At 63.1% G+C, this 57671-nt stretch carries 53 protein-coding genes; 25 read left to right on the forward strand and 28 right to left on the reverse strand.

Going from position 1 to position 57671, the window contains the following annotated elements; genetic code table 11:
- From ACN0TK_RS03910 to uraH, 12 genes are all read right to left on the reverse strand, one after another.
- Positions 1-1565: malate synthase G (locus ACN0TK_RS03910; protein WP_417308143.1), on the reverse strand; the 1565-nt coding region annotated here is incomplete at its 3' end.
- A 104-nt stretch (positions 1566-1669) separates the two neighbouring features.
- Complete coding sequence (gene guaD / locus ACN0TK_RS03915) at positions 1670-2962, reverse strand: guanine deaminase (protein WP_417308144.1); 1293 nt, start codon at positions 2960-2962, stop codon at positions 1670-1672.
- Complete coding sequence (locus tag ACN0TK_RS03920; RefSeq protein WP_417308145.1) at positions 2959-4182, reverse strand: urate hydroxylase PuuD; 1224 nt, start codon at positions 4180-4182, stop codon at positions 2959-2961. The genes guaD and ACN0TK_RS03920 overlap by 4 nt, the downstream gene beginning before the upstream one ends.
- 237 nt (positions 4183-4419) lie before the next feature.
- Positions 4420-4713: a GIY-YIG nuclease family protein gene (locus ACN0TK_RS03925; protein WP_417308146.1), complete on the reverse strand. Its 294-nt coding sequence runs from the start codon at positions 4711-4713 to the stop codon at positions 4420-4422.
- An 82-nt stretch (positions 4714-4795) separates the two neighbouring features.
- Positions 4796-5887, reverse strand: a complete 1092-nt coding sequence (locus ACN0TK_RS03930; protein WP_417308147.1) for a BMP family ABC transporter substrate-binding protein — start codon at positions 5885-5887, stop codon at positions 4796-4798.
- A 64-nt stretch (positions 5888-5951) separates the two neighbouring features.
- The gene (locus ACN0TK_RS03935; protein WP_417308148.1) at positions 5952-6881 is read right to left on the reverse strand and encodes an ABC transporter permease; all 930 of its coding nucleotides are present in this window, start codon (positions 6879-6881) and stop codon (positions 5952-5954) included.
- Entirely contained in the window at positions 6878-7966 is a 1089-nt protein-coding gene (locus tag ACN0TK_RS03940; protein WP_417308149.1) for an ABC transporter permease, read from the reverse strand. Before ACN0TK_RS03940 ends, ACN0TK_RS03935 begins: the two co-directional genes overlap by 4 nt.
- Positions 7950-9521 carry an ABC transporter ATP-binding protein gene (locus tag ACN0TK_RS03945; RefSeq protein ID WP_417308150.1) on the reverse strand — a complete coding sequence of 524 codons (1572 nt, stop codon included), beginning with the start codon at positions 9519-9521 and terminating at the stop codon, positions 7950-7952. The genes ACN0TK_RS03940 and ACN0TK_RS03945 overlap by 17 nt, the downstream gene beginning before the upstream one ends.
- Positions 9511-10380 carry a xanthine dehydrogenase accessory protein XdhC gene (xdhC, locus tag ACN0TK_RS03950; RefSeq protein WP_417308151.1) on the reverse strand — a complete coding sequence of 290 codons (870 nt, stop codon included), beginning with the start codon at positions 10378-10380 and terminating at the stop codon, positions 9511-9513. Before xdhC ends, ACN0TK_RS03945 begins: the two co-directional genes overlap by 11 nt.
- Positions 10381-10471: 91 nt before the next feature.
- Entirely contained in the window at positions 10472-12799 is a 2328-nt protein-coding gene (gene xdhB, locus ACN0TK_RS03955; RefSeq protein ID WP_417308152.1) for a xanthine dehydrogenase molybdopterin binding subunit, read from the reverse strand.
- The gene (xdhA, locus tag ACN0TK_RS03960) at positions 12799-14262 is read right to left on the reverse strand and encodes a xanthine dehydrogenase small subunit (protein ID WP_417308153.1); all 1464 of its coding nucleotides are present in this window, start codon (positions 14260-14262) and stop codon (positions 12799-12801) included. The genes xdhB and xdhA overlap by 1 nt, the downstream gene beginning before the upstream one ends.
- On the reverse strand, positions 14262-14618 hold the full coding sequence (gene uraH, locus ACN0TK_RS03965; RefSeq protein ID WP_417308154.1) for a hydroxyisourate hydrolase: 357 nt from the start codon (positions 14616-14618) through the stop codon (positions 14262-14264). Before uraH ends, xdhA begins: the two co-directional genes overlap by 1 nt.
- Positions 14619-14826: 208 nt before the next feature.
- Between uraH and puuE the strand changes: the two genes are divergently transcribed.
- Positions 14827-16245: an allantoinase PuuE gene (puuE, locus tag ACN0TK_RS03970; protein WP_417308155.1), complete on the forward strand. Its 1419-nt coding sequence runs from the start codon at positions 14827-14829 to the stop codon at positions 16243-16245.
- 19 nt (positions 16246-16264) lie between these two features.
- Here the strand turns inward: puuE and ACN0TK_RS03975 are convergent, their stop codons facing one another.
- Positions 16265-16468: a hypothetical protein gene (locus tag ACN0TK_RS03975; RefSeq protein WP_417308156.1), complete on the reverse strand. Its 204-nt coding sequence runs from the start codon at positions 16466-16468 to the stop codon at positions 16265-16267.
- Positions 16469-16759: 291 nt separating this feature from the next.
- On the opposite strand from ACN0TK_RS03975, the gene ACN0TK_RS03980 reads away from it, so the two are divergent.
- The 5 genes from ACN0TK_RS03980 (at position 16760) to ACN0TK_RS04000 (ending at position 21092) form a co-directional block, all read left to right on the forward strand.
- The gene (locus ACN0TK_RS03980; protein WP_417308157.1) at positions 16760-17311 is read left to right on the forward strand and encodes a GNAT family N-acetyltransferase; all 552 of its coding nucleotides are present in this window, start codon (positions 16760-16762) and stop codon (positions 17309-17311) included.
- A 657-nt stretch (positions 17312-17968) separates the two neighbouring features.
- Entirely contained in the window at positions 17969-18178 is a 210-nt protein-coding gene (locus ACN0TK_RS03985) for a cold-shock protein (protein ID WP_417308158.1), read from the forward strand.
- Between the two features lie 384 nt (positions 18179-18562).
- Complete coding sequence (gene greA / locus ACN0TK_RS03990; RefSeq protein WP_417308159.1) at positions 18563-19036, forward strand: transcription elongation factor GreA; 474 nt, start codon at positions 18563-18565, stop codon at positions 19034-19036.
- Positions 19037-19245: 209 nt separating this feature from the next.
- Positions 19246-20196, forward strand: coding sequence for a thioredoxin-disulfide reductase (gene trxB, locus ACN0TK_RS03995; protein WP_417308160.1), 951 nt, complete (start codon positions 19246-19248; stop codon positions 20194-20196).
- Between the two features lie 2 nt (positions 20197-20198).
- Positions 20199-21092, forward strand: a complete 894-nt coding sequence (locus ACN0TK_RS04000) for a LysR family transcriptional regulator (RefSeq protein WP_417308161.1) — start codon at positions 20199-20201, stop codon at positions 21090-21092.
- A gap of 850 nt (positions 21093-21942) precedes the next feature.
- Here the strand turns inward: ACN0TK_RS04000 and ACN0TK_RS04005 are convergent.
- The 3 genes from ACN0TK_RS04005 to ACN0TK_RS04015 form a co-directional block, all read right to left on the reverse strand.
- Complete coding sequence (locus tag ACN0TK_RS04005; RefSeq protein ID WP_417308162.1) at positions 21943-22458, reverse strand: 2'-5' RNA ligase family protein; 516 nt, start codon at positions 22456-22458, stop codon at positions 21943-21945.
- Positions 22458-23660: a pyridoxal phosphate-dependent aminotransferase gene (locus tag ACN0TK_RS04010; protein WP_417308163.1), complete on the reverse strand. Its 1203-nt coding sequence runs from the start codon at positions 23658-23660 to the stop codon at positions 22458-22460. Before ACN0TK_RS04010 ends, ACN0TK_RS04005 begins: the two co-directional genes overlap by 1 nt.
- A gap of 105 nt (positions 23661-23765) precedes the next feature.
- Positions 23766-24227 (reverse strand): DUF4864 domain-containing protein, encoded by a 462-nt coding sequence (locus tag ACN0TK_RS04015; RefSeq protein WP_417308164.1) that lies wholly within the window; start codon positions 24225-24227, stop codon positions 23766-23768.
- 152 nt (positions 24228-24379) lie between these two features.
- Between ACN0TK_RS04015 and ACN0TK_RS04020 the strand changes: the two genes are divergently transcribed.
- From ACN0TK_RS04020 to ACN0TK_RS04045, 6 genes are all read left to right on the forward strand, one after another.
- On the forward strand, positions 24380-24706 hold the full coding sequence (locus ACN0TK_RS04020; protein ID WP_417308165.1) for a hypothetical protein: 327 nt from the start codon (positions 24380-24382) through the stop codon (positions 24704-24706).
- Positions 24707-24835: 129 nt separating this feature from the next.
- On the forward strand, positions 24836-26770 hold the full coding sequence (locus tag ACN0TK_RS04025) for a hypothetical protein (RefSeq protein ID WP_417308166.1): 1935 nt from the start codon (positions 24836-24838) through the stop codon (positions 26768-26770).
- 137 nt (positions 26771-26907) lie between these two features.
- Entirely contained in the window at positions 26908-27336 is a 429-nt protein-coding gene (locus ACN0TK_RS04030; RefSeq protein WP_417308167.1) for a CBS domain-containing protein, read from the forward strand.
- A 150-nt stretch (positions 27337-27486) separates the two neighbouring features.
- Positions 27487-28080 (forward strand): Spy/CpxP family protein refolding chaperone, encoded by a 594-nt coding sequence (locus ACN0TK_RS04035; RefSeq protein WP_417308168.1) that lies wholly within the window; start codon positions 27487-27489, stop codon positions 28078-28080.
- A gap of 120 nt (positions 28081-28200) precedes the next feature.
- A complete protein-coding gene (locus ACN0TK_RS04040) occupies positions 28201-29454 on the forward strand; it encodes an aminotransferase class V-fold PLP-dependent enzyme (RefSeq protein WP_417308169.1) in 1254 nt (417 codons plus the stop codon).
- 1 nt (position 29455) lies between these two features.
- The gene (locus ACN0TK_RS04045; RefSeq protein WP_417308170.1) at positions 29456-30364 is read left to right on the forward strand and encodes a DMT family transporter; all 909 of its coding nucleotides are present in this window, start codon (positions 29456-29458) and stop codon (positions 30362-30364) included.
- On the opposite strand, the gene ACN0TK_RS04050 is transcribed toward ACN0TK_RS04045, so the two are convergent.
- A complete protein-coding gene (locus ACN0TK_RS04050; RefSeq protein WP_417308171.1) occupies positions 30357-30752 on the reverse strand; it encodes a hypothetical protein in 396 nt (131 codons plus the stop codon). The genes ACN0TK_RS04045 and ACN0TK_RS04050 overlap by 8 nt on opposite strands.
- A gap of 318 nt (positions 30753-31070) precedes the next feature.
- Here ACN0TK_RS04050 and ACN0TK_RS04055 point away from each other — a divergent pair, with 318 nt between their 5' ends.
- From ACN0TK_RS04055 to ACN0TK_RS04070, 4 genes are all read left to right on the forward strand, one after another.
- A complete protein-coding gene (locus tag ACN0TK_RS04055; RefSeq protein ID WP_417308172.1) occupies positions 31071-31670 on the forward strand; it encodes a thymidine kinase in 600 nt (199 codons plus the stop codon).
- Entirely contained in the window at positions 31667-32080 is a 414-nt protein-coding gene (locus tag ACN0TK_RS04060) for an acyl-CoA thioesterase (RefSeq protein ID WP_417308173.1), read from the forward strand. The genes ACN0TK_RS04055 and ACN0TK_RS04060 overlap by 4 nt, the downstream gene beginning before the upstream one ends.
- 88 nt (positions 32081-32168) lie before the next feature.
- Complete coding sequence (locus ACN0TK_RS04065; protein ID WP_417308174.1) at positions 32169-32729, forward strand: peptidase inhibitor family I36 protein; 561 nt, start codon at positions 32169-32171, stop codon at positions 32727-32729.
- 246 nt (positions 32730-32975) lie between these two features.
- On the forward strand, positions 32976-33656 hold the full coding sequence (locus ACN0TK_RS04070) for a peptidase inhibitor family I36 protein (protein WP_417308175.1): 681 nt from the start codon (positions 32976-32978) through the stop codon (positions 33654-33656).
- A 69-nt stretch (positions 33657-33725) separates the two neighbouring features.
- Here ACN0TK_RS04070 and ACN0TK_RS04075 read toward each other — a convergent pair whose 3' ends face one another.
- The gene (locus ACN0TK_RS04075) at positions 33726-34046 is read right to left on the reverse strand and encodes a hypothetical protein (RefSeq protein WP_417308176.1); all 321 of its coding nucleotides are present in this window, start codon (positions 34044-34046) and stop codon (positions 33726-33728) included.
- A 60-nt stretch (positions 34047-34106) separates the two neighbouring features.
- Positions 34107-34451 carry a hypothetical protein gene (locus ACN0TK_RS04080; RefSeq protein ID WP_417308177.1) on the reverse strand — a complete coding sequence of 115 codons (345 nt, stop codon included), beginning with the start codon at positions 34449-34451 and terminating at the stop codon, positions 34107-34109.
- A 147-nt stretch (positions 34452-34598) separates the two neighbouring features.
- Here ACN0TK_RS04080 and arfB point away from each other — a divergent pair, with 147 nt between their 5' ends.
- Positions 34599-35030 (forward strand): alternative ribosome rescue aminoacyl-tRNA hydrolase ArfB, encoded by a 432-nt coding sequence (gene arfB, locus ACN0TK_RS04085; protein WP_417308178.1) that lies wholly within the window; start codon positions 34599-34601, stop codon positions 35028-35030.
- Between the two features lie 328 nt (positions 35031-35358).
- Here the strand turns inward: arfB and ACN0TK_RS04090 are convergent, their stop codons facing one another.
- Complete coding sequence (locus tag ACN0TK_RS04090; protein ID WP_417308179.1) at positions 35359-36657, reverse strand: PRC-barrel domain-containing protein; 1299 nt, start codon at positions 36655-36657, stop codon at positions 35359-35361.
- A 328-nt stretch (positions 36658-36985) separates the two neighbouring features.
- On the opposite strand from ACN0TK_RS04090, the gene ACN0TK_RS04095 reads away from it, so the two are divergent.
- From ACN0TK_RS04095 to uppS, 3 genes are all read left to right on the forward strand, one after another.
- Positions 36986-37597, forward strand: coding sequence for a hypothetical protein (locus ACN0TK_RS04095; RefSeq protein WP_417308180.1), 612 nt, complete (start codon positions 36986-36988; stop codon positions 37595-37597).
- Positions 37587-37946 (forward strand): transcriptional regulator, encoded by a 360-nt coding sequence (locus tag ACN0TK_RS04100; RefSeq protein WP_417308181.1) that lies wholly within the window; start codon positions 37587-37589, stop codon positions 37944-37946. The genes ACN0TK_RS04095 and ACN0TK_RS04100 overlap by 11 nt, the downstream gene beginning before the upstream one ends.
- A 177-nt stretch (positions 37947-38123) precedes the next feature.
- The gene (uppS, locus tag ACN0TK_RS04105; RefSeq protein ID WP_417308440.1) at positions 38124-38834 is read left to right on the forward strand and encodes a polyprenyl diphosphate synthase; all 711 of its coding nucleotides are present in this window, start codon (positions 38124-38126) and stop codon (positions 38832-38834) included.
- Between the two features lie 7 nt (positions 38835-38841).
- Here uppS and ACN0TK_RS04110 read toward each other — a convergent pair whose 3' ends face one another.
- The 5 genes from ACN0TK_RS04110 to ACN0TK_RS04130 all read right to left on the reverse strand — a co-directional run bounded on the left by ACN0TK_RS04110 (position 38842) and on the right by ACN0TK_RS04130 (position 44104).
- On the reverse strand, positions 38842-39813 hold the full coding sequence (locus ACN0TK_RS04110; RefSeq protein ID WP_417308182.1) for an NAD(P)-dependent alcohol dehydrogenase: 972 nt from the start codon (positions 39811-39813) through the stop codon (positions 38842-38844).
- Between the two features lie 272 nt (positions 39814-40085).
- A complete protein-coding gene (locus ACN0TK_RS04115) occupies positions 40086-41246 on the reverse strand; it encodes an MFS transporter (protein WP_417308183.1) in 1161 nt (386 codons plus the stop codon).
- Between the two features lie 116 nt (positions 41247-41362).
- Positions 41363-41779 (reverse strand): winged helix-turn-helix transcriptional regulator, encoded by a 417-nt coding sequence (locus tag ACN0TK_RS04120; protein ID WP_417308184.1) that lies wholly within the window; start codon positions 41777-41779, stop codon positions 41363-41365.
- Between the two features lie 33 nt (positions 41780-41812).
- A complete protein-coding gene (locus ACN0TK_RS04125) occupies positions 41813-42286 on the reverse strand; it encodes an SRPBCC domain-containing protein (protein ID WP_417308441.1) in 474 nt (157 codons plus the stop codon).
- A 180-nt stretch (positions 42287-42466) separates the two neighbouring features.
- On the reverse strand, positions 42467-44104 hold the full coding sequence (locus tag ACN0TK_RS04130) for a BCCT family transporter (protein ID WP_417308185.1): 1638 nt from the start codon (positions 44102-44104) through the stop codon (positions 42467-42469).
- Positions 44105-44447: 343 nt separating this feature from the next.
- Between ACN0TK_RS04130 and ACN0TK_RS04135 the strand changes: the two genes are divergently transcribed.
- Positions 44448-45242, forward strand: a complete 795-nt coding sequence (locus tag ACN0TK_RS04135; protein WP_417308186.1) for a glutathione S-transferase family protein — start codon at positions 44448-44450, stop codon at positions 45240-45242.
- 332 nt (positions 45243-45574) lie between these two features.
- Here ACN0TK_RS04135 and ACN0TK_RS04140 read toward each other — a convergent pair whose 3' ends face one another.
- The 3 genes from ACN0TK_RS04140 to ACN0TK_RS04150 form a co-directional block, all read right to left on the reverse strand.
- Positions 45575-46747, reverse strand: a complete 1173-nt coding sequence (locus ACN0TK_RS04140; protein WP_417308187.1) for a cytochrome P450 — start codon at positions 46745-46747, stop codon at positions 45575-45577.
- A gap of 246 nt (positions 46748-46993) precedes the next feature.
- Positions 46994-47500, reverse strand: a complete 507-nt coding sequence (locus ACN0TK_RS04145; RefSeq protein WP_417308188.1) for a type ISP restriction/modification enzyme — start codon at positions 47498-47500, stop codon at positions 46994-46996.
- Positions 47501-48052: 552 nt separating this feature from the next.
- On the reverse strand, positions 48053-50137 hold the full coding sequence (locus tag ACN0TK_RS04150) for an alpha/beta hydrolase (RefSeq protein ID WP_417308189.1): 2085 nt from the start codon (positions 50135-50137) through the stop codon (positions 48053-48055).
- An 840-nt stretch (positions 50138-50977) separates the two neighbouring features.
- Here ACN0TK_RS04150 and uvrB point away from each other — a divergent pair.
- From uvrB to ACN0TK_RS04170, 4 genes are all read left to right on the forward strand, one after another.
- On the forward strand, positions 50978-53599 hold the full coding sequence (uvrB, locus tag ACN0TK_RS04155; protein WP_417308190.1) for an excinuclease ABC subunit UvrB: 2622 nt from the start codon (positions 50978-50980) through the stop codon (positions 53597-53599).
- A gap of 731 nt (positions 53600-54330) precedes the next feature.
- Positions 54331-55215 (forward strand): hypothetical protein, encoded by an 885-nt coding sequence (locus ACN0TK_RS04160; RefSeq protein WP_417308191.1) that lies wholly within the window; start codon positions 54331-54333, stop codon positions 55213-55215.
- Positions 55216-55304: 89 nt separating this feature from the next.
- Positions 55305-56906 carry an SIR2 family protein gene (locus tag ACN0TK_RS04165; RefSeq protein WP_417308192.1) on the forward strand — a complete coding sequence of 534 codons (1602 nt, stop codon included), beginning with the start codon at positions 55305-55307 and terminating at the stop codon, positions 56904-56906.
- 242 nt (positions 56907-57148) lie between these two features.
- Positions 57149-57478 (forward strand): hypothetical protein, encoded by a 330-nt coding sequence (locus tag ACN0TK_RS04170; RefSeq protein ID WP_417308193.1) that lies wholly within the window; start codon positions 57149-57151, stop codon positions 57476-57478.
- Positions 57479-57671: the final 193 nt, after the last annotated feature.

The following is a 57671-nucleotide window of genomic DNA, read 5'->3' on the forward strand; positions in this document are numbered from 1 at the left end:
GCCTTGAGCATTGCCGCCATATCGTCGGGCCGCGCCCACATGCCCTTGCCGATCTGCGCCCGGCCAGAAAGCCCGGCCGCCAAACCGATCAAGACGTTCCGATCCTCATAGGCCTGGATCCAAGCCTCCGACTTCACGTCATCCTTGCGCAGCACCGGGCCCGCCAGCATCGAGGTGTGGATCTCGTCCCCGGTGCGGTCGAGGAAGCCGGTATTGATGAAGAACACCCGCTCACGCGCCGCATAAATCGCCGCCTTGAGATTGGCCGATGTGCGCCGCTCCTCGTCCATGATGCCGATCTTGATCCGGTTGGGCTGCATCCCGAGCATCTTTTCGACCGCGCCGAAGATCGCGCAGGCAAAGGAAACCTCGTCCGGACCATGCATCTTGGGCTTCACCACATAGACGGCGCCGGTGGTCGAGTTGACCTTGTCGCTGAGCGCGCAGAGCACCGTCACCGCGGCATCCATCAGCCCCTCCCCGATCTCCTGGCCCTCCGCGTCGAGCACGGCGTCGGTGGTCATCAGGTGGCCGACATTCCTGACCAGCAGCAGCGCCCGCCCCTTGAGCACCAGCTCGCTGCTATCGACGCCCTTGTAGACGCGGTCGGCATTGAGCCGGCGGGTCACCGACTTGCCGCCCTTTTCGAAAGTATCCTCGAGCGTGCCATTCATCAGCCCTAGCCAGTTGCGATATACCCCGACCTTGTCGGCCGCATCGACGGCGGCGACGGAATCCTCGCAGTCCTGGATGGTGGTGAGCGCCGCTTCGAGCACGACATCGCTCAACCCCGCGGCATGCGTCTTGCCGATCGGGCTGGTCTTGTCGATTACCAGCTCGGCATGAATGCCGTTGTGTTTCAAGAGGATCACCGCGCGGTCCACGTCACCGCCATAACCGACGAACTGGCTCGGGTCCTTCAGCGTCGTCGGGCCGGACGTGGTGTCGATGGCGAGCGCCGCCTGACCGGCGGTTTCCGCCACTACATAGGACGTGACGTCGGCATGGCTGCCCTTGGCGAGCGGGAAGCTCGCGTCGAGAAACTCGGCAACCCGCGCCACGACCGCAGCGCCACGCGCCGGGTTATAGGCCTTGCCCGGCGCCAGCTCGCCCTCACGCGACAGCGCATCGGTGCCATAGAAGGCGTCATAAAGGCTACCCCAGCGTGCGTTGGCGGCGTTCAGCGCATAACGGGCATTGGAGACCGGCACCACCAACTGCGGACCGCACAGCGACGAGATTTCCGGGTCGAGCCCGCTGGTCTCGATGGTGAAGTCGCCCGGCTCGTCGACCAGATAACCGATCTGCCTAAGGAATGCCTGATAGCCCTCGGGGTCGGCCGCCACCGGACCATTTTCGCGGTGCCAGGCATCGATCTGGTCCTGCAGCGTACTGCGGATCTCGAGCAGCTCGCGGTTGCGCGGCGCGAAATCGCGAACCAGGCCGGCGAGCCCCTCCCAGAACGTCGCGGCCCCGACAGGTGTCCCCGGAATGGCTTCCTGCTCGATAAAATCGACCAGCTGACGATCGACCTTCAGGCCGGATTTTTCGACATAATCGGCCATGCGCCGCACCTCTTGCTAAAATTGAACGCCAAGCCAGCGACATACAGGCTTTGCACGCCGTTGGCAGACAATGAGCACCGGGCTTTTCGCCATGCGGAAGCGCGTCAGGCCGCGAGCCCGGACTTCAGCGGCACGCCGTTGATATAGGTTTCGACCACCGAGCGGTCGTCGCCACAGGTTTGCAGCAGGAAGAGTTCTTCTTCCAGCGTCTCGACCGTTTCCATTCTGAGCTTCATCTGCGGCGATGATGCCGCATCGAGCACCACGATGTCGGCCTCCATGCCCGGCGCCAGGGTCCCGATCCGGTCCTCGAGGCTCATCGCCCGGGCATTGCCGAGCGTCAGGTGATAAAAGGACCGCAGCGGCGTCAGCCGTTGGTTTCTAAGCTGCATCACCTTGTAGCCCTCGTCCATCGTGCGCAGCATGGAATAGGAACTGCCGCCCCCGACATCGGTCGCCGGCGCGATCCGCACCCCGTTGTCGTGCATGCGGTCGTAGTCGAAGAGTCCCGAGCCGATGAAGAGGTTCGAGGTCGGGCAGAAGACGGCTACCGATTGCGTTTCGGCCAGCACCTGGGTCTCGCGATGGCTGAGATGGATGCAATGTCCCAGCAGGGTCTTCGGTCCGAGCAGGTGGAACTTCTCGTAGATGCCGACATAGTCGCCGTAGTTCGGGTAGAGCTCGTTGGCGAATTCGATCTCGGCGAGGTTCTCCGAGACATGCGTCTGGATATGCAGGTCCGGGTGCTCGCGCGCCAGCGTCTCGGCCATCTCCATTTGCGCATGCGTCGAGGTGATCGCGAAGCGCGGCGTGATGGCGTAGTGGGCCCTGCCCTTGCCGTGCCACTTGGCGATCCCAGCCTTGGTCTCGTCATAGCCCGACTGCGGCGTGTCGCAGAGGCCCGGCGGCGCATTGCGATCCATCATCACCTTGCCGGCGACCATCAGCATGTCGCGCTTTTCGGCTTCGGTGAAAAACGCATCGACCGATTCCGGATGCACCGAGCAATAGGTCGCCGCCGTGGTCGTGCCGTGCCGGATCAGTTCGTCCAGAAACCGCGAGGCAATGCGGCTGGCATGCGCCAGGTCGCCGAACTTCTGCTCCTCGACGAAGGTGTACTTGTCGAGCCACTCGAGCAGCGCCCCGGCGTACGACCCGATCACCTGCATCTGCGGATAATGTATATGCGGGTCGATGAAACCGGGAAGGATCAGGTGCGGCCGATGGTCGATGACCGTGTCGCCGGCGGCATGGGCATAGGCGCCGACCCGGACGATGCGGCCATCCTCGATCTCGATTGCCCCATCTTCGATATAGCGATAGCTGTCGCGGTCGTCGCGATCCTGCGGTTCGGAGACAAAGCTCAGCACCCGCCCCCGCAGTACCGTGCGGCTCATCGCGCCGCGCCCTCGCGGAACCACGCGACCAGCAGCGCCCGCTCCTCGTCGGTCATCTCGGTGACGTTGCCCGGCGGCATGGCGCGACTGTAGCCGGCATGCATGGCGATCTGCTCAGCCCGATTGGCGATGGCGATGTCATTGTCCAGAATGACATTCTTGGGCGGCTCGTAGATCCCCTCCCACACCGGCTCTGCCGTGTGGCACATCGGGCAGCGCGTCTGCACCACCTGGCTCGCCGCGCGGAAATGCTCGGCATCGAGGAAGGCCTGAGCGCTCGGCGCCGCGATCGCTGCTGACCCGGTCGGCAGCTTCGGGCCGCTACTGAGCCAGGCGCAGGTGACGAAGATCACCACGACCAGGCCCCAGGTCCAGTGCGGATTGCCCTTCCGCGCGTGACGGGTGTTGAAATAGTGCCGGATCAGAACGCCCTCGAGGAAGATCAGCGAGGCGATCACCCAGTTCCACTCCGTCGCGAAGGCGAGTGGATAGTGACTGGAGAGCATGAAGAAGATCACCGGCAGGGTGAGGTAGTTATTGTGCAGGCTCCGCTGCTTGGCGATCTTGCCATACTTGGGGTCCGGCACCTTGCCGGCCTTGAGATCGGCCACCACGACCTTCTGGTTGGGGATGATGATCATCGCGACATTGGCCGCCATGATTGTCGCCGTGAAGGCGCCCATATGCAGCATTGCGGCGCGGCCAGTGAACACCTGGGTATAGGCCCAGCTCATCGCGACGAGGATGCCGAACAGCACCAGCATCAGCCCGGTGGTCGATTCCCCGATCTTCGATTTGCAGAGCAGGTCATATGCGACCCAGCCGAACACGATCGAGCCGAGGGAAATCAGGATGGCGGCCCAGTCCGGAACGTCCAGCACATTGCGGTCGATCAGGAACAGGTCGGCGCCGAAATAATAGACGATGATCAGCAGCAGGAACCCGGAAATCCAGGTGAAATAGCTCTCCCACTTGAACCAGGTCAGGTGCTCGGGGAGGAAGTCCGGCGCCACCAGATATTTCTGGATGTGGTAGAACCCGCCGCCATGCACCTGCCACTCCTCGCCATGCGCCAGGGGCGGCAGGCTCGGGGTTTTCCTGAGCCCCAGATCGAGCGCGATGAAGTAAAAGCTGGAGCCGATCCAGGCGATGGCCGTAATCACATGCAGCCAGCGCACCGCAAAGCTCAGCCACTCCCACATGATTGCATAGTCAGGCATTTGCGCCCCGTGTCTTGAGTTTGAAAAGGGCGCTTGGGAGTCCGGCTACCACCGGGTCATTCCCGCGAAGGCGGGAACCCAGGGCCCGACGCACCGATCCTGCCGTATCGCCCTGGATCCCCGCCTTCGCGGGGATGACAGCGGAGGAACCGACACGGTGGCTGGCCAGATCTGCACGTTCATCTGAGGAAAGCGGAACACTGGAGCCCCAGCGGGTTGCTGCTGCGACCGTTCTCGTCATCCAAACAGCGTTGGATAGAGATCGCGCCACTGTGGGTTGTCTGCCTCGATCAGCCTGAGCTTCCACGCACGGTTCCATTTCTTCAGCTGCTTCTCACGACGGATCGCCCAGTCCGGGTCATGATGTACCTCGTACCAGACCAGCGTGTGCACGCCGTAGCGGCGAGTGAACCCAGCGACAAGATCTTCCTTGTGGACATGAATGCGGGCTCCAAGGTCACTGGTGACCCCGATGTATAGGGTTCCGTTCGGCCTGCTTGCCAGGATGTAGACACAGTAGACCCGGTTCATTGCGCGGCCCCATGGCAACCACCCCCAGGGCAATATGGGCAGCGGGCCGAAGCCCGCCGCCCGCTTTCGCTGTCGCTGTCGCTTACGACGGCGGGTTCACGCCCTGGACGTACCAGTCCATGGTCAGCAGTTGCTCGTCGGTCAGCGTCTCACCCTCAGGCACCCGCAGCTCGCCGTTCGAGTCGTAGATCGGGCCGGTGAAGATGTTGAAGCTGCCGTCGATCTGGCCTTCGCGCACCGCGTCGGCGGCGGCGGCAACCTCGGCGGGCACCGTCGGGCCATAGGGGCCCATGACCACGGCGCCTTCCTTGAGGCCCGGCCAGGAGTCACCCGATTCCCAGGTACCGTCGATCACGGCCTGGGCGGTCTCGACGTAATGCGGGCCCCACCAGTCGATGATCGAAGTCAGCTGTGCCTGAGGCGCGAACTCGCTCATGTCGGCGCCCTGACCGAAGCCGCCGACCGCACCGCGCTCCTCGACCACCTGCAGGGCGGCCGGACCATCGGTGTGCTGGGCGATGACGTCGATGCCCTGGTCGAGCATGGCGCGCGCCGCATCGGCTTCCTTGGCCGGGTCGTTCCAGGTCGAGATATAGACCGGGGTCATGGTGAAGTCGGGGTTCACCTTCTGCGCGGCGAGCGTGAAGGAGTTGATGCCCATCACCACTTCGGGGATCGGGAACGAGCCGATATAGCCCGCCTTGCCGGTCTCCGACATATAGCCGGCGATCGTGCCGGCAACGGCACGGCCTTCGTGGAAGCGCGCGTTGTAGGTGCCGACATTCTCCGAGCGCTGGTAACCGGTGGCATGGTCGAACACCACATCCGGGAACTGCTGGGCCACCTTGATGACATAGTCGCCATAGCCGAAGGAGGTGGCGAAGATCAGGTCGTGGCCGGTGGAGGCGAGATCGCGCAGCACGCGCTCGGCATCCGGGCCCTCTGGCACTTCCTCGACGATGGTGATTTCCACCGCGTCGCCCAGCTGTTCCTTCATGTAGTCGGCGCCGACCTTGTGGCCGAAATTCCAGCCATTGTCGTTCGGCGTGCCGATCAGCATGAAGCCGACCTTCAGCGGCTCGTCCTGAGCCAGCGCGGTGCTGCCCATCAGAGCTGCGGCGGTGGCGGCCGCAACGCCCACCTGCATCAGTTTGCGGCGATTGAACTTGATCATGATCGTCTCCGTTTGTTTCCCTGACGTGTTTCTGTGTGTGCCTGCACCAACCGTCCCTTCGGGTTCAGTTGGCGGGCACGAACGGCTTGCCGAGGCAGGCCGGAGCACTCGTGCCGTTGCCGGGTCTGATGGAGATCAGCACCAGCACGAGAATGGTTGCGAGATAGGGCAGCGCGGCCCACAGCTCGGATGGAATGGCGGCGAGAACGCTGGTCCCTGCCTTGGAATAGAGCTCCAGCGTCATGATGAGACCAAACAGATAGGCGCCCGCCAGCAGCCGGAACGGCCGCCAGGCGGCAAACACCACCAGCGCAACGGCAATCCAGCCGCGGCCCGCGGTCATCCCCTGCGCCCATTGCGCGGTCAGCAGCAGCGGGAAGGCCGCGCCGGCCAGACCCGCCATGGCGCCACCGAAAGCGACCGCCGCATAGCGCACGCCGATCACCGAATAGCCGATCGAATGGGCGCTGAGATCATTCTCGCCCACCGCACGCAGCACCAGTCCGGGGCGCGTCCGCTGCAGGAACCACCACACCCCGAAAACCAGCGCGATCGACACATAAACGAGCAGCGAATGGCCGAAGACCAGCCGCAGGATCGGATGGGTGGCAAGCTCTGCCGGAAACAGCGGCGGCATCTTGCCCACGGCCTTGCCGGTGAGCCCCTGCCCCGCCAGCGCCGAAAAGCCGGTGCCGAAAATCGTCAGCGCCAGTCCGGTCGCCGTCTGGTTGGCCGACAGCGACAGCGTCAGCACCGCAAAGATCATCGAGGACAACATGCCCGCGATCATTCCGGCGATCGCCGCGAGATAGGGATTGCCGGTCCATAGCGCGACCGCCACCGCGGTCACCGCGCCGACCAGCATCATGCCCTCGACACCGAGGTTCAGAACGCCGGCCTTTTCCACCACCAGTTCACCCAGGGCAGCGATCAGGATCGGCGTCGTCGCGCCGATCAGCGTGATGGCGATGGCAATGAGAATGTCGATGCTCATACCCGTGCCTCCGCGCCCGACTGCTGCGGCGTCACACGGCGCACCCGGTAGCGCACCAGAATGTCACCCGCGAGCAGGAAGAACAGCAGCATGGCCTGGAAGATGCCGGTCGCCGCATTGGGCAGGCCGATCGTCGTCTGCGCTACGTCGCCACCGACAAAGGTGATGGCGAGGACGATCCCCGCCAGGATGCAGCCGATCGGGTTCAAGCGCCCGAGGAAGGCGACGATGATGGCGGTGAAGCCGTAATTGGTCGGAAAGCCCGGCACCATGCGCTGGAACGGCCCCGAGACCTCGAACGCGCCGGCGAGCCCGGCCAGCGCGCCGGACACCAGCAGCGTCAGCCAGATCGTCCGCGCTTCGGAAAACCCGCCATGGCGCGCCGCGTGTGGCGCAGCGCCGACGACCCGCACCTGATAGCCGAACAGCGACCGGCTCATCACCACCCAGGCGCCCAGCGCGACGATGATGGCAAAGGGCACGCCCCAATGCACCACCGTCATCGGGATCATGGTCGGCAGCCGCGCGGCCTCTGAAAACACCCGGGTCTGCGGAAAGCCCATGCCCATCGGGTCTTTCCACGGCGCCCGCACCAGATAGAAGATCAGCTGGATCGAGGCATAGGTCAGCATCAGCGAGGTGAGGATTTCGTTGACCCCGAGCTTGGTCCGGAGCAGCGCCGGAATGGCGGCATAGAGCGCGCCCCCGACAACACCCGCGAGGATCACCAGCGGCAGGATCCAGAACCCGGTCATGCCATGGGTCATCAGCGCCACCCAGGTGGCCGCGAGACCACCCATGACATACTGGCCCTCGGCCCCGATGTTCCACACATTGGCGCGGTAGCAGACCGACAACCCCACCGCGATGATGATCAGCGGCGACGCCTTGATGGCGAGATCCTGCCATTTGTAGGAATTGAGCAGCGGCCCGAGGAAAATCTCGATCACCGCGCCGAAACCGTTATAGCCGATGGCCGTGAACACCAGACCACCCACGACCATGGTCAGCACCACGGCCAGCACCGGCGTCAGATAGAGCATCAGCTTGCTGGGCTGAACCCGCTTCTCAAGCCGAAACGGCATGGTTCACCTCCCCCGCTCCACCGGCCGGCGCCCCGTCGGCCTCGCCGTGAATGCCGCCCATCAGCAGCCCGATTTCCTCGATATCTGCGTCTGCCACCGTCATCGGTTTCGACACGTGCCCCTCGTTGATCACCGCCAGCGTGTCGCACAACGACAGCAGCTCATCGAGATCCTGGCTGATCACCACCACCGCCGACCCGGACGCCGCCAGATCGACAATCGCCTGATGGATCGCGGCAGCCGCACCGGCATCGACCCCCCAGGTCGGCTGGCTCACCACCAGCACGGTGGGCTTTTGCAGGATCTCGCGCCCCATGATGTATTTCTGCAGGTTACCACCCGACAGCGACCCCGCGGTCGAGCCCGGCCCCAGCGCCTTGACCGCAAAGGCGGTAATCACCTCGCCGGCATAGGTTTTCGCCGTCCCCGAGCGGATCAGTCCGCCCGACACCATGTGCAGCCGGTCGCGCGCCGTCAGCACGGTATTGTCGGCCAGGGTGAAATCGGGGACGGCTGCATGCCCGTTCCGCTCCTCGGGCACGCTGGCCAGCCCTTTGAGCCGGCGCTTTTTTGCCGAGAGCTGCCCGATCGGCGCGCCGTCGACGGTGATGGATTCGCTGTCCGCCGCCAGTTCCTCACCCGACAGCGCCAGCAGCAGCGCGTTCTGGCCATTGCCGGCCACCCCGGCAATGCCGAAGATCTCGCCGGCCTTCACTTCGAAGGTCACGTCGCGCAGCGGCATGCCGAACGGGCCGGAAGCGGGGATCGACAGCCGGTTCACCACCAGGCGCTCCTTGCCAAAACTTCGGCCGGCCGGCTTGTCGATATCCTTGAGCCCCGCACCGATCATCTTTTCGGCCATCGACCGAGATGTCTCTTCCTTGGGATCGCAGGTATCGACCAGCTTGCCGCCGCGCAGGATCGTCGCCGTGTCGCACAGCGCCTTGATCTCGTGCAGCTTGTGCGAAATGTAGAGGATCGAGCAGCCTTCCGTCGCCAGCTTGCGCAGGACGACGAACAATTGCTCCACCTCCTGCGGGGTGAGCACCGAGGTCGGCTCGTCCATGATCAGCAGTTTGGGGTTGAGGAGCAGCGCGCGGACGATCTCGATCCGCTGCCGCTCGCCCACCGACAGGGTGGAGACGGTGCGATGCGGCTCGAGCATCAGCCCATACTGCTCCATCACCTCGCCGATCCGCGCCTCGAGTTCGCGCTGCGGGATTTTCGCGTCCATCCCCAGCGCGATGTTTTCGAGCACGGTCAGCGCCTCGAACAGCGAAAAATGCTGAAACACCATGCCGATACCGAGCTTGCGGGCGGCCTTTGGGTTGGCGACCTGGATCTTTTCGCCGTTCCAGCGGATTTCGCCGGCATCGGGCTGCATGATCCCGTAGATCATCTTCACCAGCGTCGATTTCCCGGCGCCATTTTCGCCCAGCAGCGCGTGAATTTCGCCAGGTTTGACGGCAAATCCGACATTGTCGTTGGCCAGGACGCCCGGAAAGCGCTTGGTGATGCCGACCAGTTCGAGACGGGGTGGGATACTAGCGTCCAATGTCGACTCCAGACCTCTCGTGCCGCCCCGGCTCGGATACCTCGGTGCGGCCAATGTGCATGACGATTTCCGCCGCCGCCAACGCAGCGATCACGGCGGGGCGCTTATCACCCAGCCCCTCGGGAAACCCGACACTGCCGATCGGCAGCACCAGCCGTCCGAGCGGCGCGGGCGGATAGTCGGCATCGAGATACCAGCTGCGGAACCGCGCCTTCTTGGTGCGGCTGCCGACCATCCCGACATAGGGCGCGTCGGCGCGCTGCAGCGCTTCGGCGCAGATCAGGAAATCGAGGGCGTGGTCGTGGGTGAGGATGACATAGCTGCTGCCCTCAGGCGCGGCGCGCACCACTGCCTCGGGCATCGCGACCGCATGCGTCGTCACCGTCTCGGGCAGTCCCGCCAACTCGTCGCGGCGCGTATCGACCACATGCACATCGAGCGGCAGCGCCGCCAGCGCCCGGGTCAACGCCTGCCCGACATGACCGGCGCCGAACAGATAGATCCGCGGCCATGCGGCACGTTCGGCTTCGAGCCGGCGGACCAGCCCCACCCCGGCTTTGGCATCGAGCCGGCGCAACCCGACATCGACACGCCCGCCGCAGCACTGGCCGATCTCGGGGCCGAGCGGTATGTCGAGCGCGTCGCCCGCTCCGCCTTGCCGCAGCACCTGCCGCGCCCGGTCGATCACCATATATTCGAGCGCTCCGCCGCCGATCGTCCCGATCGTCGCCTCGGCCGAGATCACCATGAAGGCCCCGGCCTCCCGCGGCGAAGACCCCCTGACGGCCGTCAACTCGGCCAGAACGGCAGCCGAATGCGCCGCCAGAAAGTCGGTGAGGCTCGCGGGCGTAAGGCTCATGAGCGACACTCCGGGCCCGGGCTTCGCCCCTCCATCACGGGAGAAACTGGCCCATGGGCGGATGAGGGGGCTTTGTCGACCCACCCTCTCATCACGCCGCGGTCTCCCGGCGCATGCGTTCCACTCCCATCAGCACCCGCTCGGGCGTCACCGGCATGTCGAGATGCGGAGGCACCTTGTAGTCGGCCACCGAGGCCACGGCCATCGACAGCGCCTCGACCACGCAATAGGCGAGGCAGAGCGGCGGCTCGCCCACAGCCTTGGAGCGGCCGATCGCCGGCTCCTTGTTGATGCTCCAGTCCGCCAGCTTGACGTTGAACACCGGGGGGACGTCGGCAGCGACGGGGATTTTGTAAGTCGAGGGCGCATGCGTCCTGAGCTGCCCCTTCTGGTCCCACCACAATTCCTCGGTGGTGAGCCAGCCCATCCCCTGGATGAAGCCACCTTCGACCTGCCCGATATCGATCGCCGGATTGAGCGAGCGGCCGACGTCTTCGAGCACATCGGCCCGGTCGACGTGATACTCGCCCGTCAGGGTGTCGATCGTCACCTCGGCCGCCGCCGCGCCATAGGCATAATAGTAGAACGGCCGCCCGGTGCCGGTCGCCCGGTCCCAGTGGATTTTAGGTGTCTTGTAAAAACCCGAGGCGCTTAGCTGCACCCGGTTCATCCAGCACGAGGTGGCGAGCTCGTCGAATGGCACGAACTGGGCACCGCAGCGAATGCCGCCGAACTCCCACTGCACCTCTTCGGGCGTCACTTCATACATGATCGCCGCGTGAGCGGACATGCGCTCCTTGATCTGCCGCGCCGCATCCAGCGCCGCAGCGCCGTTCAGATCGGTGCCCGAAGAGGCCGCGGTCGCTGAGGTGTTCGGCACCTTGCCGGTGTTCGACGCGGTGATCTGCACCCGCTCGACCGGCACGCCGAAGGCATCGGCCACCACCTGCGCCACCTTGATGTGCAGCCCCTGCCCCATCTCGGTGCCGCCATGGCTGAGATGGATGGAGCCATCGCGATAGACATGCACCAGCGCCCCGGCCTGGTTATGCCAGGTCGCAGTGAACGAGATGCCGAATTTCACCGGGCTCAGCGCAATGCCCTTTTTCAGCACCTTGCTTGTGCGGTTGAAGGCCAGAACCTTCTCGCGCCGCGCCTGATAGTCGGAGCTCTCTTCGAGCTCGGCGACGATCTCGCGCATGATGTTGTCCTCCACCGTCTGGTGGTAGGGCGTCACATTGTCGGTGTCGGTGCCGTAGAAGTTGGCCTTGCGGATCTCCAGCGGATCCTTGCCCAGCGTATAGGCGATGTGCTCGATCCAGCGCTCGCAGGCGATCAGCCCCTGCGGCCCCCCGAAGCCGCGAAACGCGGTATTAGAGCAGGTATTGGTGAAAAGCGGCAGCGAACTCACCTTCACCGCCGGATACCAATAGGCATTGTCGGCGTGAAACAGGGCCCGGTCGGTCACCGGCCCGCTGAGGTCCGCCGAATAGCCCGAGCGCGCCGCAAAACTGGCCGCGACCCCCTGGATCTTGCCATCGGAGTTGAAGCCGACGTCGTAATCGACGAGGAAATCGTGCCTTTTGCCGGTGATTTGGAAGTCGTCGTCCCGGTCCGGGCGGATTTTCACCGCGCGATTGAACTTGCGCGCCGCCACCGCAGCGATTGCCGCGAACAGATTGCCCTGGGTTTCCTTGCCGCCGAAGCCGCCGCCCATGCGCCGCATGTTGACGGTCACCGCGGCATGCGGAATGCCCAGCACCTGCGCCACCATCACCTGGATTTCGGTCGGGTGCTGGCTCGAGGTCTGGATCGTAATTTCCTCGCCCTCGCCGGGGATCGCCATGGCGATCTGGCTTTCGAGGTAGAAATGCTCCTGCCCGCCGATGCGCACCTTGCCCTGGATGCGGTGTTCGGCACCGGCCAGTCCGGCCGCAACATCGCCGCGCTCGAGCGTCAGCGGCTCGGTCACCAGCGTGCCGCCGGCTGCCAGCGAGGCATCGATATCGGTGACGTGGTCAAGATCGCGATAGGTGATCCGGGCCAGATGCGCCGCGCGGCGGGCCGCCTCGCGGTCCGTGCCGACCACGCAGAACATCGGGTGGCCGAAATAGCTGACCCGCTTTTCGGCCAGGACCGGCTCATCGTGCTTGTGCGCCGAACTGACATCGTTCTCGGCCGGAATATCCGCGCCAACCAGTACGCCGACCACGCCCGGCGCGACCTTCACCGCATCGAGGTCCATCGAGACGATTTCGGCATGCGCTCGCGCCGACAGCCCCAGATAGGCATGCAGCAGGCCCTCGGGCTCGGGCAGATCGTCGACATATTCGGCCCGCCCCGCCACCTGCTTGATGGCGGAATCATGCGGTGTCGACACATGCAGCGGCGATGCGGTGATGGTGGATTGCTTGTTCATCATGCCACCTCGCGCTTCAGCCGTTCGCCGACACCGGTGCTCTCGAAGAAGAACCGGCGCAAGAGGTTCTGCGCCGCCAGCAGCCGATATTCGGCGCTGGCCCGCATATCGGTCAGCGGCTGGTAATCCTCGCCGAACGCCGGGATGGCGGCCTCGATGGTTTCCAGCGTCCAGGGCTTGCCGACCAGCGCCGCTTCCACCGCCACGGCGCGCTTTGGCGTCGCCGCCATGCCGCCGAAGGCAATAGTGATGGCCGATACGGTCTCGCCCTCAAGCGTCAGCCGGAACGCCCCACAGAGCGCTGAGATATCCTCGTGCGCGCGCTTTGAAATCTTGTAGCAGCCGAACTGATCGCCCTCGGGCAGCAGCGGCACATGCACCGCCTCGACGAATTCGCCGGGCTCACGGTTCTGCTTGCCATAGGCGATGAAGAAATCCTCAAGCGGCAGCTCGCGCCGTTCACTGCCCTTGCGCAGCGTGATCGAGGCGCCCAGCGCAATCAGCGGCGGCGGCGTATCGCCGATCGGCGAGCCATTGGCGATATTGGCGCCGATCGTGCCCACATTGCGCACCTGCGTGCCGCCGAGCCGGTTCCACATGTCGCCCAACTGCGGGTAATGGGTGAGGATCGTGTCGAACGCCTCGTTGTAGGTGACCGCGGCGCCGATCGTCAGCTTGCCGTCCGCCTCGGTGATCCCGTGCAGTTCCGGCACTTCAGCGATGAAGATCATCGGCCCGATCTCGCGCATGAACTTGGTCACCCACAGCCCCACGTCGGTTGCACCCGAAACCAGCGTCGCCTCGGGGTTGGCGGCATAGGCCTCGGCCAGGTCATCCACCGACGCTGGCACGATCACCCGGTCTTTGCCCGTACCGAAATCCACCGTCTTGCCGTCGCGCAGCGCCAGCAGCCGCTCGCGGATCTCCGCGCGATGCGCCACCAGCGGATCATTGGCGACATCGCCATAGCTCGAGGCGGCCTTGGCCGCATTGACGATCGGCAGATAGCCCGTGCAGCGGCAGAGGTTCCCCTGCAGTGCCACTTCCACCGCCGTCGTGTCCGGCTGGGGGTTGCGCATCCACATCGCGTAAAGCGACATCACGATGCCGGGCGTGCAAAAGCCGCACTGGCTGCCATGCAGATCGACCATCGCCTGCTGCACCGGATGCAGCTCACCATCGTTGGGCGACAGATGCTCGATCGTCACCACATGTGCGCCATCCAGCGCGCCGACGAAATAGATGCAGGCATTGACGCTTTCATAGCGCAGCTCGTCGCCATCGACCCGGCCGATCAGCACGGTGCAGGCGCCGCAATCGCCCTCGGCGCAGCCCTCCTTGGAGCCCTTCAGACGTTTGTCGAGCCGCAGGAAATCGAGCAGCGTGCGCGTCGCCGACACGCCGTCGAGCACGACCTCCTGATCGTTGAGGATGAAGCGAAGCGCGTTGCGAAGGTCGGCCATCAGCTGCCCCGATACGTCGAAAAACCATAGGGCGAAACGAGCAGCGGCACATGGTAATGCGCGGCCTCACTCATGATGAAGCGCACGGGCACCACGTCGAGAAACGGCTTGTCCCCCGGCAGGCCCAGCCCCTCGAAATAGGCGCCGGCATGAAAATGCAGCTCATAGGTGCCCAGCTGAAAGTGGTCGCCATCCAGCAGCGGCTGGTCGAGCCGGCCATCCGCATTCGTCGCGCCCGAAAACAGCCGGTGCATATGGTCGCCATGGACCATCATCAGCTCGACCTGCATGTCGGCGGCGGGCCGGCCATGCGTCGTGTCGAGCACATGCGTCGTCAGGCGTCCGTTGCCTGCCATTCACTACATCCTTGCGTCGTCTGGTTGGGCCCGCGGCGCCGCACGCCGATGAGGCATACCCCGTGATCTGCCCGACTATTGAGCAAAACTGAGAAACGGGAAAGGGGGGAGAACAGGGTTTTTTACCAACTGGTCCACTTTTCGACCGCTTGCGTGACCCGGTCCCACCCGGTCATAAATCGACCTTAGACCAATCGCGAGAGCAACGATGCGCTACCCACGGAATATGCAGGGCTACGGCCCCAATCCGCCCCACGCCAACTGGCCGGGTGGCGCTAATGTCGCCGTGCAGTTCGTCGTCAATTACGAAGAAGGCGGCGAAAACAACATCCTGCATGGCGACGCCGCATCGGAGGCTTTCCTCGTCGACGTCATCGGCGCCGCGCCCTGGCCCGGCCAACGCCACTGGAACGTCGAGTCGATGTATGAATATGGCGCCCGCGCCGGCTTCTGGCGGCTGCACCGTCTGTTCACCGAGCGCAGCCTGCCGGTCACCGTCTACGGCGTCGCGACGGCGTTGATGCGCGCCCCGGCCCAGCTCAAGGCCATGCAGAAAGCCGGGTGGGAAATCGCCAGCCACGGCCTCAAATGGGTCGAGCACAAGGACATGCCGCCCGAAACCGAGCGTGAGCAGATCGCCGAGGCCATCCGCCTGCACACCATCGCCACCGGAGAGCGCCCCCGCGGCTGGTACACCGGCCGCAGTTCGCTCAACACGGTCGATCTCGTCTCCGAGGAAGGCGGCTTCGCCTATATCTCGGACACCTATGACGACGACCTGCCCTATTACCGCGTCCACAACGGCAGGCCCCAGCTCATCATTCCCTATACGCTTGCCGCCAACGACATGCGCTTTGTCACCGCCTCCGGCTTTGCCAATGGCGAGGAGTACTTTCAGTTCTTGAAGGACAGCTTCGATTGCCTCTGGGACGAAGGCGCGGCCGGCAGCCCGAAGATGATGACGGTCGGCCTGCACTGCCGCCTCGCCGGCATGCCCGGACGTTTCGAGGGCCTGAAGCGCTTCGTCGATCACATCGAGCAAAAGCGCAAAGTGTGGATCCCGACCCGGCTGGAGATCGCCAACCACTGGCTGGCCGAACACCCCTTCATGCCCCCCACCCTGCAGCCCTCGAACATGGATCGCGAAAGCTTCGTTCAAACCTTCGGCTCGATCTTCGAACATTCCGCCTGGCTCGCCGAGCGCGCCTTCGATGGCGAACTGGCGCCGGCCAACGACACCGCGACCGGGCTGCACTTTGCGCTACGCACCCAGTTCCGCATGTCCAGCGACGAAGAGCGCCTCGCCGTCCTCAACGCCCACCCCGATCTTGCCGGCAAACTTGCCGCCGCCAAGCGGCTCACGGCGGAATCGACGTCGGAGCAGGCCTCCGCAGGCCTCGACGCGCTGACCGACGCCGAGCGCGAAAAGTTCACCGGGTTGAACGACGCCTATGTCGCAAAATTTGGCTTTCCCTTCATCATCGCCGTTCGCGATCACGACAAGGCGGGCATCCTCAGCGCCTTCGAAACGCGCCTCGCCAATAATCGCGACACCGAATTTGCCATGGCTTGCAAACAGGTCGAACGGATCGCGGAGCTGAGACTACAGGCACTACTGCCGGACTAAATCGGACCCGTTGGCAGCCTCAGTCGCCGCCGTCTCCACCGCCATCACCACCCTCGGAATTGCCGTCGAGTTCGAAGCCGGTGGGCGCGCCGCTGCGCGCATAATCGAAGAACAGCCAGCAGGCGCCAAACAGCAGCACGACGCCGACAAATGGCCAGAACTGTCCGAGGAAATTGAAGACCGGTTCGCGCAACGACTGCTGGAAGGCGAACACGGCGTCCATGGCTATTGCGCCTGAGGCTCGTCGCCAGGATCGTGTAACTCGCCGTCTTCCCACGCGATCGAGGTGTCACGCGGCTCGAGGCTGGTGACTAACTGGGTCACCAACTGGCGCACGGCCCGGCCGGCGGCTTCCCACTGTTCGGGAGAAGGAACTGGTGAAGGATCACGATGTTCGTTCGCAACACGCATGCCGAATAGACTGCGAGAGGAATCTTAACACTCTCCTAACTAAGGGCACGTGCCATCTGCACACGCAGCAGCCCCCGGCCCGGCAACAACAGGACTTCCGATAGTGCGCAACGCTCCAACCCTTGACACCGCGCGCCTGCGCCTGCGCCCGCATCGCGGCGACGACTTTCCGGCGATGCACGCCATGTGGGCCGACCCAGAAGTCACCCGCCACATCTCCGGCATTCCCTCGAGCGAAAATGCCTCCTGGCAGCGCTCACTGCGCTACGCCGGCCACTGGGCGCTGCTCGGCTATGGCTACTGGCTTATCGAGCGCCGCAACGACGGCGCCTTCGTCGGCGAGGCCGGCTTTGCCGACTTCCGCCGCACCTTTGACCCGCCACAACCCGAAACAGCGCGCGAACCGGAGGCCGGCTGGGTGTTGCGGGCCGACATGCACGGTCAGGGCTACGCCATCGAGGCGCTCACCCGCATATTCGAATGGGCCGAAACGGAAACGGACTGGCGTTCGAGCTTCTGCATTATTGCACCCGAACACGCCGCGTCCCTGCGTCTCGCCGGAAAACTCGGGTTCAATCCTATCGCAAACATCGACTTGCAAGGCGAGGTGACGCTGCTGCGGCGATCGTTCGACCGGCCTGATCTTTCTGCCTGACCCGGGCGCCCTTCTTCACAGGCGCCCCTTCTGCACACTAGTCCACGACCTGCAAACCCGTCGCGCAGGGTGATCCCGTGCAGATGGCGCGTCGGGCAGAGCGTTAAGCCGCAAACAGCAAACCGGGAGCATCCACGCCGACATCCTGCTGCAACACGGTCCCGCGGCAATCTCCAGGGCAGCAAATACTACCACTACTATATTTTAATACTGACAATCTGAACAAATATGGCTCTGCCCCCGCGCTCGCGCATGCGCAATCCACCGCAGGACAACGTTAAGGCAATTGGGTAATCATCGATTTTCCCCTTTGCCCGGGCGCGCCGAAAGCCTACAGTCATCATACGACTTCGGCCTGCGAGTGCGCCTGAGTCGCGGGCTTTGCCCGGCCGTTTCGCCCATCGCCGCTTCCCTACGGCGCGGGCACACTGGACGATGATATGGACGCCCCCCGATGTGCAGTAGGCGCACCGGGCGTTTTGTGCTGGGCGCCGTATTGAAAGAACTCGCGTTTGCCGTTACAAGTCTTCAGTCGAATATTGCGGCCGACACTTCGTGCCTGGCGTAAAACCGCCTGCTCAGGTCATTCCAAGCATTCGATGTACAAGGCCACCATTGGGGTGGTGGCTGAAATGGTAGACGACGAGAGGGTTTTACATGGCTACCGGCATAGTGAAGTGGTTCAACGGTCAGAAGGGCTATGGTTTCATCCAGCCCGATGAGGGTGGGGCCGACGTCTTCGTGCATATCTCTGCGGTTCAGCGCTCCGGCCTGAACGGCCTCGATGAAGGTCAGAAGGTCTCCTACGAGATCGTCAAGGACAAGCGGACCGGCAAGAACGCCGCGGACAACCTGCAGACGGAATAGTTGCTGCACGGTCCATTTGGACGACTTGCGAAAACGGTGCAGGTTTGTCTGCACCGTTTTTTGGTGTCCGGCACCGTAATCGGCCTTGAAGAATCTCGGCCTGCCCGGCACCGCCACCACGACCTACGCGCACCCGGAAAACACTCATGCGGCTGAACGCCGCGACCCGTTGCTCACAAGACTATCCGGCCGCGCCAAACCCCTTGCATCGGCACGACAACCAGCCGATATGCTGCACGCAACATAACAGCGGGGAGCGTTTGCCCACCCGCTTGACCGATGCCTCGACCATAGGCACCCTACCCCGACTTTCTTCCCCCAGCTCAGCTTGAAACGTAGCCGAGACAATTGGCGGGATCAGTTTTGTTTGAATTGGAGACGGCCATGGAAAAGATTCCGATGACCATCGGTGGACACAAGGCGCTGACGGAAGAATTCCGTCGCCGGACCTCCGAGGATCGTCCGGCCATTATTGCTGCCATTTCGGAAGCGCGTGCACATGGCGATCTCAGCGAGAATGCCGAGTACCACGCCGCCAAGGAGCAGCAGAGCCTCAACGAAGGCCGGATCAAGGAACTTGAGTCGCTGCTCGCGCTCGCCGATATCATCGACGTGACCAAGCTGAGCGGCAACACCATCAAGTTCGGCGCCACGGTCAAACTCATCGATGAGGACACCGAGCGCGAAAAGACCTACCAGATCGTGGGCGACGCCGAAGCCGACGCCAGCAATGGCCGCATCTCGGTGTCCTCGCCCATCGCCCGCGCGATGATCGGCAAGGAAGCCGGCGACACCATCGAAGTGGCTGCCCCCGGTGGCGCCCACAGCTACGAGATCGTCGAGATCGTCTACCGCTGACGCCCTGCCGGCGCGATTCGCCGGCAGCGTGCGACCTCTGGCGCAAATGGCCCGTTTGCCGAACGGCACGGGCCGACCAGCCCCGATTGTGTGACTTTTAGGTGTGTGGAACGCCCTCAAGCGTCCGCAGCGGCGCAACGCGGCTTGAAACCGGCGCGCCAGACCCCCTATTTAGTTCACCCACTCTACTTTGTGTGTAGGAGCGTTCGATGCACGCGAAAGTCGCCATCATTGGTTCGGGACCGGCGGGCTACACCGCAGCGATCTATGCCGCGCGGGCCATGCTCGAGCCCGTGATGATTTCCGGCCTGCAGCCGGGCGGCCAGCTTACCATCACGACCGATGTCGAGAACTACCCCGGCTTCGCCGACGTCATCCAGGGCCCCTGGCTCATGGAGCAGATGAAGGCCCAGGCCGAGCATGTCGGCACGAAGATGATCAACGACATCATCACCGAGGTCGATTTCGACACCCATCCCTTCGTCCTGAAGGGCGATGGCGGCACGGTCTACACCGCCGATTCCGTCATCATCGCCACCGGCGCCCAGGCGCGCTGGCTCGGCCTGCCCTCGGAAGAGAAGTTCCAAGGTTTCGGCGTCTCCGCCTGCGCCACCTGCGACGGGTTCTTCTATCGCGGCAAGGAAGTCGTGGTCGTGGGCGGTGGCAATACCGCGGTCGAGGAAGCGCTGTTCCTCACCAATTTCGCCTCCAAGGTCACCGTTATCCATCGCCGCGGCGAGTTCCGGGCCGAGCGCATCCTTCAGGATCGCCTGTTCAAGAACGACAAGGTCGAGGTGATCTGGAACGCCGAGATCGATGAGGTCTATGGCGAGAACATGCCGCGCTCTGTGAAGGGCGTGAAGATCCGTGATACGGTCACCGGCAAGGTGATCGAGAAGGATGTTGACGGCGTGTTCATTGCGATCGGGCATTCCCCGGCCACTTCCATATTCGCCGGCAAGCTCGACATGAAGCCGGGCGGCTATCTCGAGGTCATGCCCGGCACCACGCAAACCAATATTCCCGGCGTCTTCGCAGCCGGCGACGTTACCGACGACATTTATCGCCAGGCCGTCACCGCGGCGGGCATGGGCTGCATGGCCGCGCTCGATGCCGAGCGCTATCTGGCCTCCATCCAGCTCGCTGAAGCGGCGGAATAGCGATGCTGGATTGGGACAAGCTCCGCATCTTCCATACCGCCGCCGAGTCCGGCAGCTTCACGCACGCTGCCGAAAAACTCAACATGAGCCAGTCGGCCGTCAGCCGGCAGATCTCGGCGCTTGAGGAAGACCTCGGGCTCAAGCTGTTCATCCGGCACGCCCGCGGACTTGTCCTGACCGAGGTGGGCGAACAGCTGTTCCGCACCGCCCATCGCATGCACTGGGAACTGCAGCAGGTCGAAACCCAGATGTCCGAGAGTCAGGAGGTGCCAACCGGCCCCCTGCTCGTCACCACAACGGTGGGCATCGGCTCGACCTGGCTCAGCTCGCGCATTCACGAATTCCTGCTGCTCTATCCCGAGATCCAGATCGAGATAAAGCTCAACGACGCCGAGCTCGATCTCGCCATGCGCGAGGCCGACGTCGCCATTCGCCTGCACCGGCCCAACCAGTCGGAGATGATCCAGCGCAAGCTGTTCACCGTACACAACCACTTCTACGCCTCCGAGCGCTACGTCGAGGAATATGGCGACCCGGTTGCCGTCGAGGATCTCGACAAACACCGCATCATCGCTTTCGGCGAGCCGGTGCCGTCCTATCTGGGCGACATCAACTTCCTCGAGCGCATGGGCCGCCCCGACTCTTCGCCGCGGCGCGCCGCGATGAAGGTCAACGCCATCTACGGCATGATGCAGGCTGCCCGTGCCGGCATCGGCATTGCCATGCTGCCCGACTACGTCACCGAGAACGAACCCAACCTCAGGCGCATCCTGCCCAAGATCGAGCTGCCGGCCTACGAAGCCTATTTCGTCTATCCGCCGGCGCTGAAAAACTCCAAGCGCGTCGGCGTCTTCCGCGACTTCCTGGTCGGCAAGGCCCGCGAGTGGTCATTCTGATCGCCTGAACCACATCCCGCTCTAGGGGCCGATGCACTTAGCCCATTGAAAAAGCTAATGTTCCGAAGATATTCCTAGAACGCATAGCTTATATGACAGCGTTACCAGTTGCTCCGCCGCGACCCGGCGCATATATGCCTCTTCGACAGCACTGAGCGCTTCTCCCTCCTCCTCCCTGCGCTCAATGTTTGTTCCTCCTTGTGGCTGGAAACAGCTGCAACTGGCCCCGCTCTCCCCTCGAGCGGGGCCTATTTTTTTGCCCGCACCACACCGCGCCCGCGGCGCCCCCACCATTTGCGCCAGGTCAGCTGCACTGACCTACCTACTCCGATTTTGCATAGCTGACATGTTTGGTAGAGGATTGCTGACCAAGTGGTAAAAGATCATATTGGGGGTGTCGAAGTGATCGGCACCGTTCCTCCTCCCTCGGTGCAAGTCTGCGACAACCGGGTTGACGTCGTATCCTCCTCCCTCGACCGATACCCACCCGGCAAATGGCGTTTCCTCCTCCCTCGTCCATTTGCCACCACTTTGGATTTGGACTTCGGTCCGGTCTCACAGGCTCCATCCTCGGATGGAGCCTTTTTTTTGCGCGCCGCCCTGACACGGGGCTCAGGCTGCACCCCGCTAAACCCATTCACCTGATGCATGGCTGGCCTTCCCGTTAAGCGTTTGTGCACAGCCACGGGAAAGGTCAGTATCGCTGTCAATGGAACTGCGGCCTCTCCTCCTCCCGGCCGCGCTTTCAGAGGCTGCAGTCTCTCCTCCTCCCTGACTGCACCCTCGCAGGTCATTTGTTTCGATGAATGGTCTTTTTCGACCCCGCTCACCCCTCGAGCGGGGTCTTTTTTTATCTGCGGTTCAGCGCCAGGCTTTCGAGCACGACAACGGGTGGAAACGACGCCAGCTCCAGCAGCGTCGGATAGGCGGTGCGACCCGGATGCCAATTGGCCGTTGCAAAGTCCATAGCCCGCGACACATCCCCATCAACCTGTAACGTGACGTGCGGGGTCCAGCTGCCTTTGCGGTAATGTGGCCATATCTTTTGACTTGGGACCATCGCGGCGGCAGCGTCATGAAGCCCCGTCAGTTCACCGAGGCACTCAAGCCAGACGACGCTGGTGCCCGGAAACTGGCGGACATCGCCTAATGTGACAGACGCCGGCACCTTGCCGGCAAGCGACGCAAGTCCCTCGCTCAGCTCGCCTGCGAGAGACTCATCGTCCAAGACCAGCAATGACACATGCGCCGGGTACCCGAGCTGCACCATGTCACTGCTGATGCCATGCTGGTCAAAGGCCGCCCATACCTCCGCAACCACAGCGCTGGTCGCCGCATCGAAACGGACAGATAGGGCGAGAGCCATTAGCTCACCTTGCTGCAGAAGTCCTGGATCCGCGCGACCGCGTCCTCCAGCTCTTCGGTTGCCGCCGCATAGCTCAGCCGCATGTGGCCGGGCAGCCCGAAGGCCGAACCCTGCACCAGGGCCACGCCGGTTTCCTCGAGCAGCGCCAGCACCACGTCAGAATCCGTTTCGAGCCGCGCGCCGCCACCGGAGGTCCTGCCCAACAGCCCTTCGACCGACGGGAACACATAAAAGGCCCCACCCGGCGTCAGGCAGGTGATCCCCTCGCAAGAATTGAGCCCCGCCACCACCAGATCGCGCCGCGCCTGGAAGACTTCGCGCCACTCGGACAGAAACGCCTGCGTCCCGTTCAGCGCCTCGACCGCCGCCCATTGCGAGATCGAGGAGGGATTGGTGGTCGACTGCCCCTGCAGCTTGCGCATCGCGGCGAGCAGCGGCCGCGGCCCGGTGCAATAGCCGATGCGCCAGCCCGTCATCGCATGCGACTTCGATACGCCGTTCATCGTCAGTGTCCGACCAATCAGCCGCGGCTCGACCTCGGCAACGGTCGCGAACTTCCCGCCGTCATAGACCAGCACTTCGTAGATATCGTCTGTGAGGATATGGACCTGCTCGTGCCGCATCAGGACGTCGGTGAGCCCCTTGAGCTCTTCGGCACTATAGGCCGCCCCGGTCGGATTGGAGGGCGTGTTGAGGATCAGCCACTTGGTCTTGTCGCTGATCGCTGCTTCGAGCGCCTCCGGCGTCAGCTTGAAACCGGTCGAGGCATCCGCCGTGGCGAACACCGGCATCGCATCGCACAGCCGCACGATTTCGGGGTAGCTCACCCAATAGGGCACCGGCACGACGACTTCATCGCCGGGATTCAACGTTGCCATCAGTGCGTTGAAAATGATCTGCTTTCCGCCAGCTCCGATAAAGCAGTCCTCGGCACTCACCTCAAGCCCGTTGTCGCGGCGAAACTTGGCCGCCACGGCCTCTTTCAGCTCGATGATTCCGTCGACCGCGGTGTAACGCGTCTCGCCCGAATTGATCGCGCGGATCGCCGCGTCCCGCACATGCTCGGGCGTGTCGAAATCCGGTTCGCCTGCCGCCAACGCGATCACGTCGCGTCCGGCGCGTTTCAGCTCCGCCGCCTTGCCGGTGACAGCCATGGTAGCGGAAGGCTGAATACGGTTCAGGGCGTCGGACAGAAAGGCCATAACAAATCTCCGGGTTTTTGGGCGCCCGCAGTGTTATGCGCTCACCTTACACCCGACAACCGCAGTCACGGCACATTCCGTCCACACCCAATTCAGATACAGCGATCAGATACCGAGGCCCTGCTGCTTCATCAGCTGCACGCCCTGCACCCGCCACGCACCCTCTTCCTGGCCAAGCAGATAGAGCGCTTCATAGAGCATCTGGTCGCGCCCTACGAACTTCACCCGCTGCATCACCGTCATGTCGTCGATCCGACGAAATTCGCCAAAACTGTGCGAGCGCGATTCCATGATCGGCGCATAGCCGGAGCCGACGATCGCGACGAAGAACGCTTCGGGCGATGGGAAGCCCTGGTGAAACGCATCTGCGGCATATTCAAAAGCGCCGCTCGGATCGCGACTGCGGAACGCCTCGATCTGGCCGGTGACGGTGGCCCGCCACGGCGTCTCTTCAACCGCACTCTGGGAAGGGGTCTCGGCGGGCGCGTCCTGCGCCAAAGCCACGCCAACCGGCGCCGCACCGAGGATGAAACCGAACGCAATGGCACGCAAAGTCAGGGTCGTCATGGCCGCAGCCTCCTTGCTTGCTGGACGGCGTCCGAAGCACCTTGCCACAGGATTGCCGTCAAAAAGTCCGTGCTTTTCCCTTTGAGCAACGAACCATGAGCGCATTGAATTGCTCAACTCACCGCGTTGTGAACACAGCGAGTATTAATCCCATGGCCCTACCAGCAAAACTCAATTCCATTCCGCAGGTGAAACGCCGCCGCAAACTGCGTATTGCCGCGCTGACCAGCGCCACGGCAATCTCGTTTTCGCTCACCTTCGTGCTCGCCGGCGTGGCGCTGCTCTTTGGTCTGGCGCCATCGCCCGAAGTCATGTTCGGCGGCAAAGTCGATACCGCCGTGCTGCTGCTGTTCGTGCCGCTGTGCGCCCTCACGCTCGCCATGCTGGTCGAAGTGTCGCGCACCATCGTGCGTGGCATTCCCGAGGTTGGCACCCGCGCCGCGGCGCGCGAATGGCATCCGGGAAGCGGCGAAGGCTGAACGTTCTGTTCATTCTCGTTTCATGCTCAAATGCCAAAGTGGCCGGGAACTCACCCGGCCACTTTCCGCTTGCGGCGTGCGGCCGCACACTCCCCCTTCCGGGCGCATCAAGAAGGATGATTTTCAAACATGCATTGCACTGACATTGCTCGCAGCCTGCCCAAACGCGCGACTGCGCCACTGTCCGGCCTCGTTGCGGCTTTGCTGCTTTCCACTGCAGCCAGCGCCGAGACCCTGATCGTCACCGACATTTCGACCGGCGATGCCGCTTACAAGATCACCGTGCCGCTGGTGGAGATCGTCGACGGCAACATGAGCGAAGCGGATGTGCGCGGCCTGTTTTCAGCCGATCCGACCGCCGCGCTGACCAGCCTCGGCCAGCTCGACGCGACGTCTTTGACCATTCCCGAAATCACCATCAGCACCGAAATCGCCGGTCAGCCCGGGACCCAGACGATGCTGACCACCTATCGTGGGCTCGAACTAACGGACGTCGAAGATGGCATCGCGGCCAGCGCCGTGCTCGAAGCATCGGACGTGGCGGTCGCCGGTGAAACCGAGACCGGCGAGCCGATGAGCTTCGACGTCACCATGGATGTGACCAGCGCCGAAAACTTCAATCTTGGCGAGATGCTGGCCTTTTACGGTCTGGGCGAAGCGACCGAGACTGAGGATGAGACCTTCTCGCTCATCTACAGCAACTTCTTCATGAACGGCGCCGGCCTGGTGATTGGCGACGTCACCTGCGCCATCGGGCCGGCCAGTGCCGCCGAATTCAGCGCCCGCCCGCTGCGTAGCAATCTAGCCGAAATCCAGACCCTGGCGACCGAGATGGAACAGGCCGGCGAGTCCGAGACGCCGCCGGATCCGGAATCGGTCCGCAAGTTCGTCGAGTTCTACGTCGATATCCTCACCGCCTATCGCAGCGCGCCGATCCGCGTCGAGGGCTTCCAGTGCGAGGGGACTGGCGAGAACGACCAGCCCATCTCGATCACCTCCGGGCCGCTGCAGATGGCCGCCTTCGAGCCCGGCAACTACCCGGCGTCCTCCATGGACGATTTCGATCTGTCGCTCGATGATGGCAGCTTCCTCAAGATCGGCAACTTCACCTTCAAGAACACCGACCTGAGCGGCCCGATCGCGCTGATCGAAAGTCACGAGGGTGACTTCACCCAGGCATGGTTCGAAGAAAACTGGCGCGGCCTGATCCCCGCCTTCGATGGCCTGTCCTTCGCCGACGTTGCCTTCGACTTCCCCGCACCGCCCGAAGAGGGCCCGGCGGTCCCCGGCGACGAAGATGAGGACGAGATGGCGTCCGAAGATGATGCAGCAATGCGCATCGCCAGCAGCTTCGATCTGCTCGATTTCAGCTTCGGCAATTACGTCAACGCCATTCCCGCCGCCATCGGCTTCGATCTGACCGGCCTCGTCGTCGAACTGCCAGACGACACCGAGCCCGGCAGCCCGATCCCGATGCTAAAGGCGCAGGGTTTTGATACCGTCAACCTGTCGCTGGGCGCCGGCATGAAGTGGAACGAGGCCGAACAGACCGTGGCCGTCGACCGCATCCTCGTCGAGGTCGACAAGGTCGGTCGCATCGCGCTGTCCGGCACGCTCGGCAATGCGACGGCGGACCTGTTCTCCGACGATGACGCCACCGCGCTGAAGGCCGCGACGGCCATGACGCTGAAGGATCTGCGCATCCAGCTCGACGACGACGGCATGTTGGATATGGCCATCGCCGCCGGTGCCGCGGACTCGAAGCAGCCCGAGGCTGTCTTCCGCACCACGATGACGGGCATGGCACAGGGCCTCACCCTTGCAGTGCTCGGCAATACCGAGGACGCACTGGTCGCCGTTCAGGCGCTGGGCGAGTTCCTCGCCGGTGCCGAGCCCGATCTCGACCTGCATCTCACCGCTATCGATCCGGCCGGTCTGTCGCTCGAAGAGCTCGCCAAGGCGGGCGAGGATCCGACCGCGCTGAACGGCAAGGTCACAATCGAGGCGACCGCATCCGGCGCGCCGGAACAGTCGGAGCCGGCAGAAGAGCCTGCCGCGAACTGATCTTCGGGCTATTGCGCCAGATACCGATCAAATGCCCGGACCGGGGAACTTCGCGTTCTCCGGTCCGTGTTTTTCACCCTATTGTTTGCGCGGTTTGATGGGCGCACAATGACTTCCCGTGAGGAGGGCCCATCGCCATGATTGTCGAGCACATCCTTCAAACCAAGGGCGGGACCGTTCAGACCGTCGCAGCCGACGCACCGGTGTCCGAAGCCGTACGCCTGCTCAAGACCCACCGCATCGGCGCCGTTGTTGTCACCGATGCCATCGGCCGCGTCTCCGGCATCCTGTCGGAACGCGATATCGTCCGCCAGCTGGACGGCAACCCGGCCGAACTGCTTGCGACACCCGTCCGCGACAGCATGACCGCCAAGGTCATCACCGCCGTGCCCTCGGATACCGTTGAGGACATGATGGAAAAAATGACCGCGCACCGCATCCGCCATCTGCCTGTGGTCGATGCCGGCAAGCTGGTCGGCATCATCTCGATCGGTGACGTGGTGAAGCTTAAGATCGAGCAGGCCGAGGCCGAAGCCAGGGCACTCAAGGACTATATCGCCTCCTGAGCCCGATAGGCGCCTGCCCCGCGCCGACGCTGCGCCCACCTTGCCAAGCTGTCCGCACTGTCATGTGGCGGCAAGGCTGGCGCCACATGTCCTTCGCTAGGTTGATCCGTGCAACGCGCGATGCACAATTCAACCAGAAGGAACAAACACATGTCCATCTTTCGAAAAGCAACCCTCGCCACGCTTGTCGCCACCGCCTCACTGGCGGCGGCAGTGCCCATGGCTTCGGCTCAGGATGCAGCGCCAGACGCGAGCGCTCAGGTCCAGCAGGCGCATGGCAAGGCCGGGCGCGGTCCCGGTCGTGATATGCGAGGCGGCCCACACCGCACGCAGCGCGGCATGATGGCGATGCCACTCGTTTCGCTCACCTGTGCACCGAATGCCGCCGAACGGCTCGAAACCCGCTACGACCGGATCGGCGAGCGTCTGGACCTGACCGATGAGCAGGCAACGCTGTTCGACGCGCTCAAGACCGAAGCCCTGACGGCCCAGACCAGCTTCGCAGATGACTGCCCCACCCCGCCGGCGGCAAAAGACAGGCAGGCATCACGTCAGTCACGCGGCAACCCGATCGACCGGCTGGAGCAGCGGCTCGAGCGCGACGGCGACCGCATCGCGGCCCTCACCGGGCTCCTGCCCGAACTGCGGGCCTTCTATGACAGCCTTGATGAAAACCAGCTCGCCAAGCTGCGCCCGAACCGGATGCAGCGCGACGGAAAAAACAAGCGCCATCACCGCAGCTGATCGGCCACCCTTCGGAAGCTCCGGCACCCCGTGTCGGGGCTTCCAATATCGCCGAGGCAATTGCGGCGCTGCCTGCCCTCGGCTAGGAACATAGTGCCCCTTGTCGAACCAGGCTCAGTGATGTCCGCCTCCAGCCTTCCGCTAGATCCCGCGCGCATCCGCGCCCAGTTCCCCAGCTTCAGCCAGCCTGGCCTCGATGGCTGGGCGTTTTTCGACAACGCCGGCGGCTCCTATACCTGCACCCAGGTGCTGGAGCGGCTGAACGGCTTTTATCTCAACACCAAGGTCCAGGCCTCGAACTTCAATCCGATTGCCCATGCCGCCGGCGAGGCGATGGACAATGCCTACCGCCGCATGGCCCAGGCGATGAATGTCGGTGCCGACTGGATCCACTTTGGCCCCTCCACCTCCGCCAACACCTACACGCTGGCCCAGGCCTTTGCCGGCTGGTTGAAGCCGGGCGATGCGATGGTCGTCACCGATCAGGATCACGAGTCGAACATCGGCGTCTGGCGCAAGCTCGCCGACCGCGGCATCACCGTACGCGAATGGAAGGTCGATCCCGCCACCGGCCATCTCGACCCCGACGCGCTCGATCCGCTGCTCGACTCAAAAGTCCGCGCGGTCTGCTTCCCGCATGTCTCCAACATCATCGGCGAGATCAATCCGGTCGCCGAGATCGCCAAAAAGGCCAAGTCCTACGGCGCCGTCACCGTCGTCGATGGCGTCTCCTATGCGCCCCACGGCCTGCCGGACCTGCTGCAGCTCGGCTGCGATATCTATATGTTCTCCGCCTACAAGGTGTTCGGCCCGCATCAGGGCGTCATGGCCGTGCGCCCCTCGCTCGCGGCCGAACTGCCCAACCAGGGGCACTTTTTCAACGACACCGCACCGCGCAAGCGCCTTGTGCCGGCCGGACCAGACCACGCCCACATCGCCGCTGCCGCGGGCATGGCCGACTACTTCGAGTTCGTCGCCGGTCTGGCCGAGCCCCCTGCGCCCGACGCCCCGGGCAGCGGAACGACCGTGTTCCACCGCGCCCATGATCTGATGCGCGCGCAGGAGATCGCCCTGCTCGTTCCGCTGCTCGATCATGTGCAAAACCTCGGCGGGGTCCGGCTGCTTGGCCCCACCGACCCGCAAAAACGCGCCCCGACCGTCTCGCTGGTCGTCCCCGGTCTCGCCTCGGAGACCGCCGAAAAACTCGGCCGGCACAAGATAATGGCAGGCGGCAGCCATTTCTATGCCTGGCGCCTGCTCGAAGCCATGGGCCTAGATCCCAATCTCGGTGTGCTCCGCCTGTCCTTCACCCACTACACCACGCCCGAGGAGATCACCCAGCTGATAACCGCGCTGGACGAAGTGCTCGGCTGAGATGCCCCGCCCCCTCGCTGTCTTCCTGCTGCTGTTTCTCACGGCCATCTGGGGCTTTGCCTTCGTCTTTCAAAAGACCGGGATGGAGCATGTCGGCCCCTTCACCTTCATGGCCGTGCGCTTCATGCTCGGCGGCGTCGCCCTGCTGCCCATGGTCGCCTTCGAGCTTCGCCGCAAGCCCATCGCGCGCGCGCGCTTCGACCGCACCAGCCTCGGCCTGACGCTTCTGCTCTCCGCCGTGCTGACCATCGCAGCGGCCCTACAGCAGGTCGGGCTGCTGACCGCCTCGGTCACCAATGCGGGCTTTCTCACCGCGCTTTACGTGCTGTTCGTGCCGCTGCTCGGTTTCCTGTTTCTGCGCAGCAAGCCGCATCCCGCCATCTATGTCGGTGTGCCGGCAGCGCTGTTCGGTGTGTTCCTGCTGAATGGCGGGCAGTTGGAAGCCTTCACCCTGGGCGACGGGCTGATGGTCATCGGCGCCGTCTTCTGGGGCGCCCACGTTTTACTCGTCGGTCTGGTCTCGCTGCGCACCGGCCTGCCGGTCACCATTTCGGTGGCCAGCTTTCTCTTTGTCGGCCTCAGCTGCACCGTCATCGCCTTCGCGGCGGAAACACCCGACCCCACAGCCATCGCCAATGCCTGGCAGGACATTGCTTTCGCCGGTCTGCTCTCGACCGCCGTGGCCTATACGCTGCAGGCCGTAGCCCAGCCCTATGTGCCCACCGCCAATGCGGCGATCATCCTGTCGTCGGAAAGCCTGTTTGCCGCACTCGGCGGCGCCCTCTTGCTGGGCGAGCGTCTACCCCCCGTCGGCTATGCGGGCGCAGCGCTGATCTTCGTCGCGATCCTGATGGTCGAGGCGGTCCCGGCGCTCAGTCAGCGCCGGGCCGCAAACAACAGGCCTATTTGACCCGATACAGATTGAACTCGTCACAGATGACGATATAGGCGCAGGCATTGACCTTCATCGTGTCGCCCAGCAGCACCAGCGTGCCATTGGCCGACTGGCCATAGAGCGAAATGCTGCCCTTCCAGCGGTTCTTGCCGGCCGGCTTGGCGCCATTGATGATCTTGGTATTGAGGTACTTGCGATTCTTCGGCTTGTCGGCGCCCTTGCGCAGCGCGATCAGTTCGAAGCACAGCCGGTCGCCATTCTTGCCGCACAGCGTCGCACGGTAATCCGAGCTCTTGTCTTTGAGCGTCCACACGCCCTCGACCGAGGCGCTCTGGGCAACCGCAGGGGCTGCCAGCATCAGGCTTGCCGCCAGTGCGACAGCAGTCTTCATCAAGGCTTTCATTTGTCTCTCCAGTGGCCCTTACCCGCCTGAATCCGCTAGCGGTGGATCATGTCGCCAATATGATCGTGCCGTCATACACCTGTCACCAGCGCAGCCTAGGTTTCCAGCGCTCGGGGTCGTCCCCACTGGCGCCGGGCACAACCAGCGGCTGTTCCCGCCTGTTTGACAGCCGTCTTTTGACGACCGGGCGTTCGCCGCCAATCGTTCGCCCAGCCGAGCCGCACTCGGCCCTTTTCGGTCGCCACTTGGGCGGCCGTTTTTTTGTTGAGAGTGGGCCTTTTGCCTCGCCCCCACGCCGGCCGTGCGGCACAAGAACCCATGGCCAAGCTCTACTTCTCCTATTCCGCAATGAATGCCGGCAAGTCGACGCTGCTGCTGCAAGCCTCGTACAACTATGTCGAGCGCGGCATGCGCACCCTGCTGTTCACCTCGGCGCTTTACTCCGAGGGCGACGTTGGCAAGATCAGCTCGCGCATAGGCATTTCGGCGGAAGCTGAGCTCTACGCCCCCGAAACCGATCTCTTCCAGCACATCACCGACCATATGCAGGAATCGAAGATCGACTGCGTCTTTGTCGACGAAGCCCAGTTCCTCTCGGCCGACCAGGTCTGGCAGCTGGCCCGCGTCGCCGACCGGCTCGACATTCCGGTGATGACCTTTGGTCTGCGTACCGATTTCCGCGGCCAGCTGTTCCCCGGATCGTCCGAGCTGCTGGCGATCGCCGACGAGCTGCGGGAGATCCGCACCATCTGCTCATGCGGGCGCAAGGCCACCATGGTGGTGCGCCGGGACTCGGGCGGCGGCGCACAGACCGAGGGCAGTCAGGTGGCGATCGAAAAATCCGTATATGTTTCGCTTTGTCGCCAGCACTGGGAAGAAGAGATTGGTCGCTGGCCACCGAAAGGACCTCGCGCATGACAGACCCCGCCGCGCCGGATAGCGCCGACATCGAACCGGCAGGCGCCCTTACGGTGCGCACGCTGGCGATGCCCGCCGATACCAACCCGGCCGGTGACATCTTCGGCGGCTGGGTGATGAGCCAGATGGATATCGCCGGGGCCATCGCGGCCGTCGAACGCGTTGCCGGCCGCGTCGTCACCGTGGCAGTCGACTCGATGACCTTCATCGCCCCGGTCAAGGTCGGAGACGTGCTGTGCGTTTACACCACCATCGAACGCGTCGGCAAAACATCGATCACCGTCAGCATCGAGGCCTGGGCTCGCCGCAACCGCATCTCGGACCGGGTCAAGGTCACCGAAGCCCGCTATGTCTATGTGGCGCTAGACGAGCATGGCGCCAAGCGCCAGATCCCGAGCGAACCGGAGTGATTTTCTGTCATCCTGTGGCCGCCGCGCTCTTTCGTCGCCTCGGCGACGGGGCTAGTGTTCGCGCCGAACGGGTATTCGGGGCAATGCAATGAAATCGCTTATCGCCGGCTTGGCCGCCTTTCTGCTTCTCACCTTCGGCGCATCCGCCATCGAAACGGGCACCCCTGCCTGGACCAACACGACGGTCACGCTGACCTCCGGGCCGGGCTCGGTCTATCCGGTTACCGGCACGCTTGAAGGCAAGCTGCGCATCCGCGTCGATCGCTGCTACAAGCTGTGGTGTCTGGTGCGCGCCAATGGCGTGAAGGGCTGGGCGCTCGAGCAGTATCTGGCCTTTGGCCACGAACCTTGGCCGACGCCCTTCGGCCCGAGCTTCAGCTACAAGTCTGGCGGTCCGGGCGAGGTTTGCCTTTACTCCGGCGCCAACTACACCGGCACGGCCCTGTGCGGCGGCCCAGGCCTCGTCAGCCGTGACCTGCAGCTGCGCGGCTTTGACAACACCATTTCCTCGGTGCGCATCACCGGCAATGTCTCGGTCACACTGTGCCGTGACCGTTTCTTCCGCAGCTATTGTGAGCGCATCGACGAGAGCGAGCCGCGCATCCACGGCTTCCTCAACAACGACGTCAGCGCCTTTCACATCTACTGATCCGGTCCCGCCCGCACGGGGCCATTGACCTGAACGCCCGGCAGCCCCTCGGCTTGCCGGGCGCTTTCGTTTTCACTCCAGGCACTTGCGCATTTTCCGTTCAGTCCCGGTTCATCTGCGCGAGCGCAGTGTGTCCTCAAGTCGGAAAGCTCCGTCCGCCGGAACCAAATTTCAGCACATGGCGTTTTGCCGCCGGCGGAACATTACAAAAACAACCCGACCCCATCCCCCGAGAGGACTCGTTTTATGAAATCCATCAAACTCGCTGGCGTCGCAGCAGTGCTGTGCGCAATGCTCGTGCCGGCCGCTGCCCAGGCCGCAACTGCCACTGCAAATGTTAACGTGCGCACCTCGCCGGTGAACGGCGCTGTCGTCGACGTGCTGCGTGCCGGCCAGCAGGTCGACATCGATCGCTGCCAGTCCGGTTGGTGCTATGTCGTCAAGCCCGGCCCCGACGGCTGGGTGTCGCAGAACTACCTGAGCAACGATCGTGGCATGCGCGAAGATCGCCGTGAACGTCGTCGTGACCGTGAAGACCGTCGCCAGCGCGACGACCGCAACGACAACGCACCTGACGTCAGCATCGGCTTCTCGGTCCCCGGCTTCAACTTCCAGATCGGCAGTGGCGGCTTTGACGTCCGTCCCGATCGTCCGGAACGCCCGAACCGTCCCGCGCGTCGCGACCGCGTCTGCTTCTTTGAAGACGTCAACTTCGGTGGCGACCGGTTCTGTGTGCGCCCGGGCGAACGCCTGTCCCGCCTGGGTCAGTGGAACGACAAGATCAGCTCGGTCCGCGTCAGTGGCGATGCCGAGGCACAGGTCTGTGAAGACAACAACTTCCGTGGCCGTTGCATCGTGATCTCGCGCGATGCCCGCAACCTCGGCCGCGGCGGCAACGACCGCATCAGCTCGATCCGCGTCCGCTAAACCGCACTCACCGGAAAGAACAGGAAGGCGTCGCCCGTGGGCGGCGCCTTTTTCGTTGTCCGCAAGCGCTCAGATGATCTCGCGCTCGACAGCGATGCACTGGCGGATAATCCGCCAGCTCAGCCAGACGCCCGGCACCGCCAGCACGACCAGCACACCCCAGCCGACCACTGGAAGGCCCGGCATACGGTTGAGCAGCAGCACCACCGGAGTGGCAATCGCCATCCACAAATACCCCGCGATCAGCCCGATCGCCGGCAGCGCATGCAAGATGGCCTGCGCGGTGGAGCGCACGGCTCCGCCAGAGGCAACGGAAGCCCCCGCCGCAGCAGTGGAGTGGATATCGGGAAACGCGCCGCTGTCATTGGCGGCAAATGCAGGAACAGACATGTCCATGTGTCCTTGAAACAGTGCAACAGACCCGGAGCACAGCGGCGCCCGGGCAGGAATTCAGATCACTGGATCAGACTGGGGTGGCGCCCGCGGCGCCTGGCGCCGACTGGGGCGCGTAGGGAGAGAAGACGGTGCGCGCAGGATATCTGCGCAAGGCAAAGCCAGACCTGCGCGATGCAACGAGAACCGCTCTGGCAACAGCCCGGCGTCACCGTCTGTCGCATCGGCACCATTGGCATCTGCCGCAACCCGCGCCACGAACCGGTTGAGTTCGGCCGGTATCGCCGCGTGGCCAATCTGGTGCACACTGAGGGTGGGAGCAGCACCGGCGCGGGAAACCGCATAGGCGCCGGTGGACCACAGCGTCGGTACCAGCAGCAGCAAAGCGAGCAGCAGCGCCACTGGCGCCCGCGCACATCCATCCCGCATCCGGTCAACCGACATCATGTCGCCTCACACGCCGCGATCGCGCGGCTTATCGCTGATATGCCTTTCCTGAGGCCCTGCCAACTGGTCCCGTGCGCCGCGGACCTGTGCTAGTCTTTCGCCATGCCCGATTACCTGACCATCACGCCGCGCATCGCCATTCCGCTCGACGACATCGAGATCACCTATGTGCGCAGTCCCGGCCCCGGCGGCCAGAACGTCAACAAGGTGTCGAGCGCCGCGCAACTGCGTTTCAACCTGATGCATGCGCCTGCCCTGCCCGAGCCGGTCCGCCAGCGCGCCGCCACGCTTGCCGGCAGCCGGCTGACCAACGAGGGCGAGATCGTCATCTCCGCCAGCCGCCACCGCACCCAGCAGCTCAACCGCGACGACGCCCTCACCCGGCTCGCCGAATTGATCCGCACCGCCGCAACGCCCCCCAAACCCCGCCGCGCCACAAAGCCCACGCTCGGATCCAAGCGAAGGAGAATGGACTCCAAGACCAAGCGCGGCCAGATCAAGAAACTGCGCTCCGGCAAACCGGGTTTCGACTGACTCCGTCCACGCTGACGCTCGCGCCAAGCCGACCCGGTCTGGCGGGCCATGGCGGGCGTCCAGCAGAACTTCCTCATCGGCGCCTATGGCGGCAACGAACAAATCATCGCCCCGATTAGCAGCTCGAGAGCCATCAGTGTTCAGCGCCGGCGAGGTTACCCCTGACCGTCCTCAACAGCGCCGCGTCGCTGGTCGACGGCTTCGAGACCCTGCTCTGCCAGCGCGACTGAGACCGGCGGTTGTCCGTCTATATCGGCCGGCACACAGCTAAACGAAAAAGGGGCCCGGCACTGCCGGACCCCTCAACTGGATCGTAGACCCGTCGGACTTAGTCGATGGTCACATCGACAGTCTGGTTACCCTCGACGGTCTGGAAATCGGAGACATCGACGTCTTCCATCTGCTCGACGTCGTCCTCGGTGATGGCACGCATCACCAGCTGGTCGCCGCGCAGCACCATATCGGACAGCGGCAGCGCCACTTCCTTTTCGCCGATACCGAAGAAACCACCATTGCCGACGATCACATAGGTCTGACCGCCACGCATGACGATATCCTCGATCTCACCAATCTCGTCACCATCGGCGCCGACCACTTCGACATCCATCAGGGTTTCGGCGCTATAGGCCTGCCGGTTCACCTCGGCCTCGGGATCGGCCGTCGTGCCCATGACGCCCATCGGCCGGTCGGTCGCCGGATCAGCACTGGCCTGATCATCGGCCTGATCGGCACTAACCTGCTCATCAGTCTGGTTCGTCGCCGCAGCGCGCTCGGCAGCGTCCCGGGTTTCGGTCTCGTTCATCTGACGGAACGTCACCTTCGGGTCACCGGCCTGCTCGAAACGAACCTGCGGCTCGCTGCTGCCTTCCACCTGGACATTCGGCTCGGCGGAATTGAAGCGCACCTCGGGCTGCACCTGCTCGATCGAGATATTGGCCGCATCGGCCCGATCGACCTGTACGTTCGCCTCTTCCTGGTCAACCGTCACATTGGCAGTCGAACCACCATCGTCCTCGGCGGCAACGCGCTCGTCACCCACTTCGATGCTGACGTCGCCCTGCTCGACCGTCACGGTCGGATCGGCCTGCTGCACGGTAACGCGCGGCGGCTGCATCGACACGGCGACTTCCGGGTCCGGCATCTCCACGATGATCTCGGGCTGCGGCATGGAAATCGTGATCGTCGGCGGCGTCATCTGCACCCGTACCTGCGGCTGCTGCTGATTCACCGTCACCACCGGCCGCGGCTGTGTCACCTGAACCTGCGGGTCGGCCTGCTCGACGTTCACCTGCGGCGCCGCCTGGTCGACCGTCACTTCAGGATCCGGCACGACCACCTGGAGCCGCGCGCTGGCGTCGACGTCATAGTTCGCGTCAGCTTCGTTGTTTGAAATTTCGCCACGTGCCATGCGCGACGCATCGAGACACGTCTGCGGGTCGTCCCGCTCGACGATCAACAGCGCCTGATCTGATGACATGCCGCTATCGCCGAGTTCATTGCCCTCGATCAGAACAAGTAGATCGCGACATTCATCGGCGGTCGGGGTCGGATTGGCGTCCTGCGCGTAAGAAATCATCGGCACAAGCGCGGTGCTGGCAGCAAGTGCTCCCAATAGAATCTTATTCATGTTTGATACTTCCTGTTGAGCGGTGCGATCTGCGTCGCACGTCCGTTCATTTTCAGGCCGTTTGAGTGTATTTTGACCCGCTGATACAATACTAACCTAACGCGCGCTATTGTGTTCCAGATTTTTGTGCGAAGAATTCTGCCGCGCGATCGAGCCCCGTGATCTGCGTCGCTGAACCATTCGGTTCCCGGCAGGATAGTCCCGGTTCTCCGTTAGTTTGGGGCTCAGCCCACCAGTGCAACGACGATAAGCGGCAGGCGCCCCACCCTCGCCATAATCTGCTGCGCAGTCTTGTTTGCAATACAAACCTAACGAGTGGGCGCACCCTATGACCGAGCTTGATCGCGCGCTGGCCGATATAGTCGAAATTCGCGCTCGCCTGGCGCAGGACCAGACGTTCCTTGGCCTCGGCCCGGCCGCGCTCGCCGCCACCGGCCTGCTGGCCTTGGGTGTCGCACTGACACAGACCCTTGCTGGCCCCGCCGCCCTCGACACCTGGCCCTATTTCGCCGCTTGGATCGGCCTCGCCGTCGTCGCCGCCGGTCTGCTCGGCGCGGAAATGGCGCGTCGTGGCCGCGCGCAGCATGGGCGCATGGCCGATCAGATGATCCTTGCAGCCATGTTCAATTTCGTCCCGGCGGCAGTCGCCGGTACCGCGCTGTTCGCAGTCTTTTTGCGCGCAGCGCCTGAACTCGTCTGGCTGCTGCCCGGCCTCTGGCTTGTGCTGGTCAGCCTCGGCGTCTTCGCCGCCGCCCGCTCCCTGCCCCGCGGCATGGCCATTGCCGGCGGCTGGTATCTGCTCTCGGGAATCGCCGTCCTGTTGATCAGTGCCGAAACCCGAACCCTGTCGCCATGGAGCATGGGCCTGCCCTTCGGCCTCGGCCAGCTCGGCGTCGCCGCACTCGTCCATCGTGCCGCAGGAGCGCAGAATGCCCGATGATCCCGCGCCATACGCCTATGAAGGGCTGGACCGGATCCTGCACGAAAAGGCGCGGCTGGGGATGCTGACCTCGCTCGCCGGGCGGCCCGATGGGCTGAGCTTTGCCGAGCTGCAGCGCCTTTGCGGCCTGACCCAGGGCAATCTCAGCCGCCACCTGCAGGTGCTCGAGGAGGCACGCCTCGTTCGTCTCGACAAGAGTTTCGAGGGCAAGCGCCCGCGCACCGACGTCCGCCTCACCACAGAAGGCCGCGCCCGCTTTCTCGCCTATCTCGACGTGCTCGAGCAGGTCGTCCGCGACGCCGCCACTGCCGCCCGCAGCAGCCCCGAACTCAAGCCCAAACCCGCTTGATTCACCGTCGAGTTCGCCCCTTGCACATTGTCCTCGTCGCGCTTGGCAAACTCTGGGCCGCCGCGCCGCATCCGACAGCCTGATGCGCCGACCCACCACGCCCAGGCCACCATAATCCTTCGCTGATCCACCCCACCCAAACCCAAGGAGACCCTCATGCCGTCCAGTCAGTTTGCAATGCAAACCACTCGCTCACCCCAACCGGCTACCGTGACGCCGGACGCCACAAAGCCCCATGTCGCGATCATCATGGATGGGAATGGCCGCTGGGCCGAAGCCCGTGGCATGCCGCGACCCTTCGGCCACGAGGCGGGCGCAGGTGTCGTCCGTGCCATCGTCAGCCGGGCCATCGCCGAAGGCGTCGGCGCGCTCTCGCTCTACGCCTTTTCAAGCTACAACTGGCGCCGCCCCGAGCCGGAGGTGGCCGGGCTGATGAACCTCCTGCGCCGTTTCCTGCTCGTCGAAGCCCCGCAACTGCGCGACGCCGGCGTACGCATCTCGGTGCTCGGCCGCCGTGACCGCCTGCCACTGGGTTTGAGCAAGGCCATCGGTGCCGCCGAACGCGCCACCGCCAACGGCACCACTTTGCACCTGCGGATCGCCATCGACTATTCGGCTCGCGAGGCCCTGCTCGCCGCCCGCGAGGCGACACCCACCGCTGACATCGACGCGCTCACCCAGGCGCTCGGCACCACGGAGGTCGATTTCCTCATCCGCACCGGCGGCGACCGGCGCCTTTCCGATTTTCTGCTCTGGGAATGCGCCTGGGCCGAGCTGCATTTCACCCAGACCGGCTGGCCAGATTACACGGCCGAGGAATTCTCGGCGTCTCTTGCCGATTTCCGCGCCCGCACCCGCAGCTTTGGCGGTGTCGCGGAAGTCGCCTGAACAGGGCCTAGTCCAGGGTCACAACCACCGCGCCGCGCTTGCGGCCGGTGTCGACCAGCCGGTGCGCCGCCCCGATCTCGTCGAGCGGCAGCACCGTATCGATCACCGGCCGGATCTTGCCTTGCGCCAGCAGGTCGATCTCCAGCGCCACGTCTGCCGCGCCCGGCGCACCGGAGATCACCTTCACCTTGTGCCCGCTGCTCGCCCCCTGCCAGCTGGCTGACAGCATCTGCGGCAGATCCGCGATCACCAGCAGCAACGTGCCCCCCGGCTTCAAGACCCGCTTCACCCGGCTATATGGCGCATTGCCGACGCATTCGAAGATCACGTCGTAAACGGCCTCGCCGCCGGCAAAATCCGTCACCGCATAGTCGATTACCTGGCTGGCGCCGAGGTCACGCGCCAGTTCGCTGTTGCGGGCGCTCGTCACCGCCGTCACCTCGGCGCCCATCTGCGCGGCGATCTGCACCGCCATGGTGCCGACCGCGCCGGCGGCGCCGTTCACCAGCACCTTGTCGCCCGGAGTAATCGTCACAGCCTTGAGGCACGCCGACACCGTGTGCCCGCCGAACACCACGCTTACCCCGTCCGTAAAACTGATGGTATCGGGCAGCGGCACCATCGGCCCATCCGCCTTGAGGCACACATATTCGCCATGCCCGCCGAACGCCGCCGCGGTCAGCCCGGCGACGCGTTGTCCCACGCTCCAGCCGCTGACGCCGTCGCCGAGCTTGTCGATCACACCGGCAAAATCCATCCCCAGGATGGGCTTGCGTGGCGCCTTGCCGCCCATCACAAAGCTCGCCAACAGCCCCAGTCCCCGCGGCAGATCCTTGGCCCGCATCCGGTGGTCCGCCGCGCTTACCGTTGTGGCCATCACCCGAACGCGCACCTCGCCGCCCCCCGGCTCCGGCGTCGCCACCTCCTTGACCGACACCACCTCTGGCCCGCCAAATCGCTCATAAACCGCTGCCCGCATCACTGTCCCCCATACAGTTCACCGGGCGATCAACCCGGTGGTGTCGCGCAACCACACGGATGCGTGCGCTGCCAGCCATGGTGTCATATCGAAGGCAGGACGCAAACCTGCAGGGCAGACCGCCCCAGCCGGCGTCTCGGCCCTTGCCAAGCTGGGCGAAAACCCGTACCGGTCACGCCGTCGTTCGGGGCCTCGCCGCCCTGTTCGATTTAGGCCCGTGCAGGAGTTCCACCTCTCTGCCGGGCCTTTCATTTTTCAAAGGCCCAGCCGCGCTAGCCCGCCGCCGGATCACCCTCCGGCACCGTACGCCAGATTAGCAGCGCCACCGCCACCAGCGGCACGCCGATCAGCGGCAGCGCCAAAGCGCCCAGATTGTCGAGCACCAACCCGCCAACGGCAGCAGCGACCGCCATCCCGATCATGAAGGCCGACATGTTGAGCGAGATCGCCACCGGCACCGCGCCGGGCACGATCTGCGCCAGATGGCTGGCGACCGAGATGGAATAGGTGCGCACGAAAAACCCCTGTGTCGCCACCGTCAGCGCCAGCGCCACAAGCGCATGCTCCCGCGGTACCTGTGGCAGCAGCACGAAGACCAGCATCGTGGCGATCACCGCCAGCGTCGAAATTGCGGCCGTGCGCTTCGAGCCGAACCGGTCGGACATCCGCCCCGCCGTGGCGCTGCAGGCAATCGCACCGATGCCACCGGCCAGCAGCACCAGCGGCAGGCTCTCATAGGGCACGCCCACGGCGTCCAGCAGCGCGCTGATATAGACCATCAGCGGCGACGAGCCGATCATGAACAGCAGCGTCGATAGCAGCGCCCGCCCCATCCCGGGGTTGCGCAACACCCGCAGCCGGTCGGCGATCTTCATCGTGTCGCCGGGCATGCCACGCGGCAGCCGCAGGTAGAGCAGCAGCGAGGCCGAGGCGGCCATTGCCGACAGCGCGATATACTCGACCCGCCAGCCATATTGCGCGGCGATCCAGGCGCCTGCCGGTACGCCCACCAGCGAGGCCACCGCCTGCCCCATGCTGATCACCTGCATATAGCGGCCGCGCTGCCCCAGCGGCGCGATCATCGCCGCCGTCGCCATCGCCGTGCCGGTATAGGTGCCCGCGACCACCGCCAGCAGCGTGCGCACCACCACCAGCCCTTCGAACACCTGCACCAGCACCATGCCCAGCGCGCACAGCGCAAAGCCCAGTTCCGACACCGCCAGAATGCGCCGCCGGCCGAAACCGCCCATCAGCAGCGCCAGCACTGGCGGCCCGAAGGCATAGGCCAGCGAATAAAACAGCACCAGCTGTCCCGCCTGCCCCAGGCTGACCCCAAGGTCAGCACTGATGAGCGGCAGGATACCGGCAATCAGCCCCCCCTCGATGGCGCCCACAAAGGCAGCCAGCGCGAGCCAGAACAGCCGCGAATCCATGATGTCTCCCTCGCGGGAAAGTTTAGCCTTGCGAATAGCTTGGAGGAAAGGGCTTTGCCGCCCGCGAAACGGTCTCAGGCTTGGCGGCCTGCGCGACCGGAGTCGCACCGGCACGATCAGTCGCGCGGCTTTACCCCGACACGCGCCAGATCCGTCACCTCACCCGCATCGCCGCGCAGTTCTACGCGCACTGGCGCGCGCGTGTCCTTGGTGATGAACTCGACCGGTCCCGGCCCCACCCATTGGTCGCCCCACGCCGTCAGCGCCATAATGACCGGCTTGAAGGCCAGCCCCTTCTCGGTCAGTTGATACGCGCCATCTTCGCCCTGAACCATCAGCCCGGCGGCGACGAAGCCCGATAGTCGCTTCGACAGGATGTTGGGGGCGATCTCCAGCGTCTTCATGAAGTCCGAGTAACGGGTGTGCCCGCGGAACATCGCATCCCGCAGGATCAGCAGGCTCCAGCGCTCGCCCACGATTTCGAGGGCGCGCGCTGCGGAACAATCCTGCTTGTCATAGAGGTGGCCGAGCATGAACTCGCTCTAGCACGTCCTCGCTGGCCTGTCTTATCCCCTGGCGGGGATCGGCGCGCCATGCCCGGTCTCGACCAGCCCCCTGAGGCTGCCCATGACATAGCCGCTCCAGGCATTGTCGCAGATGTAGTAGCACTGCTTGTCAGGCGTCAGCCCGTGTTGGGTGAAGGTCAGCCGGTGCCCCGTCCCCTCGGGCGTGATCTCGAAGACCATCCGGTCGCCCACCCATTCCTGCTGGTTGGCGATGAAATTGAGAAACCCGTCCTCGACCGCCCACACCACCCGCTTGCCGGGCACCAGCTCGAGCGTTCTGTGCCGCGACATGTGGATCGGTTCGTTGTGATAGGTCCACTCCGCGCCTTCGACATCGGTCGGGCCCTCGATATTGCGCGACCACCAGCCCCGCACATCGAGAGTGGCCGCATAGATCGTCTCCGGCGATTGCTCAGTTACGAAGCCGCACGAAAAGTCTTTGGACGCCGCTTCGGCGCCACCCGTTGAAGGCATTCCGGTCAAGACAGGCTCCCTTGCTTACTTGCATCATGCAAGCTCTGCAGGATTACTTGCATGATGATAGTAAGCCGTCAAGCGCCCATGGCGCACCGCCCCGCCCGAGCGCGCGCGACCAACAAAAAACCCGCCGCGGATGCTCTCCGCGGCGGGTCTGTAGCGTCCGTAAGATCCGTCTTAGCGCGGTTCGGCCAGAAGGCCCTTCACCAGCGCCACACAGCCGATCAACAGGATCACGGCGAAGGGCAGCCCGGTCGAAACCGCCATCGCCTGCAGCGCCGCGAGACCGCCGCCGAGCAGTAGCGCGATCGCCACCAGCCCTTCGAAGCTCGCCCAGAAGACGCGCTGCTTCACCGGCGCATCCAGCTTGCCGCCCGCCGTGATCGTGTCGATCACCAGCGACCCGGAGTCAGACGAGGTGACGAAGAACACGATCACCAGCACGATGCCGATGAACGACGAGATCTGCGCCAGCGGCAGCACCTTCAGCATCTCGAACAGCTGCAGTTCGAGGCTCGCGTTGGCGACGCCCTGATAGCCGTCGTTGATGATCTGGCTGATCGCCGTGCCACCGAACGTCGTCATCCACAGAACGCTCGCCAGTGCCGGCACGATCATCACGCACACGAGGAACTCGCGCACCGTGCGCCCGCGGCTGACCCGGGCGATGAACATGCCCACGAACGGCGACCAGGAAATCCACCAGGCCCAGTAGAACGAGGTCCAGCCCTGGCGGAAATTGTCGTCCGTCCGTCCGAACGGGTTCGACAGCGCCGGCAGGTTGATGCCATAGGCCGCGAGATTGGCGAAGAAACCGCTCAGGATCTGAAGCGTCGGCCCGACGAGAATGACGAATAACAGCAGAAGTCCGGCCAGCAGCATGTTGATCTCGCTGAGCCGCTTCACCCCGGCATCGAGCCCGGCCAACACCGACACCAGCGCCACGCTGGTGATCGCCGCGATCAGCAGCACCATGGTCAGGTTGTTGTCGGGAATACCGAACAGGAACGACAGCCCGGCATTGGCCTGCCCGGCGCCGATCCCTAGCGAGGTCGCAAGCCCGAACAGCGTGGCGAACACCGCCAGCACATCGATGATATGGCCCGGCCAGCCCCACACCCGCTCACCCAGCAGCGGGTAAAAGATCGACCGCATCGTCAGCGGCAGGCCCTTGTTATACGAGAACACCGCCAGCGACAGGCCGACGATCGCGTAGATCGCCCATGGATGCAGGCCCCAGTGGAAGATCGTCGCGGCCATCGCCAGCCGGCGCGCCCCCTCGGAGTCCTCGACCGCGCCCCCGAGCGGCGCCCAGTCGGTGCGCAGCCCGTTCTCGCTCACCACCCCGCCGATCGACGAGGTGAAATGCGACACCGGCTCCGACACGCCGTAAAACACCAGCCCGATGCCCATGCCGGCGGCGAACAGCATCGCTAGCCAGCCGGTATAGGAATAGTCGGGCTTCGCCTCGCTGCCGCCGATCCGGATCTTGCCCAAGGGGCTCACCGCCAGCCCCAGGCACACCAGAACGAAGATATTGCCGGCGATCAGGAAGAACCAGTCGAACCGGCTGGTCAGGAAATCGCGCAACCCCTCGAACGCATCGGTGGCGATCGGTCCCGTGAACAGCGTCAGGATGACGAAGCCGACAATCGCGATCCCCGAGATCAGGAAGACGGGGTTGTGGATATCGACGCGCAGCCACCCCTTGTCGACGACCAGATTGTCCTGCCCGATCTCATAATCGGTCTCGATAACCTCGGTCGGCCCCTCCGGCGGCCTCAGGTCGGTGGGATCGTCATTTTCGATACTCATAGGGTCTCCAGTCAGTCGTTCATCCGCAGCCGGGGGCAGCGCGCGCCGCCGCGCCCCGGCAGGAAGGCCCCTGCTAACACAATATGCTCCGCCATGCCGAATCTGGCGCGGTTTTCGCCGTTTTTCGCCCGTATTCCGGCCATAATGCGCACAAGACGTCCCTGGTGCATCCGCCACGAGCAGGTCGCGCGCACCGGAGCCACCAGCCCGAAACCACCCGATTCGCCTTTGCTTTCCGTGCTGTCACACAACCGGGAAAGCTAGGCGCCCGCGCCCCACCACCGATTGACGTGCCAGCCATGCCGATCAATCCTTGCGCCAGCGCAGTGCAAAGGATCAGGTCATGCCAAAGCCCGTCATCTACCACATCCCCGTCTGCCCCTTCTGCCAGCGCACCGAAATCCTGCTGGCGCTCAAGGGCCAGACCGAAGCCGTGGACTATCGCGTCGTCGACATCACCAAGCCGCGCGACCCGGCGCTGCTGGAAAAAACCCGCGGCACCACGGCGCTCCCCGTGCTGGAAACCGCGGATGGCCGCATTCTCAAGGAAAGCCTCGTCATCCTAGACTATCTCGACGAGGTCATCCCCGGCGCCCGCCAGCGCCGCGTCGATCCCTACGAGCACGCCATCGAGCAATTGCTGATCACCCGCGAGGGTCCGCTCACCGGGGCCGGCTACATGTTCGTCATGAACCAGGACCCCGCAGCGCGCGAGGCGCATCTGGAAAAGCTCCTCAAGGTCTACGCCGGGATCAATGATTTCCTCATGGAGCACGCGCCGGACACCGATTTCCTGTTCGCCGATTTCGGGCTGGCCGAGGCCGTCTTCACCCCGATGTTCATGCGCTTCTGGTTCCTCGACTATTACGAGGGGTTCGCGCTGCCCGAGGGGCCGGACTACGATCGCGTCCGCCGCTGGCAGGCCGCCTGTCTCGCCCACCCGGCGGCGCAGCAGACCAGCCGCGAGGAAGTGGTCAAGCTTTACTACGACTACGCCCAGGGCGCGGGCAACGGCGTCCTCCTCCCCGGCCGCACCCGCTCGAGCTTCGTCTTCGAGCCCCACTGGAAAACCCGTCCCTGGCCCCCGGCCGAAAAATACGCCGAACCCGCCACCGACGCAGCCCTGGGCCTGGTCTAGCGCCGCCGCACCCCAGGGCTGCCGCGACGGGTGCGAGACCTCATGGTGAGCCTGCCGAACCACGAGGTCGGGCGCGCCTGAGCGACGCCCCACCGGGTCATTCCCGCGCAGGCGGGAATCCAGGGCAACACCCACAAGGCTCGCAGTCAGCGGTTCCTCCCCCGTTCATGGGGGAGGGGACCGCGAAGCGGTGGAGGGGCGGCGCCTGTGCCCAAACTTCGCCTCGAGAGCGAGACCAAGCCGCCGCATCAGCCGCCCCACCAACGGCGCTGCAGCCTCGCCCTGTCCCGCTATAACGGCGCTTCTACTCCCGACGAGGCTGCAAAGAACGACTACCTTGCCGCGCACGTCACCACCATGTCACGCAGCTCATAACTCATCAGGTCCGAACGCCAACGCATCTCCGGCGCCTTAGCGAGGCGCAACCCCGGCACCCGCAGCAGCTGGTCAAGGAACAGCCGCGACTCCTGCAACGCCACCTGCGCCCCTGGACACCGATGCGCACCGTCGCCGAAGCTTAGCCCGGCCGCCCCGCCCTTCATGCCCTCGGTTCGGTCTGGATCGATCGCATGCGGACAGGGCCCCGTCGCGGCCGGATCCGTATTGGCCGCCCGCACGTCGATGGCATAGAGCCGCCCCGGACACAGTCGACCGTCCACGTCGCCCCCGGCCCGACGCTGCAACAGCCCGGCGATCGGCTCGAGCCTGAGGATTTCCTCGAGCAACGTGACCTGCCCAGCCTCGTCCGACGCGAGAAAGTGCGCGCGCAGGCTATCCTTTTCAAGCAGATGCCACGCCGCCATGGTGATGAACTCGCGCGTCGTCACCATGCCCGCCGCTCCATACGTCAGGCACTCGATCAGCAGCGCCTTGATCGAGTAGCGCTCATCCAGCATGTGCGAGATCACGTCGTCCTGGCGCGATCGCCGACGCGCGAGCACGGCGGGCAGCACGTCAAACGTGGCGAACTGCACGGCGTGGAAGGCTGCGACCGAAAACCCGAGCATCGCCCGCAGTTTTCCCACGCGATAGGTGCCCCCGCCCGCATCGAGCGTCCTGCGTATCCGCTCTCCCATCGCCTTCTGGTTGGAATTGGTGAGCCCGATGATCTGGGCAGCGACTTCCACCGAGAGTTCAAAGCTGATCTCATCGATCCGGGCGCGCCCCGTTGCGACCAGATCATCGATCAGCCGCTGCGTGACCCGATCCATGACCGGTCGATAGCGCGTTGCGATGGCCTTGGGCGTAAAGAAGCGCGCGATCGCCGACCTTCGCCGCTTATGCGCATCGCCGTCGAGAAAGAACACGCTCATCTGATCGGGATTGCCGACCTTGATCTGCTCGGCGCCGATTCCGGCCTGCCGCATCCCGACTGTCCGCAGCACGGACCGCCCAAGGGCGAATTGCCGTACGACCTCGGCCTCGACATCCGCCTCGAAATGTCTCGCCGCCAGCGCCGCCGACTTCCGATCGTCCCGCTCAGAAGCAGTTGAAACCGGCTCCATGACGGCAACTCCTTGTATCCTGCTCTGATACTTCCGTCTGCCCGTGGGCGACGTCAAGGGCGCCCTTGACAGGCTAACGTGCGGAAGTCCACGCAGCAGAAGTGCCCGACCCAGCTCCATCCGTAATCATGATATTCCGTCGTCGTGAGAGGGACTGGCCGGCCACGCTGCTTCAGATGGCTCTGAGTCGGTTGCCATCAACGGCGGTTGATCTCGCTCCTAGAGCGGCTAGGGCGACCAGCTTGGCTATCGCTTTGCAACCTTCATCGCCTCGGTCATCGCCACAGTTTCCACGCTCACCCGCGTCACCCGGCCGATCAGATCGATCACCTTTTCCTTGTAGTCGGCGAAGCGATAGGTGTTGAACTTCTCGCGGCTCGTCGGGTCCCTGGGCGTCTTCTCCTTGTACTGATCCAGCACCCATTCGACGCCCGAGCGATTGCCCAGCCTGTAGGTCCAGACTTCGGGCGGCACGCCCGTCAGCTGTGTCTCAGTATCGAGCCGGATGTTGCCGTTGTCCTTGTCGGCCTTGAGCATGGCCCTGGTCGCGACGCCAGCATCCCGCGCCTTCTCGTCCGGGGTGTCGATCCGCTCCAGCGGCCACGGCGCGACGCTTTCGTAGCCGATATGCAGGGCCATCAGGGCTTCGCCCCAGCCCACCCATTTCCAGAAGTCGGGGTAGAACGGGATGCGGGGGAACTTGCGCTTCAGATTCAGCGCATATTTCTCGCGATAGACCGGGTCATGCAGCACCGCATAGACGTAGTGAAAGATGTCGTCCTTCGTCAGCTGGCGCCGCCGCTTCTTCCCTTCTGCCCTTGCGGGAGAAGGTGGATCGGCGCGCAGCGCCGAGCCGGATCAGGGGTCAGCGATGGGGAAGCAAACCCCTCATCCGCCCTTCGGGCACCTTCTCCCGCAAGGGGAGAAGGTCGGTCCGTGCTGGCTGCTCCCGACCCTGCGCACTCTCGAGGCGCGCCATACCCGCAGTTGGCGGATCCTCCCCCGCCTGCGGGGGAGGGGCTTCGAGCCGGCCGGAGGCAAAATCGCTCCGGCGGAGCGATTTTAGGTGACTTCGAGGGAACAGCGATTGCTCCAGTGGAGCAATCGCCGCGAGAAGGCCATCAGCGGACATTAGAGAAGAGCCATCGCAATGGCCGCGAAAGCGAACGACACCTCTTCGTATGATCGAACTCTAGCAGTGAAAGCGTAGAGACAAGTCGGTCATCTGCTGGGAAACTGCTTCCTGGCGCTGCGAGCGAACGCGGAGCGTAAGTAGGCCCCTTTATTACAGCATCGTCAGGACATTCAGCGAGTTCCAGAGCAAGTCGTTGTCAGTTCCCACCCTTTGCCCGTGCCCATGGACGCTAGGCAGTCACGCGGCGGACTCTCTCCCGCTAAAAATAACCGCATATCATTGAGCGCCTTTGGATGCAGGAAGACGTAGCTATGTCCGCTTTCTTCATTGCCTGTGATCTTGGTGGCGTCGATACCCTGAATCATCGAGCCGAATACTGTCTGAGACCCACCCCCGAGTCGCGGCAGGCCTCCTCGAATAAAATTCGTACTAGCGTCGATAGCAAAATCATTGGCGGACATGTAGATGGCGATGCGCTCAGCCTTAGCCTCAACCTGTGCGAAAGATTGCTGAAACTGTTCTAAGTCGATGTCGGGAGCAGCGTAGATGACACTGTCGAACTGACCTGGGAAAGGAACAGGCGTCGCTTCCTGGAACTCACAGTCGGTAAGCGCGCTGTGCAGCAGCTTGGCGCCGTGACTGTGAGCAACCAGAACAACATTGTCCGCGCCTACCTCTTTAGCAAATCTGAGCAAGAATTCGCGGAAGGCAAGGCAGGAGTTGCTGGCCATTTGAACATCACGGCTATAGCCGCTGTATAGTGGTCGCGACAGATTCCCCCAATTGACCCGGAGAAGGTCTTTTCCCGCTGCCCAACTGTAGATCACTGGAATGCCGGGTAGACCACCTCTTTGCTTCATCCTCGCCATGGTAATGAGGGCGTCCTCCACGGAATTGTTGAAGCCGTGGATGTAAAGCAGGAAGCGTTGGTCATCGATCAACGACTGCTGTCTCTTCAACCCGTCCAAGAACGTCTCCTCGTCGATAAACTTATCTAGGAAGAACGTGGACTCCCTAAACTGATCGGGACGGCGGGTACCAAAGAACTTCCCGAAGAAGCCTTCTTCCGGAACTGCATCCAGAAGGAGGTCATTCGAAAGAAACGGAACCATGGTGGTGACGAAGGAAAAGTTGGCGACGTAGTCGTCGCTATGTGAATCCTTCCACGGATCGGACAGATCATCGGAAGTGGCTCTGCTGCTTGCAACGGCCACCGTCATCGGAATGCAAGCTACATTTTGTCTTGCGCAAGTCGCAAGCAAGCGATGGCGAGCCAGGTGTGGCCTCAGTCCTGTTCCATAACCGATGACCGTCGCGTCAAGATCGACGCCTCTATAGAAGTCCCCTGACTCATAAGCTACGTCGGCAAGTGCGAAGGCTGCGTTCCCATCTCCTTTGGATAGAGCTTGCTGAAGCATTTTCAGCGAGTCGGCGCGACTCATAAGCGACGGATTGTCCAAGCCGAACTCACCGAGGTCGGTCAGCGCCCGAAGCACCCCTTGCTCGGCGGCGTTCTCCAAAAGGGTCAAGCCGCGAGTTTGATCTTGTTCAGTACCTCGGCCGGCTAGCAGTGCTTCGCCATAGATCGCCGTGGCCAACGGGTTCCCCGCGTCGTGGGCCCTAGCAATGTTTTGTACGTTGTCACGCCACTCAATAGAATTGGGATCGAAAATGAACTCGCGGACGCTTTCCAGAGCTTCCGTTTGTATCACCGCTGCCCAATCAGTGTTCGCCTTGAGAAGCGGCGATATTTCAGACTTCAGCTCGTAGTAGGACTCGACTGAATTCTGTCTTGCCAGAAGCTCTTCCAGCTGCTCGGTACTGAAATTCTCAGCGTCAACGATACCAGTGTAAACGTCGGGAGTGTTCTTGCGCAGAATTGACTCAACGTCCAGATCATAGCTCAGTGGCGGCTTATAGACGTTACTGTTCTGGCCTTGAAGAATTTCGTTGTAGTCGATCGCTTGTTCGAGCGTCGGAATGGATGTGCTGGGATTCTCAACATAGCCGCCAAAGTCGAAAGCACGCTCAGTCTGATATCCCGGCTGGACGTAGATATAGTTCGTCGCCGGACCGTTCAACTGCAAACGAAACGATTCTAGGTCTGGTTGGGTTTGATTGATCACAAACCCTGGGGGCATATTGAGAGAAGGTTCTGACTCCACGCCAGGCAAGAGCGGCACCGACGGGCTCTGGGCGATCGCTTGGACGACAAGCAATCCAAACGAGGCTAACATAAAAAGAACGCGCTTCATTTTCACCTCTTTGAGGACTACCAAGAAATTCGTGAGACACTGCTCGACCTGAGTCACAACTAGGCCCTCGACAATCTTCCGAAATCACCGGGTCGATTGGCGCAGCAGCTGACACGAACACTAGCCGAGCTGCCCTGGTGCCTAGCTGTACGACGCAGGGAGGGAAGCCGCAGCGGTACCACAGTGATTATGGTTGGCGTGATGGCAGCTCCTGACCAACTCCCCCACCCGTTGCCGCAGCATGAACTCTATGCAACTAATCTGCTAACAGACGATTACAGTATTACGTCACAAATATCACTGACAGCTTCTGATCTTGCAGATTTCAGTGGAATGAATTGAGCATAATAACAGCAATTTCGGTTTCTTCCAATGCCCGAGAATGGCTGGAAAGGGCGCGTAGCTGCCACAGATCTGCCTACGAACAGTAGACGCTTTGGGATAACCAAACATATACTGGATTGATCGCCACAAGCGGCAATAGGTTCGGTAGCAGTCGCTGCCGGAGAGACTGATCGAGCGGCAGGTAGCGCGTGTATCCACCACCGCAAATAGGCCGGGCGCATCACCCGGTTCCAGCCCGCGCTGCGGCGCCGCGCATGCCCCAGCTAGCGGCTATGGCCCTCAGATCCGAATATCCGGGGCTGCGGCGGGTCTTGCGCCTTCCGCCGTGCCGATAGCTTTGCTTCGAGCGCCCACCACCCCCGTTCCCATTCCGTTCTTCCCATGTTAAACCTGCGGAACCGTCACCCCACTGACACTTTCTGACACAGTGCCTATCTATGCTGAGTGCTGCCGCCTTGTGGCGGTGCGTCTGCCGTTTCCGTCCGAGAGATCGCTATGCCGCCGAAAAAGCCCGCCAGCAAAACCGCAAAAGCCGACCGCGCGGCCAGTGAGTTTTCCATCGACGACTTCATCGGCGAGATCGAAAAGGCCGAGGCGGAAGAGCTGTCAAAGCCCCTGCCCCAGGAACGGCTGCGCAACAAGCGCGCCCTCGACAACGCCGCCCGCCGCGCCGCCGAGGCCAATGGCACCGGCATCCAGCCGCTGAAGGCGCAACCGCTCGAGAAGCCCAAAAAAGAGAAAAAGGCCACCCGCTCGACCGCCACCGGCATGTCGCTCAAGGCGCCGAAATCCAAGGCCAACTCGGTCGATCGCCCGACCAACCTGCCCGGTTTCGAAGAGGGCGGCCAAGCCGGCTTCGGCCACGTTGCTTCGGGCCATTCCGCCGTCGACCCCGCCACCCTGCGTCAGCTCGACGACACGGTCAAATCGGCGAAAAAGAAGGCCAACATGCCCGGCCAGAGCCTCGCCGGTGCGCAGACCGTGGGCATTTCCGCCACCGTGAAGGCGCTCGAGGACATCATCCTGCACGGGCGCAAGGAGGTCGAGGGCAATACCGAATGGAAGCCGCATCGCCCGGCCCCGCGTCAGAAATCCGAGGGCGGCATCCCCTTCCGCCTCGTCACCCCCTACGAGCCCAAGGGCGATCAGCCGACGGCCATCGGCGAGCTGGTCGAGGGCGTCGGCAATGGCGAGACCGACCAGGTGCTGCTCGGCGTCACCGGCTCGGGCAAGACCTACACCATGGCGCAGACCATCATGCGCACCCAGCGCCCGGCCCTGGTCCTCGCCCCCAACAAGACCCTCGCCGCCCAGCTCTATGGCGAGATGAAGAGCTTTTTCCCAGACAACGCAGTCGAGTATTTCGTCTCCTACTACGATTACTACCAGCCCGAGGCCTACGTCCCGCGCACCGACACCTATATCGAGAAGGAATCGACCATCAACGAGCAGATCGACCGCATGCGCCACTCGGCGACGCGCGCCCTGCTCGAACGCGACGACGTCGTCATCGTCGCCTCGGTGAGCTGCATCTACGGCATCGGCTCGGTCGAGGACTACACGGCCATGACCTTCGACCTGAGAAAGGGCCAGAAGGTCGACCAGCGCGAGCTGCTCCGCGCCCTCGCCCAGCTGCAATATAAGCGCGGCGAGGCGAGCTTCACCCGCGGCACCTTCCGCGTCCGCGGCGACACCATCGAACTCTTCCCCGCCCACTATGAGGATGCCGCCTGGCGCATCTCGCTGTGGGGCAACGAGATCGAATCCATCGCCGAATTCGACCCGCTGACCGGCAAGAAAGCTTCCGACCTGCTCTCGGTCCGCATCTTCGCCAACTCCCACTACGTCACGCCCCGCGCCACCCTCTCGGGCGCCATCAAGCTGATCCGCCAGGAGCTCGCGGCGCGCCTGCAGGAACTCAACGGCGCCGGCCGCTTCCTCGAGGCCCAGCGCCTCGAACAGCGCACCCTGTTCGATCTCGAAATGATGGAAGCCACCGGCTCCTGCGCCGGCATCGAGAACTATTCGCGCTACTTCTCCGGCCGCAAGCCCGGCGAGCCGCCCCCGACCCTCTTCGAATACCTGCCCAACGAGGCGCTGGTCTTCATCGACGAGAGCCACGTCACCGTCGGCCAGCTCGGCGCCATGTATCGCGGCGACCTCCGCCGCAAAGCCACGCTGGCGGAATACGGCTTCCGCCTGCCCTCGGCCATGGACAACCGCCCCCTCCGCTTCGAGGAGTGGAACGCCATGCGCCCGCAGACCGTCTATGTCTCGGCCACCCCCGGCGCCTGGGAAATGGAGCAGTCCGGCGGCGTCTTCGCCGAACAGGTCATCCGCCCCACCGGCCTCATCGACCCCCCGGTCGAAATCCGCCCGGCCAAGAACCAGGTCGATGACGTCGTCGACGAAATCCGCAAGGTCACCGCGGCCGGCTATCGCACCCTCGTCACCGTGCTCACCAAGCGCATGGCCGAGGATCTCACCGAATATCTGCACGAACAGGGCATCCGCGTGCGCTACATGCATTCGGATATCGACACCATCGAGCGCATCGAGATCATCCGCGATCTCCGCCTCGGCGGCTTCGACGTGCTGGTCGGCATCAACCTGCTGCGCGAGGGCCTCGACATCCCCGAATGCGGCTTCGTCGCCATTCTCGATGCCGACAAGGAAGGGTTCCTCCGCTCCGAAACCTCGCTGATCCAGACCATCGGCCGCGCCGCGCGCAACGTCGACGGCAAGGTCATCCTCTATGCCGACAAGGTCACCGGCTCCATGGACCGCGCCATGGCCGAAACCAGCCGCCGCCGCGAAAAGCAGGTCGCCTATAACGAGGCCAACGGCATCACCCCGCAATCGGTGAAGTCCAACATCCAGAACATCGTCGAAAGCGTCTACGAGCAGGACCACGTCACGGTCTCGATCGGCAAGGACAAGACCGGCAAGGAAAAGGTCCAGGCCGGCGCCAACCTCGCTGCGGTGATCAAGGATCTCGAACGCGAAATGCGCGAAGCCGCGACCAACCTCGAGTTCGAACGCGCCGCCCGCGTGAGGGATGAGATCAAACGACTGCGCGAGATGGAATTGGATGTCCTTGAAGCGCCGGCAGACTGAGCGCGTTCGAACTCACGAAGTAGAGTTCGAGACTTCGAACCGGCCGTAGGCAAAATCGCTCCAGTGGAGCGATTTTAGGTGAGAAGGCCATGAGAGCTATGCTCGAATGGCGGCCGCCCGCCTGCGCGACGAGATCAAGCGGCTCAAGGACATGGAACTCGACGTGCTGGAAGCCAACCCGGCGGACTGAGGCCACAGCGCCCCCATGGTGCGCCCCTCATCGTGAGCCTGTCGAACGACGCAGCAAGAGCGCCACCCACCGGCCCCTCCGTGATCCTCCCCTGCGAAGCGGGGGCGGCGACCAGGCAAGGCTTGGTGGAGGGGGCGCCCCCTACCGGTCCCATCCCCGGGCCCTGTCCCAGGGATTCATACCGCGCCCCGCCGAGCTTTCATTGTGAGCTCGTCGAACCACGGGGGCGACCCGCCCAAGGTCCGCCCCAAAAGCAGTCATCCCACCGCGCAGTCGTCATCCCCGAGCTAGAACCGGGAGCAAATTGGAAACCCTGATGCTGGCCGTGTCGCTCCAATGGAGAGGGTTTTGCTAGCCAAGGAAAGAGTGATCGCAGCACATAGAAAGGGCGCGCTGGAAGGACCAGAGGGACTCGTCTATTGTCCGAACTCCTCTGATACGACAAGCTCAACGAGCCTATCTTCTGCGAAGATCCTCACGCAGATTCGCGCTCAGACCACTGAAGAACTAGTGTACTCTACACGTCTTGGAGTCGATACAAATGGGCACCTCGATAAGAAAGCCCACCACCAGTTCTCCACGAGCTGCTCGGTTCATCATGAAGGTGCGTCATAAATCTCTGAGAACTGAGCCTTGGTACGTTGGGCTTGAGGATGCAGCACTTTCGGAACATCGGGCAGACGCTGCGACCCTCTCAGCGCTTGGTCGACTGACCGCAAACCTCTCTCAGCGCAGACAGTTGGCAGCCGATATGTATGGAATGCTTGCCGAAGCTGTGGCGCGCAATGGGCTCATCACGTTTGCCGATTTTGCCAACGTTTCTGCACTTCCTGCTCAGGGATTATATGTGATCTTTGACCCAAGCGAACCGAGCAAATACTCGGATTCGCTTTCAAGGATAGTTAGGATTGGCACCCATGGCGTTGCCCTTGGTTCCAAGTCCATTCTTCGAACCAGACTTCGCGCTCATTTCGGCCAACGAGATGGTAGCGGCAATCACCGCGCCTCGATATTCCGTCTTCACGTCGGTAACGCGTTAATTGCACGCGACGGGCTGGCCGATGCTTATCCGCACTGGGGAATAGGCATGTCTGCAGACCCTACTATTAAAAGGGCTGAGAATGACTTGGAGCAGTTAGTCTCACGCGAGATCGGGAGACTCTCTTTCACCTTTCTTGAGATCCGGGATCCCTCCTCCCCCAAGAGCCAGCGCGCTATCCTAGAACATTCGTTCATAAACTATCTCGCTGCTGACGGGATTCCGATAGAAATTCCCACTAAGCATTGGCTTGGACAACACTCTCCCGTTGAAGCTATTCGCAATAGTGGGCTATGGAATATTCAACATGTAGGGGGGAGATACGACACTCGAGCGTTTTGTAGGGTTCGGCAGTATCTCACAACCCCCCGTCTCTCGGGGATATGATGCCTTCGAAGCTCAGCTTAGCTATCAAACGCCAACCGCAAATAACGCGTTGGATCTGCCATCTCCGACAGAGGCTCCTTCAACGGCGAGTGTCTCTTTTGACCGGCGCCGGGGTCACAATAGACGCAGGGGCTCCGCTTTGGGCTGGCTTAGTGACCGATTTAGCGGGCAAGGTCCCAGGCTTCTCGGACACGTTCAATCGGCACCGTTCTGCGGGCATCGCCGACACCACAGTTACTAGCTTTATTCATAGCCGTTTCGTCGACGATTATGTTCGCGCCAGAAACGATGTCCCCGAACGATACGTCCGGCTTACCGCGGAGGTCGCATGGTTTCAGGCCATTCGCGACACAATATACGCCAACATTCCAGAAGAGGTGGCAGAGGTTAGGAAAAAACACCCGTACATCGAGACGCTAGCCAGATTCTGCCTTAGGTGTGAAAGTACAATTACCTTTAATTTTGACGACATTTTGGATCAGGTAGCGACAGATGTAACTGCTCAATATGGGCAACCACCAAAAACCATGTGGTCTCTCCCAGCGATCGAAAAAGTGAACTTTCCCTACATATATCACATTAACGGCCTACTTCCTCAGAATAAGAACAAGAAGGCCAGTGAGAAGCTCATATTCACCGAGGACTCATTTCTTCAGGTTTTATATGGCGGGGGAACAATAAACAGAACTGTTCTACATAATTTTACAAATAACACATTCCTATTGACCGGCGTAAGCCTAACAGATCATTCGTTAAAAAGCATCCTAGCTACAAACGCGACTCAATCACCCGGCAGCATCCATTACATAATTCATTGGATTCAGACCGAAGATTCGCTAACCGAAATGCAGATGCACGACATCTCTCACGCTAATTTTGAACTGTTTAATCTAGTTACTATATTCTTAACATCAGAACAAATAAAAGAGTTTTTGGATCTTGTGCAGACAGGCGTTCAAGAGGACGGAAATCAAGATCTATTGGATGAGAATTTCAAATCAGAGATAAGGCGGCACGCTGGTCCAGCTGCTGTTCTCAGCTATAAATACTACATTGCCGGTCCAGTCGCGTCAGGCAAGAGCACTCTTCTTGAGAATCTCCGCTGCTTCGAGACTCTTGAAGAGTGGCCCGAACGGACTCCGGCAGAGCTCTATATGGACCACAAGAGGCTTGAGCCGGAGCAACGTCTGGACGTGGATCGATGGGTGTATCGTCAACTAAAGGTAAAAAATAAGCACTTCGTACGTGGTGATCCAGGCATCCATGTCATGGATCGCGCCCCCCTAGACCTGTTTGCCTTCTCCATCGACGAGAAAGAGAACAGAAAGAAGGCCGGCGAGATCAAGGAACAAGTAGAAAACGACGAGAAACTGTCCGATGGAGCCGTGATGTTAGTCGTGGCGAGCCCGGATGAGTTAGTTGAACGGCAACTTCGTAGAGGTCGACTGCCAACAAGTAAGGGGGGCGTGTCGTACGACGGCGAGAGCTTGAAGATACAGACTGAACAACTAAAGAAGACCTACCCTGATGCGATCGTCTACAATACCGACAGCTGCGATTCCGGCATCTTAGCTAAGCGAGCATTGTACGAAATACTTTACTCTGAGTATGCTCCGCTACGAATTTCTGAGCTGAACGATGCTCGGCATAAGAGACCTTTGGAGGCGGCGGACGATAGTGCTACGACATAAGGCAGTCTCGTCCCTACCTCAGCACCGCCGCTACTAGTCATACCCGACTGACACTCTCGAAGCGCTGAGGCTAATAGTTCGTGCGGAGTTGCTTTCTCTGGTTGGGGACGCTGGAGCCTGTCGTCGTGTCATTCCATCAGCATCGCTGCGACACACTGGCCCTACCCCATCACCCACCCCAATCCCACGCATAAAACCAATTTGTTGGACACCCGCCCCTGTCCCGGCGCAGCATCCGGCGCATGCGCCACGATCCCCTCGCCCCTGACGACACCCTGCCCGCCGCGCCGCCGGAACCCGCCCTGCCCGCCGGTCACAATGGCGGCCCGCCGCTCGATGACGATCCGCGGCCCTGGGGCGCCAATGGCATCGGCCACTACTTCGCCTGGACGGCCGCCAAGAAAAAAGCCCTCGACGCGCCGCGCGAGGTCGTCCTGATGCGCGCCCGCCGCGCCGCGGCGCTCGGACTGACTTACGACGAATACACATTCGAGCTCCTCGAGCGCGGCCGCTGGCTCGGCCCCGCCGATACCGACCGCATCGCCGCCATCAAGCGCCGCCGCCCGCTCTAGCCCGCCGCGCACGCTTGAGCCGACCACCACCCCGACGCCGGCCGTCTTCACCTCCCTCCCCCTCGTGGGGAGGGAATGAGGGTGGGGGGCGACGCGCCCGTCCGGCTTCTCCGGCACATACCGGGCCCCGCCCCACCCGCGATGTCACCCTTCGATCCGGCCCACAGGGCAATATCGCTCCAGTGGAGCGATA

It is taken from the genome of Devosia sp. (genome assembly GCF_048261455.1).
Classification (GTDB): Bacteria; Pseudomonadota; Alphaproteobacteria; order Rhizobiales; family Devosiaceae; genus Devosia_A.

Bases quoted from the DNA above. Each gene is read 5' to 3' on its own strand.
- ACN0TK_RS04015 (WP_417308164.1), bottom strand. From the start codon at position 24,227: ATGACGACCCTGACTTTGCGTGCCATTGCGTTCGGTTTCATCCTCGGT.
- uraH (WP_417308154.1), bottom strand. From the start codon at position 14,618: ATGGCAGGCAACGGACGCCTGACGACGCATGTGCTCGACACGACGCAT.
- ACN0TK_RS03975 (WP_417308156.1), bottom strand. From the start codon at position 16,468: ATGGACGCCGTGTTCGCCTTCCAGCAGTCGTTGCGCGAACCGGTCTTC.
- uvrB (WP_417308190.1), top strand. From the start codon at position 50,978: ATGCCGCCGAAAAAGCCCGCCAGCAAAACCGCAAAAGCCGACCGCGCG.
- ACN0TK_RS04045 (WP_417308170.1), top strand. From the start codon at position 29,456: ATGCCCCGCCCCCTCGCTGTCTTCCTGCTGCTGTTTCTCACGGCCATC.
- ACN0TK_RS03930 (WP_417308147.1), bottom strand. From the start codon at position 5,887: ATGATCAAGTTCAATCGCCGCAAACTGATGCAGGTGGGCGTTGCGGCC.
- ACN0TK_RS04035 (WP_417308168.1), top strand. From the start codon at position 27,487: ATGTCCATCTTTCGAAAAGCAACCCTCGCCACGCTTGTCGCCACCGCC.
- ACN0TK_RS03935 (WP_417308148.1), bottom strand. From the start codon at position 6,881: ATGAGCATCGACATTCTCATTGCCATCGCCATCACGCTGATCGGCGCG.
- ACN0TK_RS04065 (WP_417308174.1), top strand. From the start codon at position 32,169: ATGAAATCGCTTATCGCCGGCTTGGCCGCCTTTCTGCTTCTCACCTTC.
- ACN0TK_RS04100 (WP_417308181.1), top strand. From the start codon at position 37,587: ATGCCCGATGATCCCGCGCCATACGCCTATGAAGGGCTGGACCGGATC.
- ACN0TK_RS04005 (WP_417308162.1), bottom strand. From the start codon at position 22,458: ATGGCTCTCGCCCTATCTGTCCGTTTCGATGCGGCGACCAGCGCTGTG.
- guaD (WP_417308144.1), bottom strand. From the start codon at position 2,962: ATGAGCCGCACGGTACTGCGGGGGCGGGTGCTGAGCTTTGTCTCCGAA.
- ACN0TK_RS04095 (WP_417308180.1), top strand. From the start codon at position 36,986: ATGACCGAGCTTGATCGCGCGCTGGCCGATATAGTCGAAATTCGCGCT.
- ACN0TK_RS04030 (WP_417308167.1), top strand. From the start codon at position 26,908: ATGATTGTCGAGCACATCCTTCAAACCAAGGGCGGGACCGTTCAGACC.
- ACN0TK_RS04160 (WP_417308191.1), top strand. From the start codon at position 54,331: ATGGGCACCTCGATAAGAAAGCCCACCACCAGTTCTCCACGAGCTGCT.
- ACN0TK_RS04075 (WP_417308176.1), bottom strand. From the start codon at position 34,046: ATGTCTGTTCCTGCATTTGCCGCCAATGACAGCGGCGCGTTTCCCGAT.
- ACN0TK_RS04130 (WP_417308185.1), bottom strand. From the start codon at position 44,104: ATGAGTATCGAAAATGACGATCCCACCGACCTGAGGCCGCCGGAGGGG.
- ACN0TK_RS04135 (WP_417308186.1), top strand. From the start codon at position 44,448: ATGCCAAAGCCCGTCATCTACCACATCCCCGTCTGCCCCTTCTGCCAG.
- ACN0TK_RS04010 (WP_417308163.1), bottom strand. From the start codon at position 23,660: ATGGCCTTTCTGTCCGACGCCCTGAACCGTATTCAGCCTTCCGCTACC.
- xdhA (WP_417308153.1), bottom strand. From the start codon at position 14,262: ATGGCCGACCTTCGCAACGCGCTTCGCTTCATCCTCAACGATCAGGAG.
- ACN0TK_RS03925 (WP_417308146.1), bottom strand. From the start codon at position 4,713: ATGAACCGGGTCTACTGTGTCTACATCCTGGCAAGCAGGCCGAACGGA.
- xdhC (WP_417308151.1), bottom strand. From the start codon at position 10,380: ATGAGCCTTACGCCCGCGAGCCTCACCGACTTTCTGGCGGCGCATTCG.
- ACN0TK_RS04120 (WP_417308184.1), bottom strand. From the start codon at position 41,779: ATGCTCGGCCACCTCTATGACAAGCAGGATTGTTCCGCAGCGCGCGCC.
- ACN0TK_RS04110 (WP_417308182.1), bottom strand. From the start codon at position 39,813: ATGCGGGCAGCGGTTTATGAGCGATTTGGCGGGCCAGAGGTGGTGTCG.
- ACN0TK_RS04090 (WP_417308179.1), bottom strand. From the start codon at position 36,657: ATGAATAAGATTCTATTGGGAGCACTTGCTGCCAGCACCGCGCTTGTG.
- ACN0TK_RS04040 (WP_417308169.1), top strand. From the start codon at position 28,201: ATGTCCGCCTCCAGCCTTCCGCTAGATCCCGCGCGCATCCGCGCCCAG.
- ACN0TK_RS04170 (WP_417308193.1), top strand. From the start codon at position 57,149: ATGCGCCACGATCCCCTCGCCCCTGACGACACCCTGCCCGCCGCGCCG.
- ACN0TK_RS04020 (WP_417308165.1), top strand. From the start codon at position 24,380: ATGGCCCTACCAGCAAAACTCAATTCCATTCCGCAGGTGAAACGCCGC.
- ACN0TK_RS04025 (WP_417308166.1), top strand. From the start codon at position 24,836: ATGCATTGCACTGACATTGCTCGCAGCCTGCCCAAACGCGCGACTGCG.
- ACN0TK_RS04070 (WP_417308175.1), top strand. From the start codon at position 32,976: ATGAAATCCATCAAACTCGCTGGCGTCGCAGCAGTGCTGTGCGCAATG.
- xdhB (WP_417308152.1), bottom strand. From the start codon at position 12,799: ATGAACAAGCAATCCACCATCACCGCATCGCCGCTGCATGTGTCGACA.
- ACN0TK_RS03920 (WP_417308145.1), bottom strand. From the start codon at position 4,182: ATGCCTGACTATGCAATCATGTGGGAGTGGCTGAGCTTTGCGGTGCGC.
- arfB (WP_417308178.1), top strand. From the start codon at position 34,599: ATGCCCGATTACCTGACCATCACGCCGCGCATCGCCATTCCGCTCGAC.
- ACN0TK_RS04125 (WP_417308441.1), bottom strand. From the start codon at position 42,286: ATGCCTTCAACGGGTGGCGCCGAAGCGGCGTCCAAAGACTTTTCGTGC.
- ACN0TK_RS04150 (WP_417308189.1), bottom strand. From the start codon at position 50,137: ATGAAGCGCGTTCTTTTTATGTTAGCCTCGTTTGGATTGCTTGTCGTC.
- ACN0TK_RS04140 (WP_417308187.1), bottom strand. From the start codon at position 46,747: ATGGAGCCGGTTTCAACTGCTTCTGAGCGGGACGATCGGAAGTCGGCG.
- ACN0TK_RS04055 (WP_417308172.1), top strand. From the start codon at position 31,071: ATGGCCAAGCTCTACTTCTCCTATTCCGCAATGAATGCCGGCAAGTCG.
- ACN0TK_RS03985 (WP_417308158.1), top strand. From the start codon at position 17,969: ATGGCTACCGGCATAGTGAAGTGGTTCAACGGTCAGAAGGGCTATGGT.
- ACN0TK_RS04000 (WP_417308161.1), top strand. From the start codon at position 20,199: ATGCTGGATTGGGACAAGCTCCGCATCTTCCATACCGCCGCCGAGTCC.
- greA (WP_417308159.1), top strand. From the start codon at position 18,563: ATGGAAAAGATTCCGATGACCATCGGTGGACACAAGGCGCTGACGGAA.
- trxB (WP_417308160.1), top strand. From the start codon at position 19,246: ATGCACGCGAAAGTCGCCATCATTGGTTCGGGACCGGCGGGCTACACC.
- ACN0TK_RS03940 (WP_417308149.1), bottom strand. From the start codon at position 7,966: ATGCCGTTTCGGCTTGAGAAGCGGGTTCAGCCCAGCAAGCTGATGCTC.
- ACN0TK_RS04050 (WP_417308171.1), bottom strand. From the start codon at position 30,752: ATGAAAGCCTTGATGAAGACTGCTGTCGCACTGGCGGCAAGCCTGATG.
- ACN0TK_RS04060 (WP_417308173.1), top strand. From the start codon at position 31,667: ATGACAGACCCCGCCGCGCCGGATAGCGCCGACATCGAACCGGCAGGC.
- puuE (WP_417308155.1), top strand. From the start codon at position 14,827: ATGCGCTACCCACGGAATATGCAGGGCTACGGCCCCAATCCGCCCCAC.
- uppS (WP_417308440.1), top strand. From the start codon at position 38,124: ATGCAAACCACTCGCTCACCCCAACCGGCTACCGTGACGCCGGACGCC.
- ACN0TK_RS04115 (WP_417308183.1), bottom strand. From the start codon at position 41,246: ATGGATTCGCGGCTGTTCTGGCTCGCGCTGGCTGCCTTTGTGGGCGCC.